At 56.1% G+C, this 57,401-nt stretch carries 48 protein-coding genes and 1 other RNA gene (1 of these 49 only partly in view); 33 read left to right on the top strand and 16 right to left on the bottom strand.

Features of this window, described 5'->3' with window-relative positions; genetic code table 11:
- Positions 1 to 245: a transfer-messenger RNA gene (ssrA, locus tag V7680_RS03590) on the top strand; it begins 103 nt to the left of the window's first position.
- Between the two features lie 141 nt (positions 246 to 386).
- Here ssrA and V7680_RS03595 read toward each other — a convergent pair.
- The 4 genes from V7680_RS03595 to V7680_RS03610 all read right to left on the bottom strand — a co-directional run bounded on the left by V7680_RS03595 (position 387) and on the right by V7680_RS03610 (position 4,192).
- The gene (locus tag V7680_RS03595; protein WP_335651923.1) at positions 387 to 617 is read right to left on the bottom strand and encodes a hypothetical protein; all 231 of its coding nucleotides are present in this window, start codon (positions 615 to 617) and stop codon (positions 387 to 389) included.
- Between the two features lie 100 nt (positions 618 to 717).
- Positions 718 to 1,980: an N-succinylarginine dihydrolase gene (locus V7680_RS03600; RefSeq protein WP_335651924.1), complete on the bottom strand. Its 1,263-nt coding sequence runs from the start codon at positions 1,978 to 1,980 to the stop codon at positions 718 to 720.
- Complete coding sequence (locus tag V7680_RS03605; protein ID WP_335651925.1) at positions 1,977 to 2,987, bottom strand: arginine N-succinyltransferase; 1,011 nt, start codon at positions 2,985 to 2,987, stop codon at positions 1,977 to 1,979. The genes V7680_RS03600 and V7680_RS03605 overlap by 4 nt, the downstream gene beginning before the upstream one ends.
- Positions 2,984 to 4,192 carry a hydrolase gene (locus V7680_RS03610; RefSeq protein ID WP_335651926.1) on the bottom strand — a complete coding sequence of 403 codons (1,209 nt, stop codon included), beginning with the start codon at positions 4,190 to 4,192 and terminating at the stop codon, positions 2,984 to 2,986. Before V7680_RS03610 ends, V7680_RS03605 begins: the two co-directional genes overlap by 4 nt.
- Positions 4,193 to 4,649: 457 nt before the next feature.
- Here V7680_RS03610 and V7680_RS03615 point away from each other — a divergent pair, with 457 nt between their 5' ends.
- The gene (locus V7680_RS03615; protein WP_335651927.1) at positions 4,650 to 6,755 is read left to right on the top strand and encodes a malate synthase G; all 2,106 of its coding nucleotides are present in this window, start codon (positions 4,650 to 4,652) and stop codon (positions 6,753 to 6,755) included.
- On the opposite strand, the gene rsmA is transcribed toward V7680_RS03615, so the two are convergent.
- The 4 genes from rsmA to V7680_RS03635 all read right to left on the bottom strand — a co-directional run bounded on the left by rsmA (position 6,752) and on the right by V7680_RS03635 (position 12,199).
- Positions 6,752 to 7,579: a 16S rRNA (adenine(1518)-N(6)/adenine(1519)-N(6))-dimethyltransferase RsmA gene (gene rsmA, locus V7680_RS03620; RefSeq protein WP_335651928.1), complete on the bottom strand. Its 828-nt coding sequence runs from the start codon at positions 7,577 to 7,579 to the stop codon at positions 6,752 to 6,754. The genes V7680_RS03615 and rsmA overlap by 4 nt on opposite strands.
- Positions 7,576 to 8,583: a 4-hydroxythreonine-4-phosphate dehydrogenase PdxA gene (pdxA, locus tag V7680_RS03625; RefSeq protein ID WP_335651929.1), complete on the bottom strand. Its 1,008-nt coding sequence runs from the start codon at positions 8,581 to 8,583 to the stop codon at positions 7,576 to 7,578. The genes rsmA and pdxA overlap by 4 nt, the downstream gene beginning before the upstream one ends.
- Positions 8,583 to 9,932 carry a peptidylprolyl isomerase gene (locus V7680_RS03630; protein WP_335651930.1) on the bottom strand — a complete coding sequence of 450 codons (1,350 nt, stop codon included), beginning with the start codon at positions 9,930 to 9,932 and terminating at the stop codon, positions 8,583 to 8,585. Before V7680_RS03630 ends, pdxA begins: the two co-directional genes overlap by 1 nt.
- A gap of 113 nt (positions 9,933 to 10,045) precedes the next feature.
- The gene (locus V7680_RS03635; RefSeq protein ID WP_335651931.1) at positions 10,046 to 12,199 is read right to left on the bottom strand and encodes an LPS-assembly protein LptD; all 2,154 of its coding nucleotides are present in this window, start codon (positions 12,197 to 12,199) and stop codon (positions 10,046 to 10,048) included.
- Positions 12,200 to 12,527: 328 nt separating this feature from the next.
- On the opposite strand from V7680_RS03635, the gene V7680_RS03640 reads away from it, so the two are divergent.
- The 7 genes from V7680_RS03640 (at position 12,528) to V7680_RS03670 (ending at position 20,249) form a co-directional block, all read left to right on the top strand.
- Positions 12,528 to 13,985, top strand: coding sequence for a leucyl aminopeptidase (locus tag V7680_RS03640; RefSeq protein WP_335651932.1), 1,458 nt, complete (start codon positions 12,528 to 12,530; stop codon positions 13,983 to 13,985).
- Positions 13,986 to 14,027: 42 nt separating this feature from the next.
- Positions 14,028 to 14,465 (top strand): DNA polymerase III subunit chi, encoded by a 438-nt coding sequence (locus V7680_RS03645; protein WP_335651933.1) that lies wholly within the window; start codon positions 14,028 to 14,030, stop codon positions 14,463 to 14,465.
- Positions 14,466 to 14,570: 105 nt separating this feature from the next.
- On the top strand, positions 14,571 to 15,077 hold the full coding sequence (locus tag V7680_RS03650; RefSeq protein ID WP_335651934.1) for a hypothetical protein: 507 nt from the start codon (positions 14,571 to 14,573) through the stop codon (positions 15,075 to 15,077).
- A gap of 86 nt (positions 15,078 to 15,163) precedes the next feature.
- The gene (gene ndk / locus V7680_RS03655) at positions 15,164 to 15,586 is read left to right on the top strand and encodes a nucleoside-diphosphate kinase (RefSeq protein ID WP_335651935.1); all 423 of its coding nucleotides are present in this window, start codon (positions 15,164 to 15,166) and stop codon (positions 15,584 to 15,586) included.
- 283 nt (positions 15,587 to 15,869) lie between these two features.
- Entirely contained in the window at positions 15,870 to 17,495 is a 1,626-nt protein-coding gene (locus tag V7680_RS03660; RefSeq protein ID WP_335651936.1) for a putative bifunctional diguanylate cyclase/phosphodiesterase, read from the top strand.
- Between the two features lie 350 nt (positions 17,496 to 17,845).
- Complete coding sequence (locus tag V7680_RS03665; RefSeq protein WP_335651937.1) at positions 17,846 to 19,426, top strand: sensor domain-containing diguanylate cyclase; 1,581 nt, start codon at positions 17,846 to 17,848, stop codon at positions 19,424 to 19,426.
- Between the two features lie 166 nt (positions 19,427 to 19,592).
- Positions 19,593 to 20,249 carry a LuxR C-terminal-related transcriptional regulator gene (locus tag V7680_RS03670; RefSeq protein ID WP_335651938.1) on the top strand — a complete coding sequence of 219 codons (657 nt, stop codon included), beginning with the start codon at positions 19,593 to 19,595 and terminating at the stop codon, positions 20,247 to 20,249.
- A gap of 178 nt (positions 20,250 to 20,427) precedes the next feature.
- On the opposite strand, the gene purN is transcribed toward V7680_RS03670, so the two are convergent.
- Positions 20,428 to 21,393: a phosphoribosylglycinamide formyltransferase gene (gene purN, locus V7680_RS03675; protein ID WP_335651939.1), complete on the bottom strand. Its 966-nt coding sequence runs from the start codon at positions 21,391 to 21,393 to the stop codon at positions 20,428 to 20,430.
- Complete coding sequence (gene purM / locus V7680_RS03680) at positions 21,386 to 22,492, bottom strand: phosphoribosylformylglycinamidine cyclo-ligase (RefSeq protein WP_335651940.1); 1,107 nt, start codon at positions 22,490 to 22,492, stop codon at positions 21,386 to 21,388. The genes purN and purM overlap by 8 nt, the downstream gene beginning before the upstream one ends.
- A 62-nt stretch (positions 22,493 to 22,554) precedes the next feature.
- On the opposite strand from purM, the gene V7680_RS03685 reads away from it, so the two are divergent.
- Genes V7680_RS03685 through V7680_RS03700 form a run of 4 tightly spaced genes read left to right on the top strand, consistent with a single transcriptional unit; the run spans position 22,555 to position 28,178 of the window.
- The gene (locus tag V7680_RS03685) at positions 22,555 to 23,838 is read left to right on the top strand and encodes a heavy-metal-associated domain-containing protein (protein WP_335651941.1); all 1,284 of its coding nucleotides are present in this window, start codon (positions 22,555 to 22,557) and stop codon (positions 23,836 to 23,838) included.
- Between the two features lie 12 nt (positions 23,839 to 23,850).
- Positions 23,851 to 24,468, top strand: a complete 618-nt coding sequence (locus V7680_RS03690) for a DnaA ATPase domain-containing protein (protein ID WP_335651942.1) — start codon at positions 23,851 to 23,853, stop codon at positions 24,466 to 24,468.
- Between the two features lie 3 nt (positions 24,469 to 24,471).
- Positions 24,472 to 26,661, top strand: a complete 2,190-nt coding sequence (locus V7680_RS03695; RefSeq protein ID WP_335651943.1) for an RNA degradosome polyphosphate kinase — start codon at positions 24,472 to 24,474, stop codon at positions 26,659 to 26,661.
- Complete coding sequence (locus V7680_RS03700; protein ID WP_335651944.1) at positions 26,658 to 28,178, top strand: Ppx/GppA family phosphatase; 1,521 nt, start codon at positions 26,658 to 26,660, stop codon at positions 28,176 to 28,178. Before V7680_RS03695 ends, V7680_RS03700 begins: the two co-directional genes overlap by 4 nt.
- Before the next feature lie 13 nt (positions 28,179 to 28,191).
- On the opposite strand, the gene rnd is transcribed toward V7680_RS03700, so the two are convergent.
- A complete protein-coding gene (gene rnd / locus V7680_RS03705; RefSeq protein ID WP_335651945.1) occupies positions 28,192 to 29,382 on the bottom strand; it encodes a ribonuclease D in 1,191 nt (396 codons plus the stop codon).
- A 71-nt stretch (positions 29,383 to 29,453) separates the two neighbouring features.
- Here rnd and V7680_RS03710 point away from each other — a divergent pair, with 71 nt between their 5' ends.
- The 10 genes from V7680_RS03710 to arsB all read left to right on the top strand — a co-directional run bounded on the left by V7680_RS03710 (position 29,454) and on the right by arsB (position 38,701).
- Entirely contained in the window at positions 29,454 to 29,786 is a 333-nt protein-coding gene (locus tag V7680_RS03710) for a hypothetical protein (protein ID WP_335651946.1), read from the top strand.
- A complete protein-coding gene (locus tag V7680_RS03715) occupies positions 29,786 to 31,300 on the top strand; it encodes an FAD-binding protein (RefSeq protein WP_335651947.1) in 1,515 nt (504 codons plus the stop codon). The genes V7680_RS03710 and V7680_RS03715 overlap by 1 nt, the downstream gene beginning before the upstream one ends.
- A 170-nt stretch (positions 31,301 to 31,470) precedes the next feature.
- Entirely contained in the window at positions 31,471 to 33,255 is a 1,785-nt protein-coding gene (aspS, locus tag V7680_RS03720; protein WP_335651948.1) for an aspartate--tRNA ligase, read from the top strand.
- A gap of 88 nt (positions 33,256 to 33,343) precedes the next feature.
- Complete coding sequence (locus V7680_RS03725; RefSeq protein WP_335651949.1) at positions 33,344 to 34,198, top strand: alpha/beta fold hydrolase; 855 nt, start codon at positions 33,344 to 33,346, stop codon at positions 34,196 to 34,198.
- A gap of 55 nt (positions 34,199 to 34,253) precedes the next feature.
- On the top strand, positions 34,254 to 35,201 hold the full coding sequence (locus V7680_RS03730) for a tetratricopeptide repeat protein (RefSeq protein ID WP_335651950.1): 948 nt from the start codon (positions 34,254 to 34,256) through the stop codon (positions 35,199 to 35,201).
- A 149-nt stretch (positions 35,202 to 35,350) separates the two neighbouring features.
- On the top strand, positions 35,351 to 36,136 hold the full coding sequence (locus tag V7680_RS03735) for a polyphosphate kinase 2 family protein (protein ID WP_335651951.1): 786 nt from the start codon (positions 35,351 to 35,353) through the stop codon (positions 36,134 to 36,136).
- 211 nt (positions 36,137 to 36,347) lie between these two features.
- The gene (locus V7680_RS03740) at positions 36,348 to 36,677 is read left to right on the top strand and encodes an ArsR/SmtB family transcription factor (RefSeq protein WP_335651952.1); all 330 of its coding nucleotides are present in this window, start codon (positions 36,348 to 36,350) and stop codon (positions 36,675 to 36,677) included.
- The gene (locus V7680_RS03745) at positions 36,674 to 37,153 is read left to right on the top strand and encodes an ArsI/CadI family heavy metal resistance metalloenzyme (protein ID WP_335651953.1); all 480 of its coding nucleotides are present in this window, start codon (positions 36,674 to 36,676) and stop codon (positions 37,151 to 37,153) included. The genes V7680_RS03740 and V7680_RS03745 overlap by 4 nt, the downstream gene beginning before the upstream one ends.
- 19 nt (positions 37,154 to 37,172) lie before the next feature.
- Positions 37,173 to 37,673: an arsenate reductase ArsC gene (locus V7680_RS03750; protein WP_442954962.1), complete on the top strand. Its 501-nt coding sequence runs from the start codon at positions 37,173 to 37,175 to the stop codon at positions 37,671 to 37,673.
- Positions 37,673 to 38,701 carry an ACR3 family arsenite efflux transporter gene (gene arsB / locus V7680_RS03755; RefSeq protein WP_335651955.1) on the top strand — a complete coding sequence of 343 codons (1,029 nt, stop codon included), beginning with the start codon at positions 37,673 to 37,675 and terminating at the stop codon, positions 38,699 to 38,701. Before V7680_RS03750 ends, arsB begins: the two co-directional genes overlap by 1 nt.
- 63 nt (positions 38,702 to 38,764) lie before the next feature.
- Here the strand turns inward: arsB and V7680_RS03760 are convergent, their stop codons facing one another.
- Entirely contained in the window at positions 38,765 to 39,370 is a 606-nt protein-coding gene (locus V7680_RS03760; RefSeq protein ID WP_335651956.1) for a hypothetical protein, read from the bottom strand.
- Positions 39,371 to 39,609: 239 nt separating this feature from the next.
- On the opposite strand from V7680_RS03760, the gene V7680_RS03765 reads away from it, so the two are divergent.
- On the top strand, positions 39,610 to 40,905 hold the full coding sequence (locus V7680_RS03765; protein ID WP_335651957.1) for an HD-GYP domain-containing protein: 1,296 nt from the start codon (positions 39,610 to 39,612) through the stop codon (positions 40,903 to 40,905).
- On the opposite strand, the gene V7680_RS03770 is transcribed toward V7680_RS03765, so the two are convergent.
- On the bottom strand, positions 40,894 to 41,133 hold the full coding sequence (locus tag V7680_RS03770) for a hypothetical protein (RefSeq protein ID WP_335651958.1): 240 nt from the start codon (positions 41,131 to 41,133) through the stop codon (positions 40,894 to 40,896). The genes V7680_RS03765 and V7680_RS03770 overlap by 12 nt on opposite strands.
- A 112-nt stretch (positions 41,134 to 41,245) precedes the next feature.
- Between V7680_RS03770 and V7680_RS03775 the strand changes: the two genes are divergently transcribed.
- The gene (locus V7680_RS03775) at positions 41,246 to 42,541 is read left to right on the top strand and encodes an HD-GYP domain-containing protein (RefSeq protein ID WP_335651959.1); all 1,296 of its coding nucleotides are present in this window, start codon (positions 41,246 to 41,248) and stop codon (positions 42,539 to 42,541) included.
- A 53-nt stretch (positions 42,542 to 42,594) separates the two neighbouring features.
- Here V7680_RS03775 and V7680_RS03780 read toward each other — a convergent pair whose 3' ends face one another.
- Positions 42,595 to 44,574 carry a lytic transglycosylase domain-containing protein gene (locus V7680_RS03780; protein ID WP_335651960.1) on the bottom strand — a complete coding sequence of 660 codons (1,980 nt, stop codon included), beginning with the start codon at positions 44,572 to 44,574 and terminating at the stop codon, positions 42,595 to 42,597.
- Between the two features lie 114 nt (positions 44,575 to 44,688).
- Here V7680_RS03780 and dapA point away from each other — a divergent pair, with 114 nt between their 5' ends.
- The 7 genes from dapA to alaS all read left to right on the top strand — a co-directional run bounded on the left by dapA (position 44,689) and on the right by alaS (position 53,968).
- Positions 44,689 to 45,564, top strand: coding sequence for a 4-hydroxy-tetrahydrodipicolinate synthase (gene dapA, locus V7680_RS03785; protein ID WP_335651961.1), 876 nt, complete (start codon positions 44,689 to 44,691; stop codon positions 45,562 to 45,564).
- The gene (gene smpB / locus V7680_RS03790) at positions 45,564 to 46,046 is read left to right on the top strand and encodes an SsrA-binding protein SmpB (protein WP_335651962.1); all 483 of its coding nucleotides are present in this window, start codon (positions 45,564 to 45,566) and stop codon (positions 46,044 to 46,046) included. The genes dapA and smpB overlap by 1 nt, the downstream gene beginning before the upstream one ends.
- Positions 46,039 to 46,653, top strand: coding sequence for a DUF2062 domain-containing protein (locus tag V7680_RS03795; protein ID WP_335651963.1), 615 nt, complete (start codon positions 46,039 to 46,041; stop codon positions 46,651 to 46,653). The genes smpB and V7680_RS03795 overlap by 8 nt, the downstream gene beginning before the upstream one ends.
- On the top strand, positions 46,643 to 49,084 hold the full coding sequence (locus tag V7680_RS03800; protein ID WP_335651964.1) for a response regulator: 2,442 nt from the start codon (positions 46,643 to 46,645) through the stop codon (positions 49,082 to 49,084). The genes V7680_RS03795 and V7680_RS03800 overlap by 11 nt, the downstream gene beginning before the upstream one ends.
- 147 nt (positions 49,085 to 49,231) lie before the next feature.
- On the top strand, positions 49,232 to 50,314 hold the full coding sequence (gene recA, locus V7680_RS03805) for a recombinase RecA (protein WP_335651965.1): 1,083 nt from the start codon (positions 49,232 to 49,234) through the stop codon (positions 50,312 to 50,314).
- 323 nt (positions 50,315 to 50,637) lie between these two features.
- Positions 50,638 to 51,264, top strand: coding sequence for a glutathione S-transferase family protein (locus V7680_RS03810; RefSeq protein WP_335651966.1), 627 nt, complete (start codon positions 50,638 to 50,640; stop codon positions 51,262 to 51,264).
- A gap of 55 nt (positions 51,265 to 51,319) precedes the next feature.
- Positions 51,320 to 53,968, top strand: coding sequence for an alanine--tRNA ligase (alaS, locus tag V7680_RS03815; protein WP_335651967.1), 2,649 nt, complete (start codon positions 51,320 to 51,322; stop codon positions 53,966 to 53,968).
- Here the strand turns inward: alaS and V7680_RS03820 are convergent.
- Positions 53,952 to 55,775: a cation:proton antiporter domain-containing protein gene (locus V7680_RS03820; RefSeq protein ID WP_335651968.1), complete on the bottom strand. Its 1,824-nt coding sequence runs from the start codon at positions 55,773 to 55,775 to the stop codon at positions 53,952 to 53,954. The genes alaS and V7680_RS03820 overlap by 17 nt on opposite strands.
- A 60-nt stretch (positions 55,776 to 55,835) precedes the next feature.
- Between V7680_RS03820 and V7680_RS03825 the strand changes: the two genes are divergently transcribed.
- Positions 55,836 to 57,062, top strand: a complete 1,227-nt coding sequence (locus V7680_RS03825) for an FAD-dependent oxidoreductase (protein ID WP_335651969.1) — start codon at positions 55,836 to 55,838, stop codon at positions 57,060 to 57,062.
- Here the strand turns inward: V7680_RS03825 and V7680_RS03830 are convergent.
- Positions 57,063 to 57,401 (bottom strand): isocitrate/isopropylmalate family dehydrogenase (locus tag V7680_RS03830; protein ID WP_335651970.1); only part of this gene is annotated, 339 nt, incomplete at its 5' end.

Consider the following 57,401-nt stretch of genomic DNA (forward strand, 5'->3'; position numbering starts at 1 on the left):
GGCGGCTCCACCATTTCAGGCGATTTGCAGCAATGCAGGACGCTTTTGTTGATGGGGCCGAATTAGGATCGACGGGTGTTCAAAAACGTTATTTTTGCCCGGCCTGAGTATGCCGTGATTGCTCAAAACCTATAAGTGCAAATGATAATGAAGCACTCGCTATCGCTGCCTAACCCAATGACCTCACGGTCATAAGTTAGAAAGCTACGCGCGGTTGAACCCACCGGGCAACAGAAGGGAATTCAGCGGTTTGGAAGGCGCCGGGCAACAGAAGCCTTCCACTTTACCCATTGCAAGGCAGAATAGCTGTAATCGGCCGGGAGCTTGATGTCAGACTTGCGCGCTATTTGGCGGCGCTGTTGGAGCTATGTCGGCGGTTTCGGCGATCAATATTCAGAGCCGTAAACCCGATGCAGTTCGATCGCTTCGATCATCTTGGCACCGGCCATGAAGACCGCGCCGGTCGCAGCCAGGAACAGCATTTTTCCGCCCCATCCGGGATATTGGATCAGATAATCCTGACCCCGGGCAACCGCGCCGGTGGCGAGGGCATAGGTGATGAGAAAAGCCTCGAACTTGGTTTTGATTATGAACAGCCGTTTGAATTTTTTCCACATGCCATTCTAATAGCAAACACCGTGCCAATCGCAGAAATGCGACGTTTCTCACGGTAAAATATAGTAAACTGTAAGTTAATCCGACATTTGAAAGGGCCAGCTAGCGGTCGAGCTCGGTCAATCCGCAAATTTCGAGCAATTTGTGTCGCGCCTTGCTGATGGCGCCGACCAGTTCACGACCAGCAAGCTGATCCGGATTGATCGCTTCCGGCCAATATTCGGCCACCACTTTGGCAATCTCCTCAAGCTTTTCCGGCGTTGCCATGAACCGCTGGTCTACCGCCTCGGGGTTGGCAACGACGCGCAAGCGCAGGCAGGCAGGACCGCCACCATTGGCCATCGATTGCCGGACGTCGACCGGGCAGAGCTTGCGGATAGGGCCATTGCCGGCAACCAGATCGGTCAGATAGCTCCAGACAGCATCATTCTCGCGCGCTTCGGTCGGCAGGATCAGCGCCATCCCAGCCCCGTCCGGAAGTGTCACCAATTGCGCGTTGAAAAGATAGGATTTAATCGCGTCTTCCAGACTGACCTTGTTGGCTGGAACGATGACAATTTCGGCATCCGGCATCGCTTTCCGGATCGCGCCATATAGCGCTTCGGGCTGTTCGAATGCCTGTTCATGGGTAAACAACACCCGCTCATTGGCCACTGCGACGACATCGTTGTGGAACGCACCGGCCGCTATGGCGATTTCGGCCTGCTGCGCGAAAATCACGCGGTCGTGGTCGAGGCCATGTTTCCGGGCCACCGCCTTGCTCGCCTCGATATGCTGGCGGGCAGGAAACGGACCGCCGCTCTTGCCATAGACAAAAATCTCGACACCGGCGGCGTCATGGGTGGAACAAAGCCGCATATGATTGGCCGCTCCTTCGTCACCAAATGGCGACGGCACCGGAGCATGAACCGAGAAATATTCTCCGTTGGCAAAAGCCAGTTTCAACTGCGCCAGCGTTCCCGGCCATTCATGGCTGCGGTGTGGCATGGTCTGCAGATTGGCGACGGTGAGATGGCATTTGCCGTCCGGTGCATCGGGTGCAGGCGAAATGGTCGCGGCATTGGCGGCCCACATCGAGGACGCGGAAAAGGATGCCGCACGGATATGCGCCTCGGCATCATCGACCGTCGTACCCAGGCTTTTCAGCCAGCCGATATTCGGCCGATCCAGCGGCATGAAGAAACCCTGTGCCAGCCCAAGATCGAGATTGTGGCGCATCTTGGCGATGCCCTGCAAGGCCGCTTCACGCGGATAGGCGGTTTCTCCGGCATTGGTCGAAGAAGCGATATTGCCGACGCTCAGTCCGGCATAATTGTGGCTCGGCCCGATAATGCCGTCAAAATTGATCTCGACCAGCGTGCTCATCTCGGGATATACCGGATTATGTCACCGACCGAGAGGCCGATATTGGTTGCTGCCTGTTCATCAATCGTCACGCCGTCATCATTTTCGTCAAGCATGGCATAGGTAGCTTGGAAATCACCCAGATTGCCGTGCGAAATAATCACCTTCGTTCCGCCTTCGGCGAGAGCGGTGATTTTTGCGGATTTGGAATTGCGGATGCTGGTTACGTCATCGGTCTTGGCAATCATCGTCGGGCCGCCGTCAAATATATCGACATAGCCATCGTAGGAGAAATTCTCATTCTCCAGCATCCGCATCGCGGCGCGGCCATTTGGATGCGGGATGCCGATTGCGGCACGCGCGGATTCGCTGAGCATAGCCGTATAGATCGGATGTTTGGGCATCAGATCGGCGATGAACTGGTTGCCGTGGATGGCGTTGAAATAATCGGCTTCCTGAAAGCTCATGCCGAAAAAACGGCCAGCGAGGCCATCCCAGAAGGGCGATCCACCTGCTTCGTCAATGATCCCGCGCAGTTCGGCAAAAATCTTGTCGCCGAACCGGTCGCGATGTTCCTTGATGAACAGGTAGCGGCTGCGGGCCAGCAACATGCCGAGACCACCGGCGCGTTCGCCGGGGTGGAGAAAAAGGCCGCCGACTTCGCTTGCGCCTTCAAGGTCGGTGACCAGGCCCAGCATCTGGGCGCTGAACGTCCGGTCCAGTTCCTTGCTGGTTTGCGATAGAGTGCTGAGGCGATAGGAATAGAAGGGCCATGTTTGTCCCACTTTGGTGAACAATTGCGAAGTACCGCGCACGGCGCCGGTTTCGACATTTTCCAGCACCATGACAAACAGATCGTCGCCATGCGAATTGCTATCGCTCTGATAGGCGCGTTCGGATCGCTCCAGCTTTTGGGTCAGCGAGTCACGGTCGGCAGGCAGATTTGTAAAGCCGCCGCCGGTCAGTTTCGCCATTTCGTAAAGATGCTGCAGGTCGTCGACCCGCGCTGCGCGTATCCGGAAACTCATAATCCTCCCTTTTCGGCAATCCGCATGATTGTCAGCGCCGATAATTGCGTCCGTTCAACCAGACTTTCTACTATCATGAATTCGTCGGAACTGTGGATTGCTCCGCCTCTGACGCCCATAGTATCTACCACCGGGACACCGCAAGCGGCGATGTTATTGCCGTCGCAAACCCCGCCGGTGCCGCGCCAGTTGATATCAAGACCCAGATCCTCGCCGCATTGTTTGACCAGCCCGAAAAGCTTCTGTGCCTGAGGATCGATCGGCTTAGGCGGGCGACCGAAGCCGCCATGGCAATGGACGCCAAGATCATGTTCACGGGCAATCGTCGTAACCAGCTCGTCGAGCGCAGCTTGCGCATCGCTTTGATCCTTGAGCGATTTTGGCCGGAAGTTTACCCGCAGGATCGCGTGCTCGGGGACCGCATTATTGGGACCGCCGCCATCGATCTTCGCCGGGTTCACGCTCAGGCCTTCGCGATGGAGCGCCTTCAGTCGCAGCGCCATGTCCGCTGCCGCGATCAATGCGTTGCGACCTTCGTCCGGATTGCGACCTGCATGGGCGCTCTTGCCGGTGAATATTATCGAGAAATTGCCGCTGCCCCCGCGTTCCCCGGCGAGCGTGCCGTCGGGCAGGGCGGGTTCATAGGTCAGCGCCGCGATTTTGCCCTTAGCCAGCCGCTCGATCAGCGCTGCTGACGATCCGGAACCGACTTCCTCGTCGCTGTTGATCATCACATCATAGCCGATCCGGCTGGCATATTCGCTTTGCTCAAGCAATTGCAGCGCGCCGAGCATGACCGAAATTCCGCCCTTCATGTCGGCGAGCCCGGGGCCATTCAATATACCACTCTCCAGCTCAACGATCTGCTGAAACTGATGGTCGGCAGGAAAAACGGTATCCATGTGGCCGGTCAACAAGATGCGGACTGCTGCTTCAGGACGGACCGACGCCACCAGATGCTGGCCGCGCTGAACGAGGTCAACGCTACCATCCGCACGCACCGCTTCGACCGGTGCGGGATCGATCAGTACTACATCACCCGGCAGCGCAGAAAAGGCATCCGCGAGCATCGCAGCAACGCTTTTGAGCCCCTCCAGGTTGGTAGTGCCGCTGTTGGTGTTGGCCCATGTCAGGGTTCTTGGCAGCAAGGGCAGGCTGGTCGCCCGATCCAGCGTTTCTTTTATCGAGAAGGAATCTGCTTTCATCTGAAACCGATAGCATTTGTCACGAGCCCATACCACCCGCTCAGTTATCCGGAAAACGCTGTCCTACACCAGCCCGGATCACTACTGTCCCGATATCGGTCCGCCAGTGGACGCGTTGCCCTCTTCCGCGAAGGAGTATCAGTCATGTGCCAGAGCAATATCCTAATTGAATCGCGCTTTTGCGAAAATAGAGGCTCCGAGCAAGAGTTGATGGAATTTCAATGTGTTTCCTGCGGTTCTTTTTAAACACCCGCAAGAAAAGCAAAATTTTCTATAACAGTGTAAAGTGTGTAAAGTTCGTTTCCGGGACAATCCTTTTCGCTCTCTCGTTTATCCCTCCCATTTACAGGGCGAAAAAGAGCCTCCATAGACGGCTGCGATTCCTCCCCGGAAAATTTTGAAAACTTGCGGCGCACTCTGTACGCTGCAAAAAAATGCATTTGAACGAGGAAGAACTATGTCCGAATATGTCAGTCAGAACAATATCCAGATCGCACAGGAATTGTTTGATTTTGTGAATGACCGCGCCTTGCCGGGAACCGGTGTAGATGGCGCAAAATTCTGGCAGGGCTTTGCGGATCTGCTTGGTAAGTTCGCTCCCCACAATGCGGAACTATTGGCAAAGCGCGAGAAGCTGCAGGCACAGATAGATGCCTGGCATATTGAGCACAAAGGCCAGCCAATCGATCAAAGCGAATATCAATCGTTTCTGAAAAGCATTGGCTATCTGGTTGAAGAACCAAAAGCTTTTGCGATCAAGACAGAAAATGTCGATCCTGAAATCGCGACCATGGCAGGACCGCAACTGGTGGTGCCCTCGCTTAACGATCGTTTCGTTCTGAATGCGGCCAATGCACGTTGGGGTAGTCTTTATGATGCTTTTTACGGCACCGATGCTCTGGACGCTCCGCCAGCTAAACCGGGCGGCTACGATCCGGAACGCGGTGGGCATGTGGTCAAGGCGGCCAAGGCCTTTCTCGATGAAGCTTTTCCTCTGTCCTCAGGATCATGGGCTGATTTTGCCGGTGGTGAGCCTGCGTTGACCGATCCGTCGCAACTCGTTGGACGGAATGGCCAGTCCCTGTTGCTCAAACATAACGGCCTGCACGTCGAAGTCGTGATCGATTCTGCGCACCCCATTGGCAAGGATGACCCCGCCAATATCGCCGACGTTCTGATGGAAGCCGCGCTTACCACGATCATTGATATGGAAGACTCCGTTGCCGCCGTCGATGCCGAAGACAAGGTGCTGGCCTATACCAACTGGCTTGGCCTGATGCGCGGCGATCTCGACGCATCCTTTGACAAGGGCGGCAGGACAGTCGAACGCAAGGCAAATCCGGATCGCGACTATGTCGATCTGGACGGCAAACCATTCACCCTGCCGGGCCGAAGCCTGATGTTTGTCCGCAACGTCGGCCATCTGATGGCCAATCCGGCGGTGCTGCTCGCCGATGGTTCGGAAGCGCCAGAGGGTTTGCTCGACGGCGTGTTCACCAGTCTGATCGCGATGCACGATATCAAGGGACTGGGCGCATTGCGCAACAGCCGCGCCGGTTCGATCTATATCGTGAAGCCGAAGATGCACGGGCCGGAAGAATGCGGTTTTACCAATGATCTGTTCGATGCGGTGGAAGACCTGCTCGGGCTGGACCGTCACACGATCAAGGTGGGCGTGATGGACGAAGAACGCCGCACGTCGGCAAACCTGGCTGCCTGTATCCATGCGGTGAAGGACCGGGTCGTTTTCATCAATACCGGTTTCCTCGACCGGACCGGCGACGAGATCCACACCTCGATGCAGGCTGGTGCGATGCTGGCCAAAGGCGAAATCAAGAAGAGCGACTGGATCACCGCTTATGAACAGCGCAATGTCGCCATCGGTCTGGCTTGCGGCATGTCCGGCAAGGCGCAGATCGGCAAGGGCATGTGGGCCGCGCCCGATATGATGGCCGACATGATGGAGCAGAAAATCGGTCATCCGATGACTGGTGCCAATACCGCCTGGGTGCCGAGCCCGACGGCTGCGACATTGCACGCGATCCATTATCACCGGGTCAATGTATTTGACCGGCAGAAAGAAGTGGCGGCTGACGGAATTGCACCGCTCGACAAATTGCTGACCATCCCGTTGGCAGATGGCCATAATTGGTCGGACGCTGAAATCGAGCGCGAACTGGACAATAATGCCCAGGGCATATTGGGCTATGTCGTGCGCTGGATTGATCAGGGCATCGGCTGTTCCAAGGTTCCGGACATCAACGATGTCGGCCTGATGGAAGACCGCGCGACGCTGCGAATTTCATCGCAGCATATGGCCAACTGGATGCTGCACGGCGTCTGTTCGGCAGAGCAGGTCGATGCCGCGTTGCTGCGGATGGCGGCCAAGGTCGACGGACAGAATGAAGGCGATCCACTATATCAGGCAATGGCACCGAATCCGGATGACAGTCTGGCGTTTCAGGCGGCTCGCGATCTGGTGTTCAAGGGTGTCGAGCAGCCAAGCGGCTACACAGAGCCATTGTTGCACGCTTATCGCCGGAAGCTGAAAGCGGCTGGTTAGGAAAGTAGTCTGGCTAGTTCGACAAATTCGGAAACGGCGAGGGTCTCGGGCCGGCGTTGACTGTCAATACCGGCTTGTTCCAGCGCTTCGAGGCCACCGGGCAGCTTCTTGAGGCTTTGACGGAGCATTTTTCGCCTCTGGCTGAACGCGGTTTGCGTCAGGACTTCCAGCTTGGCGAAATCAACGCCTTCGGGCTGTGCCTTGGGGACAAGATGGACCACCGCCGACATCACCTTCGGCGGGGGCGTGAAGGCGGAGCGGTGGACCGTCATGGCCAGCTTGGCCGTGCTACGCCACTGGGCGAGGATTGAGAGGCGGCCATAAGCGCTCGATCCCGGCGCTGCGACGATGCGGTCAGCAACTTCGCGCTGGAACATCAAGGTCAGAGATGCCCATTGCGGCGGCCATTGCGGTGCAGACAGCCACTGGATCAGCAGCGCCGAGCCGACATTATAGGGCAGGTTGGAAACGATATGAAACGGTCCGTCAAACAGGCTGCCATGATCCAGCGCCAGCGCATCGTCGTTGATCAACCTCAGTTGTTCGGGGAAAAAATCGGACAATTCGGTCAAGGCCGGAACACAGCGTTCGTCCCGTTCGACTGCGGTTACCTTCGCGCCGGCCTGCAGCAGGGCACGCGTCAAACCGCCAGGGCCGGGGCCGACTTCGAAGACGGACTGGCCGTCAAGGTCGCCGGGAACCGCAGCGATCCGTTTGAGAAGCTGCATGTCGAACAGGAAATTCTGGCCTAGCGCCTTGCTCGCGGTCAGGCCGTATTTCTTGATGACCTCCCTGAGCGGAGGCAGGACGATATGCTGGCTCAATGGTCGTGGATCTGTCGGTTGGCGACGGCGGTGGCCGCCATCTGGATCGCCGCAATCATCGATCGCGGATCGGCAATGCCTTGCCCGGCGATGTTGAAGGCGGTGCCATGATCCGGAGAGGTCCGGACAATCGGGAGGCCCAGGGTCATGTTCACCCCGTCGAAGAAATGCAGGGTCTTCAAGGGTATCAATGCCTGGTCATGATAAGGGCAGAGCGCGATATCATATTTGATCCGCGCTTCTTCGTGGAACATCGTGTCGGCGGGCATCGGATCGGTTATGTCCATGCCTTCGAGCCGCAATTCGTCAATCGCCGGTTGCATGATCCGTTGCTCTTCGTCGCCGAGATTGCCGTTCTCGCCCGCATGAGGATTGAGTCCGGATATTGCGATGCGGGGCTTGTCTATCCCGAAATTGCGGATCATCGCCTTCTCTGCAGCGCGGGCGCGAGCGATGATAAGTCGCGTGGTCAATTGCTCGGGGACGTCTTTCAGTGCGATATGGGTGGTCATGGGAACAACCCGCAACGATGGTCCCGCCAGCATCATTACGGCATTTTCTCTAGCTATTCCGCAACGCTCCGAAACGAACTCCGTCTGACCCGGATAGCGGAAGCCGACCTTATAAAGTTGGGTTTTGGAGACTGGCGCAGTGATGATTGCTCCGGCGTCTCCGGAACGCGCTAGTCCGCAGGCAATCTCGAGCGCGTGCAAAGAACATTGTGCGCCGTCCATGGTCGCCTCTCCCGGAATAGCGGCAGCGGCCTCATGGATGTGGAACACAGGCAATGCTTTGTCGAATGTTTCACCGGCCTGCATCGGCTGCTCGATCTTCTGAACAGGAACGCCCGAAAGATTTTCAAAATCGGCAAAATTCCCGATGGCAAAAAACGGTTTCAGTCCCGCTTCTACGCGCCGTTGCCAGCTCTTGCCGATGATTTCAGGTCCCACCCCTGCTGGGTCGCCACACGAGATGGCAAAAGGTTTGGCGGTCCACTCCGCCATTAATTATATTCAATGATGGCGTCGCGTCTCAGATCACGCAGATAAATCTGGGCCCGTTTGTTAACGCGGTCATTTTCCAAGCGAGACATGATCGCGTCAAAAGACGGCGCTGAAGCGGATTGCGGATCATCGCGTCCGCACAGAATAAGGACGCGAACGCCGTCTTCAACCGAACCAAATGGCTGGCTTGCCTGACCGATCTGCAATTCCGCAATCGTTCCTTGCAGCGCTGCTGGAAGGTCGCGAAGTTTGACCTGATCGTTGTCGACCACGCTGGCACCCAGTTGAGCGGCAACCTCGTTGGCTGCGCCGCAGCCCTTGATGGCTTGCGTTGCTACAGCGAACTTCTCGGCTTTTGCCGCTGCTTGCGAATCGGTGGTTCCTGCTGGGAAACTTATTGCCAGCTGTTTGAGGCTGAGCAGTGCGTTGCGAGGATCAGCCGTCAGAACCTGGCGTGAATCGATCAGGTAAAGGATCGAAAAACCACCCGGCACCTCTATTGGCCCAACTACTTGCCCCACTTGCATCTGCTCGGCGGCATCGCCAAGGGTTTGCGGCAATTGGGCAGGGCGAACCCATCCTAGGTCACCGCCGGTTGCGGCAGTCGAAGCTTCCGAAAACTGCCGGGCATATGCGACAAACGAGCCGCCGGCCCTGATCTGTTCCAATATCTTGCGCATATTCTCGGTAACTTGCGCTTCGGTCTCCTGAGACGCCGACATGTAGATTTCGCCGATACGAAACTCGCTAGTACCCTTGGAGGCGTTCAAGCGTTCGATAATAGCGTTTACCTCTTCGTCGCCGACATTGATGAACGGCTGGATGTTACGGCGCAACAGGCGGTTCCATGCCAATTCGCCTTTGATCTGGCGTTTCAGCGTATCGGTGGAAGAGCCTTGAGTCCGCAGATATTGATCGAACGCGCCGATATCCTGCTTGAAATTCTGCTGGGCTACTTGGCGGAAAGTCGATTCGACTTCTTCCGAGGTGATCGAGATTTCATTGGCCGCGGCTTCCTGAATTTGCAGCGTCTCATCGATCAGATTTCGTAACACCTGAAGCCGTAAGCGTTGTTTCTCCTCGTCGGAAACTTCGCCGCCATTGGCCGCAACGATCAAGGCGAGGCGGTGGCCGACATCGGTCCCGGTTATAATGTCTCCGTTGACAATCGCCGTAGCGCGGCGAACGTTGGGGTCATTCTTGCCAAATAGGGTCAATTCATCGGGAATATTCAGTCCGGTTTGCGGTAGCGAAGCGTCTCCGACCGTCTGACTAACTGACGGTGAAGCTCCTGCAATCGCAAGCGCCGCAACCAGCGTCGCCTTGGTCTTGAATCCCTGGATTCTCATATTCAATAAATTCATTTCTTGTATCTTCTCAACTACTAAGAGTAAATTTCATGCAACAGATAGCAATCACCTGCTGAACCCAATATGAGCGGGTTAACCCGTTTGGAATTCCTTTACACGCCCAGATTGCGCAAGGCCAGCCGGAACAGAAAAGTACTGCCGCGCCGCGCGTCTCCGGTATCTTCATAGTCGTAACGCCATGTCACGCCCATGGAAAGACAGCCGTCGTCATAAGCCACCCCAAGGCGGTGTCGCACCGGTTCATAACCATCAGCGACCGAAATCGGGTCCTCGCTACGATCAGTCAAATCGACGATCGCGGAGCCAAAAACGGACCAATATTGATCGATCTGATAGCGACCCCCAATGCGTATTTCTTCGCGGTCTCTGAGGTCTTCCAGCTCCGGTCCGATATTACGGTTCAGACGCAAATAGCCAATTTGTGCGTAAGTACCCTTGGTGCCGACTGTCGCGTCAATCTCGTTGCGCCGTGCAGCAAGATTATCCTTGTCGAGCCGGAATCGGTGGGTAAATCTTACGATATCCTTGAACCGAACATTGGTGCGGCCGACGATATCGGAAAAACGATCGGATAGCCCGGTGCCTTCCGGAACGATATTGTTGTTATTTTCCAGCCGATAGCTCTGGCCGACGATCATGTTAACCTGCAGATCGGGGCGATTGATTTCCCATTCCAGTCCATAGGTGGCCCGGACATTGTCCTCATAACGATCATAGCCGGGGAACCGGTTGAGCGCGAAAAGATTGCTGTCTTCCAGATCAACGGCGCGCGCGTCCTCGTTGGGAACCGAGAGATTGGCAAGGCCCGGCGTCGCGACGACCTGAAAGCGGGGTGTGATCGTCTGTGTACCGCCGAAGGCCTCGCCAATGAACGGCCATTTCACATCGACCGCAGCCGTAGCTATTGCGCGTGTCTGCCAGCCGGCTTGGCCGCGGTAAATCGCAGTCTCGTTGAGCGCATTGTCATCGCTATGATAAACATCGCCGCGGGCAAAGCCGGTGAAGGTGATTTCTTGCCCCCAGTCGGTGAGCTTCCTCAAGTCCCATCGAACCGATCCGAATGCACGTTGTGTATCCTGACCTTCACTCCGCCCTATTGCCAGACTGTTGGCCTGGATTTGCAGTCGTCCGCCAAGGATCGGATCGTTGAACCGTTTGCGATAGTCGATCACCGGCAAGGCGACTGGAACGCGGTTTTGCGGATCGTTCACCCGCAATGTCTGAAATGCCCATCCGGCCAACGAGAAATAACTGCTATCGCTGATCCGCTCGAGGTTGATCGTTGAGCGAAGGGTGTCATCGTCGCTGATGTCGTAGCGTCTCAGGAACGTACGATCCGAAGCGATGCGGGCCGATTGCGAAACAGACCATTTGTCGTCGAGCCGAAACCGTCCGTTCGTCGCAAAATAGCCGCGAAAGTCGTTTTCGGTATTGGGTGAAATTTGCGAGGCACCTGTCGGAATGCGCGACCCATAAGTCGCATAACCGGTCAGTTGGAACGCGCCTTTCTCGTCGAGGCTGCGATAATTACCACTGATCAGCGGCGCAACATCTGTAAATATCTGTGCGGTGACCGTGGCATCCTGATTGGGTGCAATGCTGAAATAATAAGGTACTGTAAGTCCAAGGCCGTTCACAGTGTCCAGTTTGACGTCGGGAACCAAAAGACCACTGCGGTTCTCGTCGCTAATGGGATGAGACAGACCAGGCAGCGGTATGACGGGCAATCCGAAAATTTCTATCCGGGCGCCTTCATATTTTACACGCTTCTTGACCGGGTCATAGATCACTTTCACAGCCTTGATTTGCCAGCTCGGATTTTTGGGGCATCCGTCCTCGGTCGTGACCGCGCAAGCGGTATAGGCTGCATTATGGAGTTCCAGCGTGCCGTCGGGAAAGCGCTCGCTTCTGTTTGCGGCCAATCGGCTGCCGTCTTCGAGAACAAGCAAGAGGTTATCAACGGCTCCATCGCGCAAGCTATCGGTCAGCTCGATCCGGTCGCCATAAGCAACGTCGCCATCGGGGCTGGTCGACCGGATATTGCCTTCCGCGACAACCAGGCCGGTTTTCCGATTCCACACAACCTGATTAGCGCGCAATTTATAACCATCGCGATTCAGGATTACATTTCCCTCGGCGGTGACAATATCGTTTTCGAAATCATAGTCGATCGTATCGGCCTGGAATTCGATTTCATCGTTCTGCTGATCCACGGCTGCGGCGGCATCGCTTTGCGATTGCGCCATTGCCGAAGCTGGCGTCACTACAGCCAAGAATAAGGTAAAAAGGGCGGGGGAAGATTTCATCGACTGGGTTAACCTGCTATTTAGCCCCACTTTGGACAGTTTCTAATATCACTCCGTCCAGCTTTCCAACGCCTATTGCACCAGATCGCCTTGTCTGCAAATTTTCTTTGACAGTTTCTGATGAACAGTGACTTGACCAAAAAACCTAGACCGTGCAGCAACGTGCCCAATCGTGATAAATGCTGGGCCACCGACGGACGAGTCGGACTGACCAGTGATCCATTGAGGCTATCCACCCCTCACAACAGAAAATAGGGACAGTTTCCAGATGAATTTCAATTTTGCCAATGACCGACCCACCGATGCTGATGCAATTATATTTGCTATCAATACGGACGGGCTAAACGATTTTGAGCTTAAGTTGGAGCAAGCTGATACGGTTAAAGCCGCGGCTAAAGCAGCACGGTTTGACGGAAAACCGGGCGAGGTATTTGAAGTTTTTGTAACCGAGGCGGGTAAACTCTTACGGGTAGTGTTGACGGGATTGGGCAAAGGCAAAGCGAAGAACGCCGAGGCTGCCGGCGGTTCGGCGATAGCCAAGATTCTTGCGTCCGGCGCCAAGCACGTCGCCATCGATCCTTCCGGTCTGGACGAGGAACATCTGGCTCGGCTGCTCTTCGGTGCAAAATTGCGCAGCTGGCGGCACGATAAATACCGGACGACCATGCCAGAAAAGCAAAAGGTAACGCTCAAGACAATCACCGTCGTTGATCAGCATATGGCAACCGCCAAAGCCTGGCAGGATCTTTCCGCCGTCGCTGACGGGGTTGCCCTCACTCGTGAACTGGTAGCTGAACCGGCGAATGCCATCTATCCTGAAAGCTTTGTTGCTCGTTGCGAGGAATTGAAAGAACTGGGTGTCGAGTTCACTGTTCTTGGCTGGGATGAAATGGAAAAACTCGGAATGGGCGCTTTGCTTGGCGTTTCCCAAGGTTCCGAGCGGCCTCCGCGGTTGCTGGCGATGCGTTGGGACGGAACCAATGGTGCCCAGAAGACACCACTCGCTCTCGTGGGCAAGGGTGTGACGTTCGATACTGGCGGTATTTCATTGAAACCGGGCGCGGGTATGGAAGAAATGAAATGGGATATGGGTGGCGCCGGAGCGGTTGCCGGAACCATGAAAGCGCTCGCTGGGCGCAAGGCCAAGGCCCACGTCGTCGGTGTTTGCGGGCTGGTCGAGAATATGCCGGACGGCAAGGCACAGCGTCCCGGAGACGTGGTGACCAGCATGAACGGCCAGACCATCGAAGTGATAAACACCGATGCCGAAGGACGGCTGGTATTGTGCGACGCGATGCACTGGACACAGGAAACATTTAAACCGGAAGTCATGATTGATCTCGCGACATTGACCGGCGCGATGATCATCGCGCTCGGCAATGAACATGCCGGCTGTTTCAGCAATGATGATGGTCTCGCCGAAGACCTGATTGATGCCGGCAAGGAGTCCGGTGACCCGCTTTGGCGTCTTCCGGTTGGCCCAGCTTATGACAAGCTGATCAATTCGCCAATTGCCGACATGAAAAACGTCGGACCGCGCGGTGCAGGGTCGATTACCGCAGCGCAATTTCTCAAACGGTTCGTCAAGGATGGCGTAAAATGGGCTCATCTCGATATCGCGGGCATGGTATGGGCTGATAAACCCAGTTCTGTTTGGGAAAAAGGTGCCACCGGCTATGGCGTGCGTCTGCTCAACCAATATGTCGCCGACAATTTCGAAGATTGATCTTGCTACCAACATGCGGAATTCTCATCCAGAGGTGCCGCGGTGCGCGTTGATTTTTATCATCTGACACGGGATCCGGCGGAAAAGCTTGTACCGATGCTGGCGAGCAAGTCGCTGGATGTTGGGAAAAGAATATTGCTGCTGGCGCAGGATGAGCGGAGTTGTGTCGCACTCGGCAACGCTTTGTGGAGCGACGAGCCGACCAGCTTCCTCGCCCATGATTTTGCCGGATCACAGCACCAGGCCGATCAGCCGATCCTGGTTTCCGATCAGTGTCAGCCGGCGAACGGAGCGCCCTATATCATCCTCTCCGATGGCTTGTGGCGAGAAGAAGCTCTGGATTTCGAGCGCGCTTTTTTTCTGTTCACCGCCGACCAAATCGATCATGCGCGCACTGTCTGGCGGGAATTGACCGCTAATGATGCCGTCACCCCGCGCTATTGGAAGCAGCATGGTGGACGTTGGGTAGAGGGCCCCTGATCCGGCTCGCTTAATGCAGGGCGATTTGCATGGTCGGGTTTGCACTGGTCGGGATTGTCCCGTATGTCGCGAACCGGTCGCGTCACCATTTTCGGAGCTTTCCCGATGCACAAATATATTGTCCTGCCTCTGAGTCTAGCGATTGCTGCCTGCGGGAGCGGCGACGAAGAAATGGCTGCAGGACCATTCAACAACGGCGACGTTGGAAACGGAAGCTATTCCGCAACCGGAGATGAAGCGAATAGCCAAGCGGTCGTTAAGGCCGACGAAGGTGTTGTTCGGATCGCAATGGGCGACAAGGCAGTCGTGGATTTGCCGATGGATATCCAGCTTTATCCCGGCGCCGATATCCAGACCAGCGTGGCGGGCGTTGACGAGCGAAAATCCGGCGCGATGGTGGTTTTTACGACCAGTGATAGCGTAGAAGATGTCATGGAATTCTATCGCAAGGAATTGGAAAACAAGGGTATCGGTTTCAAAAAAGAGATCAGCTCCGGCGACAAGCAGACGATCAGCGGTGAACGGACAAGCGGTGAGGGGGTCCATGTCTCCGTAACCAAATCGCCCGATGGCCGCACGATTGCGACGATTGTAGCCAGCAGCGCCAGCTAGCTTTCAATCGAAACCTTGCCTTGCCCCGATGCAGCGGCTAAGGGCGGCCCAACTTTTGACTATCCCTACATTTATGGAGCATTATCATGGCCGTGACACGGACATTTTCAATCATCAAACCTGACGCTACCCGTCGCAATATCACTGGTGCTGTTACCAAGATGCTGGAAGAGGCAGGACTGCGCGTTGTCGCTTCCAAGCGTATCCACATGAGCAAAGAACAAGCCGAAGGCTTTTATGCAGTGCACAGCGAACGTCCTTTCTTCGGCGAGCTGGTTGACTTCATGATCAGCGGCCCTTGTGTAGTTCAGGTGCTCGAAGGCGAAAATGCGATGCAGGCCAATCGCGACATCATGGGCGCGACCAACCCTGCTGATGCTGCTCCGGGCACGATCCGCAAGGAACTGGCCGAAAGCCTCGAAGCAAACACCGTGCACGGTTCCGACAGCGACGAGAATGCAGCGATCGAAATCGCTTATTTCTTCAACGAAGACGAAATCGTAGGCTAAGCCTGACACAGCATATTTCGCATAAAGGCGCCCGGTTGCAGATATTGTGACCGGGCGTTTTTTGTTGGGGAATGGCGCGCTTCGTGGGGTCAGGTAGATTTTTTAAGTTGATACTATATGCCTGGCTGCTGTCGATCTGCTAGCGGCCCAGACGACTAGCTTCTCAGTTGCGAACTGTGCCCGGCCTGATCAGGCCCGTGAATTCTACCTTAATCATATCGAAACTGTGCCCTGATAAAGGTGCATTTCTTTAGTGGGGTAATTAGAAATGGAAGTAACTGGGGTGTCCGAACCAAATTCACCGCGCCGGTCAAATCTGTTGATCATAACCGCTCTATGTGGCGCCATTGCAGTCTTCATTGGATTGAGCGGCTGGCTTTTGCCGATCGCGAGCGCAAAAATATTTGGTGCTCAAGTTATTTTGGACAAGAGCTTAAGCGCGGCACTTCTCCTCAATATCGCCCTGATATTGCTTATTTGGCGAGGATCCCACGTGCTCTCATTGCAATCGAAGGCCGTCATTGAAGCGCAGCGCAAAGTCGATACCGTCGCGGTCAAGGATTACGCTACGGGCCTTTTGAATCGCCCCGGCATATCCGATAAAATTGAACAAAAATTGCGTGCCGGTGACAATATTTCCCTGATAACTTTGGACCTCGACAACTTCAAAAAGGTCAATGACTTGTATGGGCATTTGGCTGGAGACGAATTGCTAGCGGCAGTGGCCGAGCGCCTCATACTGTCTACTCCAGACAACAGCGAGTGCGCACGGCTTGGAGGTGACGAGTTTGCAATTTTGCTCTGTGAGGAGTCCGCCAACCGGAAAAATGCACTCGCCATCGCCAAGAAGATCCAAAAGGCCCTCTGGAAAACTGCTTCGGTTGGGGGAGGCATAACAAGGATCAGTGCGTCGATTGGCATTTATGTACAAATTGAGTCCGGCTCGAACATCGCGGATGTATTCCGGCGGAGCGATATCGCGATGTACCACGCGAAAAAAGCCGGAGGAGAACGTATCTCGTGTTTCGAAGACACGATGGAAGTCGAAGTGCAACATCGCTATAAAATGGAAACTGAAATCAGGGAAGGCATCCCCAAGGGCCAGTTCGTGCCATTCTATCAACCGCAATATGCTATTCGAGGCTCCAATCTCGTGGGATTTGAAGTTCTGGCGCGATGGAGGCATCCGAGTGGAGAATTGATCGAGCCGACAGATTTTATATCTCTAGCTGAAAATACTGGATTGATTTCAGCGCTGTCTTTTTCGGTTATGCGTCAGGCATTTGTCGACGCCAAGGATTGGGACCACTCGCTCATTCTGGCGGTAAATATATCACCCGTGCAGTTGACCGATCCGACACTGGACAAGCGGATCATGAAGCTTTTGACCGAAACTGGGTTCCCGGCGCAACGGCTGGAACTGGAGATTACGGAAAGCAGCCTGCTTGAAGATACGCCGCAAGTGCTCAGCACAATTACAAGTCTGAAGGCATTGGGTGTGAGGATATCTCTGGACGATTTCGGGACGGGATATTCCTCCATGACACAGTTAAAATCCTTCCCGTTCGATCGCATCAAAATTGACCGCAGTTTCGTTTTCTCAATGCTCGAAAATGAGGAAAGCGCTGCGATTGTGAACTCGATTACATCTCTTGCAGCGTCATTGGATGTGCCGATCACGGCCGAAGGAATCGAATCCGTCGAGATGCGGGAATATCTTGATAAGATCGGATGCACGGATGGACAGGGTTGGCTCTACGGTCGGCCGACGTCAAAGGATGAATTGATAAAATTGCTCCCCCAGATCGCGTTGCCCGCCTCCGAAAGTGAAGTCGAATACCGTGAAGAAGGCGCCAAGTCGGTCCCGACCCAGAATAGTCTTGAGAAATTTTCGAGAAAAGCGGTCTGATAGCGGCAGGATGCGACACCGCAACGACCTGACTGGCCTTTGATACGAATATTTCATGCCGGAAAATATAGCTTCATGCTTCGTTCCAGCCAATTGCTGATACGTCTGTTTACGTTGCGTAAAGGATGATGGGCTAGCGCTTTTGCGGTGGGGAAAATGAATACTTTCGTAAGCCGCGGGCGCCGATGACAAAATTGCGTTTTCTGTTCTGGCTACTAATAATCGGAATTCTTCCGGTTGTAGCGCCCGTGAATCCAGCCATGGCAGAGGTGGCAGGGATAACCAATTTCAGCAACCGTATCTGTAGCCTGGCGGGGCATGCCAAAGCCCGGCCTGCGGACATTATGGAAATGCGTGCTGCATTTGATTGCGGTTCAGACAAACTAGCCAAAAATACCGATATGTTGTGGATGGTCGCCGATATCGGCGATCTCCAAAAGGATATGGTCGAGCCCGTGATGCGCTTTCGTGCGGCGCGGCAGGGTGCGGTGATGCTGCACAGGGTCTACCCTGACGGCAGCGCTCAGACCACATTATATGGCCAGGCCGCGATGACCGCGCGCTGGCGTTCGCCTTATGCGGTTGCACTGCCGTTGATCAGCCGCGAGGGGCAATTTCCAGAAACAGTGCTGATCGGTGCCGCCAATCCATGGGATCCATCCAACTGGAATGATATCGAACTGATAGATGCCGAGGATGATCTCGCGTTGCATGAACGTGGCGCGCTGGTCAGCGTATTCGTTCTTGGATTACTGATGGCACCGCTGCTGCTGGACTTCGTGTTCTTTATCGTGATGCGGCAGCGTTTCATTTTCTACCACAGCTTGATGGTGGTCGCCATTTTGGTCAATCATATTTGCTGGTCAGGGCAGATATTCAGTCTCTTCCCCTCGGCGACGTTGGTGCAGAGGTCATGGATTGCGTTTATCGCACTGGCCGCATTGGCCTTCGGCGGTTGCATGTTGATACGCTCGCTTTGTGATCCGGACAAACTCGGGAAATGGGGTGCCTTTTCGCTGAAATTTGCAGCTTGGAGCACTTTGATCACGACCACTATCATCATGATTTTTGCCGAACAATTATCGCTGACTGGTTCGCTGATTTTCCATGCTGTCTACGGTTCCATGGCAATCATCGCAATTGGCAATCTGCTGCGTTGCGCGGTCAAGGGCGACAAAATAGCGATGCTGCAGTTGCTCGGACTGTCGGGAGCAGGGTTTATTGCTCTATGCCGGATTGTCCGCGCGCTTGGGTGGATTGACGATCTACCAATTTTCGATTTCGGATTCTACATCGCTATCCTGGCCGAGGCGCTGGCGACTAGTGTGGTCGTAGGATATCGGGCAATGCAGATGCGCCGCGAGCGCGATGATGCGATTAGCGCGAAAGAGGAGCTTGAGGATTTCGCCTATACCGACGAACTCACCGGCTTGCCCAATCGCCGCGCTTTCTCGATAGCATATTCCCAATTCGCAGCCAGCAGCAGCGGGAGCGATCAGCGATGGGGACTGGCGATTATTGACATTGATAATTTCAAGAATGTGAACGATCGCTACGGGCATGATGTAGGCGATCAAGTATTGATACAGGTGGCAGCGATAATGAACCGTCGCTGCGGCCGCGGCGATCACCTCGCACGATTTGGCGGAGAGGAATTTGTGCTGTTGACCTCCGCGCAGACCGCTGACCGGCTGGTGCATTTCGCGCAAGCGCTGGTGGATAGCTGTGCCGCCCATGATTTCGGCGACGCCCAGCATGATATTGGACCCGTGACCATCAGCATCGGCCTCCACTTTCTGGATAATGAAAATACAGTCGATCTGCAAACCAGTTTCCGCCTGGCCGACAAGGCTCTTTATGATGCGAAGAAGTCCGGCCGGAATCAATTGCGTTTTGCGTCACCTCGGAAGCCAGACCAGATCGCTGCCTGACTTTTTGCGCGCTGTCTGGTCGCTCGTTGTCATTCGCTCAATACAGCAATAGAATGCGTCAATTCACTCATGCATTTCTATCCCCCGATCCGCTCTAGGCCACAGATCCACAAATCCTTATCTCTACCGCTTGCCTTGAACCGTGCAAATCGAGTAGCTTAGCCACATGGATCGCGAGAAAAATGAGAGTGCAGAAGACCAGCTAGCGGTCTCCCTGTCGCAATTGCCAAAGGCTTCGGTCATGGCTCTGATCGAAAATAGTCCGATCGCTTCCGTGGTCAGCAATCCTCGTTTGCCTGACAATCCTATCGTCGCGGTCAACGATGCTTTCCAGCAGCTTACAGGCTATGATCGGGACTTCATCATTGGCAGAAACTGTCGGTTCCTAGCCGGCGAGGCGACCGAGCCGTGGCTGACCGAAGAAATCCGGCGTGGTGTCCAGCAACGAAAATCCGTTCTGGTCGAGATATTGAATTACAAGAAAGACGGTACGCCATTCCAAAACGCGGTGCTGGTGGCACCTTTGTTCGACGAAGAAGGCGAGCTGGAATATTTTCTCGGGTCACAGGTGGAAATCGATGCCGACTCGCCGAGCCTCGCGAAGGCGCGGCGGATGCGGGCTGTTGCGATTGTCAAAGACCTGTCGAAGCGGCAGCGGGAAGTGCTGCAATATATCGCCAAGGGCCTGCTCAACAAGCAGATCGCCTACGAATTGGGGCTCAGCGAGCGGACGATCAAGATGCATCGTTCGATCCTGATGCAGCGGCTGGACGTGCCCAGCGCAGCCGACATGGTCCGGCTGGCGGTAGAAGCAGGAATGTAGGGATATTGGTGCATACGGTCGAAGGACCGTATCGATCTAGCACTGATGTGAAGTTATTGGTTCAGCCGTATCGCGGGTTGGGGCTTCCTTCCTCAGAAAACCGGACCGCATTTTTTGGGCAGCAGATACTCCCTCCTTCTTGCTGTCCCAAAAGTTCCAACCCGCGGTGCACTTTTCTCTAGAATTGATCCGCAATTGCTATCATTTTGGTCAGCCGTTTCGGCGCGACCCGTTGCCAGCTTTTGCGGAGCCAGCCGTCGATATGGTCCCAATCGGTGCTGCCGGTATCGAGGCGGATCGCTATCCAGCCTGATTTTCCCAAGAATTTAGGTGAGTAATAAAGCGCTGGGTCGGCATCAATCAGAGCTGATTGCTCATCGAGGCCCGATGTTTTTACCAACAGGCCGATGCTTTCCTCGCCATATAATCTCTGGGTGAAGTAGGCGAAATATTTGCCGTTCTTCTCGCCGCCGACCCGCCAACCGGGTGACCCGAAGCTCAATCGCTCGGAGCTTTCATCGAGCGCCAGAGCGCGGTCGCGGATCTGCTGCAATATCCAGTCGGGGTCGGTCTCGCGGGTGACATATTGGGCCAGCGTTGCCGGATAGAGTTGATGCTCTGCGATCAGGGTTCGGCTGGCAAGGCTATCCGCGTCATCATCCGGCAAAATCGCGACCTCGGTCTGGGCGAGCACCGGTCCGTCGTCGAGCTCCGGGGTTACCAGATGCACACTGCAACCCGCGACCGTGTCGTCAGCGTCGATCGCGCGTTGATAAGTGTCGAGCCCCTTATATTTGGGCAACAGGCTAGGATGGATATTTAGCATCCTTTCCGCCCATTTCTTGACGAAGCCGTCGCTCAAAATCCGCATATAACCAGCCAACACGACATATTCGGCGCCGGAGCGAAAGATTGCATCGTGCATGATGTCATCATGGTCTTCGCGCGCCATGCCTTTGTGGGGATGGGCGAAAGTTGCGATGCTCTCTGCCTCGGCCAGCCGCAAGCCCGCCGCCTCGGGATCATTGGATGCCACCAGCACGATGTCATAGGGACAGTTCGGTGATTTAGCGGCATAGACAAAGGCCGCCATATTGGAGCCGCGACCGGAAATTAATATCGCGATTTTGGCTTTTTCAGCCATTGTAAGTAGCGGTCCAATCGTCGGTCGCCGACCAAGTCCCGCGATTGCCGTAGACCGAGCAGCCTTTGCTACCGCTACGGACATCGCCGACCCGGTGAACTTTTTCACCAACGGCTTCGAGATCTGACGTAATTGTTTCCGCTTCATCGGGCGACACCGCCAATATCATCCCGATGCCGCAGTTGAACGTCCGCGCCATTTCCTCTGGCTCGATATTACCCTGGGCTTGCAGGAAAGCCATCAGACGGGGTTGTTCCCAGCTTGCGGCATCGACATGGGCGTGCAACCCGTCGGGCATCACCCGCGGGATATTCTCCAGCAAGCCGCCGCCGGTGATATGGGCGAGAGCCTTGATCCGGCCGGATTGCATCAGCGGCAATAGCGATTTGACATAGATCCGGGTTGGCGCGATCAAAGCTTCGACCAGCAATATATCGGGATTGAACAAGGCAGGGCGATCCATTTTCCAGCCCTTGTCGGCTGCGAGTCGGCGCACCAGTGAAAAGCCGTTGGAATGAACGCCAGAGGATTCGAGGCCAAGCAGGACATCGCCCGCGGCTACATTTGCTCCGGTGACGACCTTGTCACGCTCGACCGCGCCGACGCAAAATCCTGCGAGATCATAATCTCCCTCGGCGTACATGCCCGGCATTTCCGCGGTTTCACCGCCGATCAGCGCGCAGCCGGACATTTTGCAGCCCTCGGCGATTCCTGCCACAACTCGCTCGGCAATGCCATTTTCGAGCTTACCGGTGGCAAAATAATCGAGGAAGAACAGCGGCTCTGCGCCTTGGACGATCAGATCATTGACGCACATCGCAACAAGATCGATTCCCACTGTGTCATGCCGGTCATAGTCAATCGCTAGCTTGAGCTTGGTGCCCACACCATCGTTGGCAGCGACCAGCAACGGGTCATCATATCCGGCAGCCTTCAGATCAAAAAAGCCTCCGAAACCCCCGAGTTCTGCATTGGCACCCGCTCGTGCAGTGGCTTTTGCCAGCGGGGCGATCGCCTTGATAAGGGCGTTACCCGCATCAATGGAGACACCGGCTTTCGCATAGGTGTAAGAATCCGGTTCATTTTGCTTTTCACTCATAACTTGAGCGATTAGACAACTCGCGGCTGGATTTCCACGCCATAATCGTCAAAAGGGCGCAAATGAGTATTTTGACTGACTTCAGGATCAAGATTGCTGCCATCATCGCGGTTGTGACGATGCTCGCGGCGACGGTTGTCTATGCCCAGCTAGAGGGCTCGGAACGCGGCGTCGCGCCGCTTGCGAGCAGCGGTGACTTTGAAGTCATGGGCGTGAAAGTCGACGTTAAGGGCGATACCGCTTTTGATGCCCGCAAGAAAGGCTGGGAAGAAGCGCAGCGCAAAGCCTGGAAAATGCTTTATAAGCGCACCCAGGGCAGCGAAACCAGCGGCTTGCCAGATTCTACGCTCAACACGATCGTATATGCGATCATCGTCGAGCAGGAGCAGATCGGACCTAAACGCTATATCGCAACGCTTGGCGTTATGTTTGATCGGGCCAGGGCTGGCTCTATTCTGGGCGTGGGTGGCCGGCGTTTGCGGTCTCCGCCCTTGCTGGTGCTTCCGGTCATGTGGAGCGGCGGCTCACCTCAGGTGTTTGAAAACAGAACCGAATGGCAAAAAGCCTGGGCACGTTTCCGCTCCGGCGAAAGCGCCATCGATTATGTCCGCCCCTATGGATCAGACAGCGAATCACTAGTGCTGACAGCCGGGCAGGCCAACCGCCCGAGTCGCCGCTGGTGGCGGAATATTCTGGATCAGTTCAGCGCAGCGGATGTGATCATCCCGATCGTCCGTCTGACCTATGCCTATCCCGGAGGTCCGGTCAAAGCGCGGTTCACCGCCCGCTACGGTCCTGACAATAAGTTTATCGACAGTTTCACGCTGAAAGTGGCGCGCAGCGAAGATATCCCCAAGATGCTGGATCAGGGAATCGTGCGACTGGATAGTATCTACTCCAGCGCATTATCGCGCGGCATCCTGAAAACCGACCGCTCGCTGATCATCGAGGATCCGTTCAATATGGATGATCTGAATCTTGAGGATTTCGATATCGGTGAAGATACGCCGGTCGAGACTGGTGGCGATACTGCCGATAGCCCTGCAGCAAATGGTGCAACAGACTCTGGTGGCGAAACGCCGACAGCGGCTCCGGCAGCCACTAGCAGCATTTCCTTGCAGTTTGACACGCCGGATGTCGGCGCCGTTGGTCGCGGGGAATCCTCGGTGCGATCGATTTCCGGCGTGACCTCTGCATCGACATCAAGCCTCGCGCTTGGCGGCGTCTCTGTCATGAGCGTGACTTATAGAGGAGATATATCTGCTCTGGCTCAAGCGCTTCGGGCGCAAGGCTGGCAGGTCCAGCAAGGAGCCGGCACCTTGCGTATCAGTCGTTCCGGACAATAAGGCAGCGAGGCCGTGAGTCAGATAGCCCTACCTCTCGAACAAGTCCCGTCGCCGGAACATGACGGATATCTGGTTACCCCCGCAAATGCAGAAGTGCATCAGCATTTGCAGAATTGGCGCGACTGGTCGCATTACACCATGATTTTGATCGGTCCCGCAGCCTCCGGGAAAACAACGATGGCGGCTGCGTTCGAAAGCGAGACCGGCGGGCTTTGCCTTGAAGACGCTTCCGAGGTCGAAGATACCGAGATATTCCATCTCTGGAATCGCGCCAATGGCGAGAAAAAACCGCTGTTGTTGCTGTCAGAAAAGCCGGTTGCAGAATGGGGGATCATGCTTCCTGATCTCAAATCCCGCCTCGCCGCATCGTTGCATTTGCAAATCGGCCCGCCTGATCAGGCGATGATCGACGGGCTTTTTCAGAAATATTTTACGTCTCGTGGGCTAACCATATCGGAAGATGCGCTTCGTTATCTGGAAAAGAGAATGATCCGGTCCTACGCGATGGTCCGGCAACTGGCGCAGAAAATGGACTCGCTTGCGATCGAGACCAGAAAGCCGATCAATTTGGCGGTTGCCAAATCAGCGCTCAGGTTTTTTGACGCTGGTGATGAAAAGGTGGATAGTTAGCTGATGGATAATCCTTCCCCAGAGTCGCTCGATGCTGACCTATTGCTCGGAGACGATGGCATCGGCGCTTTTACGGAAGATGGCAGCAAGCGCTATTTCAACCGGGAGATAAGCTGGCTGGGATTTAACGAGCGGGTGATCGAAGAGGCAGAGAATAGCGCCCATCCGTTGCTCGAGCGGCTGCGCTTCCTGTCCATATCCGGCAGCAATCTCGACGAATTTTTCATGGTCCGTTTCGCCGGACTGGTCGGTCAATACCGCCAGAAGATAGAAGAACGTTCGGCCGACGGACTGACTCCTACGCAGCAACTCGATGCAATAGCGATCCGTGCCGATGCGTTGATCGAGCATCAGCAACATGTATGGTCTTCGCTTTCCCAAAGTCTGGCCAACGAAGATATTTTTGTTTCGACAGTGGCCAAGCTTCCCGATGTTTCGAAAACCTGGCTCAGACAGCATTTTCTCGACCAGATATTTCCGGTCCTGACTCCGCAGGCGCTCGATCCGGCCCATCCTTTTCCGTTCATTCCGAACAAGGGACTAAGTCTGGTTTTCGATCTGGTGAGGGAATCAGACAAGCAGGGCATCCGAGAGCTGGTCATGATCCCGTCCGGTTTGCCGCGCTTCATTCGCTTGCCCGGTGAATCGGCCATCTATGTTTCGGTCGAAACCGCGATCCAGGAATTTTCCGATATTTTATTCCCCGGTTATGCGGTGATAAGCAGTGGCCTGTTCCGGGTTATCCGCGACAGCGATATCGAAGTCGAGGAGGAAGCCGAGGATCTGGTGCGCTATTTCCGCAGCGCGATCAAACGCCGCCGCCGCGGCGACGTGATCCGGCTCGAAATGGGGCCGAAACTCGCCGAGCCAGTGGTCGCTATGTTGCGGGAAAATCTGCTGCATGACGGCGCCACGGAAAGCCGGATCAACGGTCTGGTTGGTGTTGGCGATCTCGATATATTGGTTGACGAAGACCGCCCGGATCTAAAATTCACGCCATACAGTCCTCGCTTCCCCGAGCGTATTCGCGATCATGGCGGCGATTGTTTTGCAGCGATTCGTGACAAGGATATATTGGTCCATCACCCCTATGAATCATTCGAGGTGGTGATTGAATTTTTAAGGCAGGCCGCTGCCGATCCCGACGTCGTGGCGATCAAGCAGACGCTCTATCGTGCGGGCAAGCAATCGGCCGTTATCCGGGCGCTGATTGACGCTGCCGAAGCCGGCAAGTCGGTCACCGCAATCGTCGAACTCAAGGCACGGTTCGATGAAGAGCAAAACCTGCTCTGGGCGAGCGCGCTGGAACGAGCCGGGGTGCAGGTTGTTTACGGGTTTATCGAATGGAAAACCCACGCGAAAATATCGATGGTCGTGCGCAAAGAACAAGAAGGCTATCGCACTTACTGCCATTTCGGTACCGGCAATTATCATCCGATTACCGCCAAAATCTATACCGATCTCAGCTTCTTCACCGCTGACCCCAGAGCGGCACGGGATGCGGCGCAATTGTTCAACTATATCACCGGCTATGTCGAACCCAAGGAGCTGGAACTCATCTCCATGTCGCCGCGCAATATGCGCAAGGATCTGATGGGACTGATCGATCAGGAGATCGCCAATGTCCGGGCCGGCAAGCCCGGAATGGTGTGGGCGAAGATGAATTCGCTGGTCGACCCGGCGCTGATCGAGAAATTATATCAGGCGAGCAACGCCGGTGTCGAAATTGATCTGGTGGTCCGCGGTATTTGTTGCCTGCGGCCCGATGTACCGGGTCTGTCGGATCATATCCGGGTTAAATCGGTGGTTGGACGATTTCTCGAACATAGCCGCATCTGGGCTTTTGGCAACGGCAGGGAGCTCCCCAATGATGGCGCGAAACTCTATATTTCGTCGGCCGACTGGATGCCGCGCAATCTTGACCGACGGGTGGAATATATGATGCCGATCACCAACAAGACTGTTCATGACCAGATATTGGATCAGGTCATGGTGGCCAATCTGATCGATGACGAGCAGAGCTGGGAATTGAATGCAGACGGCAGCTACACGAGAGTGAAACCCTCCGATAAGCCGTTTAACCTGCACCGCTATTTCATGACAAATCCGTCGCTCTCCGGACGCGGCAAGGCGCTCAAGAAAAGCAACGCGGTTCCGCGTCTCAGCCTGCGCCGCCGCAAGAAAAAAGCGTGACCGGAGTGATAGAAAAAATGGGAAGCTTGTCGGGCTCCGCACACACAAAAAAGAGGCAGTCCAGCAAGCGTACGGCTATTGTCGATATCGGTTCAAACTCGATCCGCCTGGTTGTCTATCAGGGGCCAGCACGGGTTCCGGCGACTTTGTTTAATGAAAAGGTGATGGCAGGTCTGGGGCGGGAATTGTCGACCACCGGCGCTATTGCCGAGGATTCGATGCAACTCGCGATCCGCGGCCTGAAGCGCTTCCATCGTCTGTGTACCGATATGGAGGTCGACAGTATCTTGGCTTTTGCTACCGCTGCGGTGCGCGATGCCAGCAACGGCAAAGACCTGCTGAAGGCAGCGCGCGAAATTGGTTATGACGTCGCGGTGCTGCAGGGCGAGGAAGAAGCGGAACTGGCGGCACTGGGCATTATCTCCGGGATACCCGATGCAACCGGTATCGTCGGAGATCTTGGCGGCGGTAGTCTCGAATTGGCGATGATCGACAAGGGAAAGGTGCGGGAGCGCTTCTCATTCCCTCTCGGCGTCCTCAGGGTCGCGGACTTGCGCGCCAAGGACAATGACAGCCTCAAAGCGCAAATTCGCAAGATGCTCAAAAAAACTGGGTGGGACAAGCAGCGCCAGCAGCTGCCTTTCTATCTCGTCGGCGGTTCGTGGCGGTCTCTGGCGCGGCTTGACATGTATGACAGCAATTACCCGCTCCCGGTCATCCACAATTATGAAATGGAGCCGCAGCGGGCCCGGCGGCTGGTCAGCCGACTGGCGCAATTGAACAAGGAAAAGCTCAAGAATGTGCCGGGCTTGTCTTCGTCGCGGATACCGACGTTGAATGACGCAGCCTGGCTGTTGTCGATGCTGGTGCGCTATCTGGATAGCAGCAAGCTGGTGGTTTCTGCTTATGGCGTACGGGAAGGCCTGTTGTTTCAGAATATCAGTAAGCAGGAAGCCGCGCGTGACCCGCTGTTACTGGGGACGGAAGACGCTGGATCCGCGCAAGCGCGTTTTCCTGCGAACAGCAAATTGCTGGGTGAATGGATTAGCGAGATTTTTTCGGACGACCCGTCCGAGTGGCACCGTATTCGTCAGGCCGCCTGCAATCTGGGCGATGTCGCCTGGCGCGCCAATCCCAATTTCCGGGCTGAGCGTGGACTGGAAATCGGATTGCACGGCAACTGGGTTGGTATCACCGGACGAGAACGCGAGATGCTGGGGCAGGCGCTGTTCACCAGTTTCGGAGGCGGGAACAATACCTTTCCCGGCGGCGGTCGGCTGGCCGACGAACAAGCAACGAAGCGGGCCATTTGCTGGGGGCTGGCAATGCGTCTGGGCCAGCGGCTCAGTGGTGGAACCCGCAACCCGCTGGAACAGACACAAATCCGGAGATCGGGCAAGAAGCTGGAGCTGAAGGTAGCTAGTGATCTGATTGATCTTTACGGCGACACGGTTGCCAAGCGGCACGCAAATCTGGCGAATATGATGGGACTGGAACCGGTAATGACCGGCGTCTAGGCCGACACCATAGCTATTCGCTTAGAGGCGCGTCGCCCTCTTGCTGGTGGGTCATTTTCAGTTTGCCATCCTTGACGGTGAAGCTCACCCGGCCCTCGACCAAGTCCAGTGCGTCGCGGCCGAATTCTTCAAACCGCCAGCCTTCGAGAAGCCCGACGCCTTCGCGTTCACCGGCGACGATCCGCTCGAGATCGTCGGCGCGGGCTAGCAGGCGCGATGCGACGTTCATCTCGGCCGACCGAATCTTGAGCAATAATTTGAGCAGATCGGTAACCAGCGCATTGGATTTGCCATTTTTGGGACGACGGCCAATTTTCAGTGGCAGATCATCGCGGGACAGGGGTTCTGCCTGTTCGATGATATCCATCAGTCGGGCACCGATATCGTTATTCTTCCAGCCGGCAGAAAGACCGCGGACTTGTCCCAACTTGTTCTGATCCTTGGGAGGGTGCGCGGCAATATCCGCCAGAGTTTCATCGCGCATGATCCGTCCGCGCGGCAAGTCCTTGGACTGGGCTTCGGTTTCGCGCCACGCAGCGATCGCTTTCAGCCGACCCAGCATATCCAGATTGCGTCCCTGCGACTTGACTCGTAACCAGGACTTCTCCGGATCATTGACATAATTGTCCGGGTCAGCGAGCTTTTCCATCTCGGCATTGATCCACATGCCGCGACCGGTTTCGCGCAATTTTTCCAGCATCATCGGGAAAATTTCGGCGAGATGGGTGACGTCGGCAACTGCATATTCTAATTGCCGCGCATTGAGCGGGCGGCGCGACCAATCGGTAAAACGGGCGCCTTTATCCAGCGTAATGCCCAGCCAGCTATCGACCAGATTTGCGTAGCCGATCTGTTCGCTCTGGCCGATCGCCATCGCCGCGATCTGGGTGTCGAAAATCGGATGCGGGGTCTTGCCGGTAATATTATGGATGATCTCGACATCCTGTCCGCCGGCGTGGAAAATCTTGAGGACATTCTCATTATTGACCAGCAGTTCCATCAGCGGTCCAAGATCAACGCCCTTGGCAAGCGGATCAATGGCGGCAGCTTCCTTGCCGTCTGATATCTGGATGAGGCAGAGAATGGGCCAATAGGTGTTCTCGCGCATGAACTCGGTATCGACTGTCACGAAATCCGCCGTCGCAAAGCGGCTACAGATATCGGCGATGTCCTGATTGTCGGTCAGCAAATTATGGATGTGCATTTTTGTCCTATACAGCGGGCAGGTCATCGCGCAAACAATTCGTGGACGCAGGATAAAAATGGGGGGAAACCATGGCATTTTGGTCACTGGTTCTGATTGCTATATTGGCATTGCTTTTGCTCGGGCAAACAATGGCGCTTTGCAGCGACGCCTGTCTGGCGGTTGCTGATCCACGGCCGGTCGGCGGCAAGACTATCGAGATCACGATATTGGCCTGGGGATTTGCCTCGCGACGAGCGCGATCGATGCAGGTTGACGATTGCGTGCGGCTTGGCATCAACGACATGCGCTTCTTCATGACCCGCAAGGCGATCCTGATCTGTCTGGTGACCTTTGGTTTTGTACGGAAGGTAAGCATCGCCTATCGTTGCTATGCCGGCGATTTCGACGTGGGAGAAGCCTGATGGCGCAGGTCACGCGTCATGGGCAGCAGATCTGGTGCAATTATCATCAGACCGCCGAATGCAATCTGGGCGACCGGATCGAACTGCTGAATGGCGACGAAGCCAATGGTCGCGCGCATCTGAAGGGCGTCGCGGAAACCGTGCTGGCGCTGCTCAAGGAAGCGAAATATTGCCAGATTCCGGTGCGCCCGATCGGGGCAGGCTGGTCGCCGTCGCCGATCAATGTGGTCGAGGACGGCTGGCTGGTCGAGACGTTGCGGCTCAACCGGACGTTCAAACTGTCGGCAAAGGATTTGCACGCTGACTGCGATGTCGGGGCGGAATCCCTGCTGCTGGTGCAGGCCGGGGCCACGGTCGACGAGGTCTACGAAAGCGCGGAAGAGATAGGCCGGTCGCTGCGCACCGGCGGTGCCAGCAATGGCCAGAGCTTTGCCGGGGCCTGCGCGACTGGAACACATGGAAGCGTCTGGCAGGAGGGCGGGATTCAGGATCATGTCCGGGCGGTGCAGCTGGTAACGCCGGACCGAATATTGTGGATATCGCCAAAGAAAGCCATTCTGTCGGATGACTTCATCGCGCAGACCGGTTCTCAGATCATTCGCAACGACCGGATTTTTGCTGCCGCCCAGATTCACGTCGGGGCGATGGGCTTTGTCACGGCGATGCTGATCGAGACCGATCCGATCTATATGGTGCAGAATATCCAGAAGGCAGCAAAGATCAAACGCGAGCATATCGACTGGCTGTGCCGCGGCGAGTTCCGCAGGTTCTCGGCCGCATTTGGATTGAACGAAGAGCCGTATTTCCAGCAGCTTATTCTGAATCCTTTTGACCCGTTCGACAAAAAGAGCCTGCTGCGTTTTCTCTATAAGCGCCCCCATGACGCCAGCATCCCCCCGCCACCACCGGGGCAGATGGGGGCCGGCTATGACGCCTTGACCTTGCTCGGTAGGGCGATGGCGGAAAGTGACTGGTTCAAGGGAGAAATATTGCAGCTGGCGATGGAACAAGCCTATCCCGACAATCGCGATGTCGACGATCCGCCCGCTATTGCAACATGGGGCAATACGACCGAAGAACATGCGCCGATCGCCAGTCTGTTCAACGGATCGGTCACTATGGACCGCAGCAAGCTTAGCGAAGCCTTTGATTTGATTATTGATAGTTTCAGGCGAGGCGGAGGTTGCACAGTCGTCACCCTGCGCTTCGTCCGCCAAGCGCAAGGCTTGCTCGCCCCCGCGCATTGGCCGGATAATGTCGTGATCGACTTTGACGGTCCCAACGTCGAATCCAGTCATCAAGGCTATAAGAATGTGGTCGAAGCGCTTGATGACGCCGGGATCGCTTTCACCCGCCATTGGGGCAAGACCAATAATCTCGACGAGCATCGAGTGAAGCGGGATTATGAGCAGAATTTCGCCAACTGGAAATGGGCGCAAGCGCAAGTGATGCCGGATGCTGCTGATCGGCGGGTGTTCGCGAATGACGAACTGGTCAAGCTGGGCCTGATCTAGGGTTTTGGCGATGGACGGAACGGAGAGCGGGGCGCTGCCAACAAAAACTCCGCATCCAGTGCGGCGCGCCGCCCGTTTGAACAATCTCAACCCTTGACAAATGGGCCGTAGACCTGTGTTACGCCTGCAATCTTTCCATCCGGGAAAGCACCCAGTTCCAAAGGTCCATCATGCACGCATATCGCACCCATAATTGTTCCGCGCTCCGCTCTTCGCACGTCGGCGAGGAAGTCCGTCTGTCCGGCTGGATCCATCGCAAGCGCGATCATGGCAATCTGCTGTTTGTCGATCTGCGCGACCATTTCGGTCTGACCCAGATCGTCAGCGAAACCGGCAGCGATGCCTTCAAGATGCTTGACGGCGCACGGGTTGAGTCGGTGGTCACGGTAACCGGCAAGGTTGTCGCTCGCGATGACGAAACAGTGAACAAGAATCTGCCGACCGGTGATGTCGAGCTGGTAGCCGATAGCGTCGACATGCAAGGACCCGCTGAAGAATTGCCGATGCCGGTATTTGGCGAACAGGAATATCCCGAGGATATCCGCCTGCGTTACCGCTTCCTTGATCTGCGGCGCGAGTCGGTTCACGCCAATATGATGCTCCGCTCCAAGGTGATCGCAAGCCTGCGCAACCGGATGACCGAACAGGGCTTCACCGAATTCCAGACGCCGATCCTGACCGCGTCGTCACCGGAAGGCGCGCGTGACTATCTCGTGCCGAGCCGTGTTCATCCTGGCAAATTCTACGCGCTGCCGCAGGCGCCGCAAATGTTCAAGCAGATGCTGATGGTCGCCGGTTTTGACCGCTATTTCCAGATTGCTCCCTGCTTCCGCGACGAAGACGCCCGCGCCGACCGCTCGCCGGGCGAATTTTACCAGCTCGATTTCGAAATGAGCTTTGTCACCCAGGAAGATGTGTTCCAGACGCTGGAGCCGGTTCTGGCTGGCGTGTTCGAAGAATTTGCCGATGGCCGTTCGGTTACGCCTGCCGGTGAATTCCCGCGCATTCCCTACAAGGAATCGATGCTGAAATATGGCAATGACAAGCCGGACTTGCGCAACCCGATCATTATTCAGGATGTCAGTGACCATTTCAAAGGCTCCGGCTTCGGATTGTTCGACAAGATCACCTCGACCGGTGGCACCGTGCGCGCCTTTGTCGCGCCGGAAGCGGGCAAGAACAGCCGCAAATTCTTTGACAGCATGAATGACTGGGCCCGCGGCGAAGGTTTTGCCGGACTCGGTTATATCAACATGAAGGAAGGCGCGGCTGGCGGGCCGATTGCCAAGAACCACGGCGAAGAGGGCACAGCCAAGCTGCTCGCCGATCTTGGTTGTGGTCCTGACGATGGTGTGTTCTTTGCTGCGGGCAAGGAAGCGGATGCGGCGAAACTCGCCGGTGTTGCGCGGACCCGGGCAGCCGAGCAGCTCGACCTGATCGACAAGAATGCGTTTAAATTCTGCTGGATCGTCGATTATCCGATGTTCGAATATGACGAAGAGCTGAAGAAAATGGACTTTTCGCACAATCCTTTCTCGATGCCGCAAGGCGAGCTGGAAGCGCTGGAAAGCAAGGACCCGCTCGACATTCTCGCGTGGCAATATGATATTGTCTGCAACGGTATCGAACTGTCCTCCGGCGCGATCCGGAACCACCGGCCCGACATCATGTACAAGGCGTTCGAAATCGCCGGTTACACCAAGGATCAGGTCGACACCGAGTTTTCCGGCATGATCAACGCGCTGAAATATGGCGCGCCGCCCCATGGTGGTTCGGCTCCGGGCGTTGACCGGATCGTGATGATGCTGGCCAACGAACCCAATATCCGCGAGGTCGTATTGTTCCCGATGAACCAGAAGGCCGAAGACCTGATGATGAGCGCACCGAGTCCGGTGTCGTCCAAGCAGCTGCGGGAATTGCATATCCGCGTGGTCGAGCCGCCAAAGGAAGGCTAGGGTCAATTTCGTTAGTGGTGAGCCTGTCGAACCACACTTATCGACCAGAGCCACCCTTCGACAAGCTCAGGACTGACGGAAATCATCTATGAAACCTCCTAAGCAACTTAACTTTCCATCGTCCCACGGCGACATCTGCTATTTCGAATGGGGAAGAGCGGGCGAGGGACCGTCAGTTCTTCTGCTCCACGCCACCGGCTTCCATGCGCGGTGCTGGGACAAGGTTGTCGAAGCGTTTCCGGACGGCACCCACGTTATCGCCGTCGATCAACTCGGCCACGGACGCAGTGCAAAGCCGGCTATCAGCGACTGGGGGATGATCGCAGGCGCGACCGCCGAATTGCTCGTTTCACTCGGCATGAAATTTTCGGTTGGGGCTGGCCACAGTATGGGCGGTAATTGTCTGGTGCAGGTTGCAGCGCGATTGCCGGATCTGTTCGAGCGGCTGGTGCTGATCGACCCGGTGATCATGGATCGAGCAGCTTATCAAAATCCGGCTGACTTTACCGCCACTTACGAGATGGTATCCAAGCGTCGCAACAACTGGGCCGGACCGGACGAGATGATTGAACGATTCAAGGATCGCCATCCCTACAAGCTTTGGGACCAGGCCGTGCTCCGCGACTATTGCGAATATGGCCTGCTGCCAGACGGCGAGGGCGGGTTCATTCTGGCCTGTCCGCCTGCGACCGAAGCATCTGTCTATGCGAGCAGCGCGACCATTGATCCCTGGCCAATGATCGACGGGATCACCCAGCCGGTTACGATTTTGCGCGCGCCGCAGATCAAGCAAGATGGCATTTTCGATTTTGCCTCATCGCCAACGCCGCCAGGGCTGATGGATGGTTTTGCCCATGGCAGCGAGCATTATTTGCCCGATCTCACCCATTTTATGCCAATGCAAAACCCGAAACGGATTGCAGAGTTGATCATCGAGAGCTAATGGTTCATTCATATAAAATTCTATATTTATGAACAAATAGGCCTCGGGGATGGACATGAATAAATTACTGGCCGCTACGATCTCAGGCATATTGGCGCTGTCTTGCTTGCCCAATGCCGCGCAGGCCGAAGTTCTAATGATTGAGGGGCTGACCCCGGCCCGCGCTCCCGAATTTGCCGAAATTCAAACCATTGCGATTGATGATTTCGGGGGCAGCGATGGGCGGGCGCTGGCGTTCGAGCTGGAGGACCGGCTTGCTGCGATCTCTGTCTTTGACCAACCCTATTTTGATGTCATCGGCGGGCGATCTGCGGTGGATTCCGACGCCAGCCTTTCGGGCAATGTTACCGCGGGCATCGAAGAGTATGAAACAGTCGCCAAGCGGCGGCGCTGCGTAAAGCGCGGAGAGAAAGACAAATGCTTGTCCTATAAGGATATCGAAGTGGACTGTCTGAGCCGCACGATTGATTTTCGGGCGCAAGTGCGGGCAACGCGCTTTCGCGACGGGCGGAGCATCTACTCTGAATCCTTTCCGGACAAGAATGAACAGACGGTCTGCTTCGGCGATGACGAGGAATTTGCTAGCAGCGAAGCTGTGATCCGGTCGATGGTGTCTGGCGCCGCCAGCGCGATCCGCAACGACCTTGCTCCAAGCGAATATCGGTTCGAGGTCAGGATATTGGAAAGCCGCAAGGGGATGTCCAAAGCAGAGAGCAACTTTTTCAAGGCGGCGATCAAAATGACCAAATCCGATCCCGCAGAAGCCTGCCGGATGTGGGACGAGGCGGCGCAGAACGGGTTGGTTCATCTCTCGCTGGCGTTCAATCGCGGCCTCTGTGCGGAACAGCGCGGTGACCTTGACTCGGCGCTTGCCCATTATGATGAAGCTCTGAGCCTGTCGCCTGGAAAGTCTGAAGTGGCCCTGTCCATAACTCGTGTGAGCGCCCACCAGCGCGCGCTGGATGAATGGGAATTGCGTCAATCTGTCGGTTCCGGCGGTTAATGCCAAAGAACAGGGTTAACCGGTTGGCTCGGGCTAACCGAATATAGTATATCATCAGGTTGAACTTGGTGCTGCATCCAGAGCCTCTGGCAGCGACGGTTGAAAACCCTAACCCTCGACCCCGGATTAGCGCGGGTGACGGAGCACAAATGACCATTAATCTGTCCGACTATGAATCCGGTGACAAATATGACGGTAACTATGGAGACGCTTTGAAAGCGCTGCAGGACCGGCTCGCGCATATCCATTTCAAGCATATCATCCATCGAAGCCGGTCAATCTTGGTGTTCGAAGGGTGGGACGCGGCAGGCAAGGGCGGTGCGATCCGCCGGATGACCGGAGAATGGGACCCGCGCTATTTTGATGTCTGGCCGATCGGCGCGCCGACCAAGGAAGAGAAAGACCGTCATTTCCTCTGGCGCTTCTGGCAGAAATTGCCGGGTAGCCGCGAAATCGGTGTGTTCGATCGCAGCTGGTATGGCCGGGTGCTGGTCGAGCGGGTCGAGGGCTTTTGCGAGCCTGCCGACTGGAAGCGTGGCTATGACGAGATCAACGAATTTGAAGCGCAGCAGATTGATGGTGGCACCAATCTGGTGAAAATATTCTTCCACACCACGCAGGAAGAACAGGATGCACGGCTCGCCAAGCGGCTCGATACCCCGCACAAGCGATGGAAGATCACCGCCGAGGATTTCCGCAACCGGGAAAAGCGCGATGACTATCTCGAAGCGATGCACGATATGTTCGAAAATACCGACACGCGCTGGGCGCCTTGGAAGGTGATCGACGGCAATGACAAGAAATCTGCGCGGATCGCAGCAATGACCCATGTCGCCGAGACGCTGGAAGCGGCTTTGCCCGATGAATTGCCAGTGGCCGATCCGGAACTGGTGAAACTGGCCGAGCAAGCTTTCGGTTACGAGGCCAAGGACTGACGCATAGCTGTCGCCGACGGCTGCCCGTTTTCTGACAATTGTACCCGGATATTTGCGATCGGAAACGGTCGTGCAGCGTGCCTCGCTGGAAGAGTTGGAGGCATGTTTTACTATCCATGGGATTGCCGTCATTTCGATAATAGTCGAAACGTGCTTGACGAGCGTATAATGATTCTATATTTCGACGATTATCGAATCATTGGAGTCGTTCATGCAACCGGATCAAGCCGTAACCGCTTTGGCCTCGCTCGCCCAGGAGCATAGATTGTCGATATTCCGCTTGCTGGTGCAGGCCGGAAGCGAGGGTCTTGCCGCAGGTGCTATCGCGGAGAAGCTCGGTGTTCCGCCCAGCTCGCTGTCCTTTCATCTGACCCATCTTACCCGCGCCGGGCTGATCAGTCAGGAGCGGCAGTCGCGGACGCTGATTTACCGCGCAGACTATGCGGTGATGAACAGGCTCGTCGCCTATTTACTCGAAAATTGCTGTGCAGGGGATGCCTGCGCGGTTGACCTTCTCACGTCAAAAGGAGCTTGCAAATGAACAGAATGCATATCCATCTTTCCGTCGAAAGCCTTGAAAAGTCAGTGGCTTTCTATTCAAAACTATTCGGCACCGAGCCCACTGTGCTGAAGGCGGATTATGCCAAATGGATGCTCGAGGATCCGCGCGTCAATTTCGCGATGTCGAGCAATCCGGGGACAAAACGCGGCATTGAACATATCGGCATCCAGTCGGAAAATGCCGAAGAACTGGCTGGCGTTTACGGCCGGATCCAGGACGCTGGCGGAGCGATATTTGACGAAGGCGCGACGACCTGTTGCTATGCCCAGTCGGAGAAAAACTGGACGGTCGATCCCGACGGCATCGCCTGGGAAGCGTTTCTGACCAACGGCGAAGTGACCGAATATGGCAATCGCGTCGATCTCGACCAGCTGACGTCTGACAATGCGTCGGACGGAGCCTGCTGCACACCGCAAATGGCGCCTGCGCCTTCCGCTTCGCCATCCTGCTGCTGATAATCGGGTGAGAGGGAAAATGTATAACGTCCTGTTTCTCTGCACGGGGAATTCGGCGCGGTCGATCCTGGGCGAAGCCTTGCTCAACCGCGAAGGCGAGGGCCGGTTCAAGGCTTATAGCGCCGGCAGCTTTCCGCGAGGTGATGTCCACCCGATGGCTTTGGAAATCCTGAACGAGAAGGGGTTCGACACCAGCGATCTGCGTTCGAAAAGCTGGGACGAATTCGCTGGCGAAGATGCTCCCAAGATGGACTTCATCTTTACCGTATGCGGTAATGCGGAAAAAGAAGCCTGTCCCGTGTGGCTGGGTCATCCTGTGACCGTGCACTGGGGGATCGAGGATCCCGCCGATGTAGAAGGCGGCGGCCAGCGCGAGGCGTTCCTGAACGCATTTGAATATATGCGCAACAGGATCAGGCGCTTGCTTGAACTGCCTCTCGAATCCACCGATGCGTCAGCCATCAAGGATATGCTGAGGGAGATCGGTAAGGAAGAAACGATCAGGGAACGGAAAGCGTAATGGGTCTTTTTGAACGCTGGCTCTCCTTATGGGTTGGCCTGGCAATCGTCGCTGGAATCCTGCTGGGCAATGTCGCGCCGGAACTATTCGGTCTGATCGCGCAGCTGGAAGTCGTTTCGGTCAATCTGGTGGTCGCGGTCCTCATCTGGGCGATGATCTATCCGATGATGGTCGCGGTCGATTTCGGCAGCCTGCGCGACATCGGCGGCAAGCCAAAGGGACTGATTATCACTGTCGTCGTGAACTGGCTGATCAAGCCTTTCACGATGGCCGCGCTGGCGGTGCTGTTCTTCAACTTTATCTATCGCGGGATCATTTCCGGCGAGGATGCCCAGCAATATATCGCTGGCCTGATCCTGCTGGGCGCTGCTCCGTGCACGGCGATGGTTTTTGTCTGGTCGCAGATGACCAAGGGCGATGCCGCTTATACCCTGGTGCAGGTGTCGGTAAATGACCTGATCATGATTGTAGCCTTTGCACCGATTGTGGCTTTGCTGCTGGGTGTAACCGACATCGCCATTCCGTGGCAGACCTTGTTGCTGTCGGTCGGGCTCTATGTGGTCGTACCGCTGGTCGCCGGTGCGTTGACCCGGCGGGTGGTCATCGCCAACCATGCCGGTGATATCGAGGCCGTCGACCATTTTACCGCTCGCCTGAAGCCGACATCGATCATCGGACTTTTGGCGACGGTGGTTCTGCTGTTCGCTTTTCAGGCCGAGACCATCATTTCCCAACCGGTGCTGATAGTGTTGATCGCGATCCCGATCATATTGCAATCCTACGGCATATTTGCCGTTGCCTATTTCGCCGCCTGGGCGTGGAAACTACCGCATAACATAGCGGCACCCTGTGCGCTGATCGGAACCTCCAACTTCTTCGAACTGGCGGTCGCGGTCGCCATAGGGCTGTTCGGTCTGTCCAGCGGCGCGGCACTGGCGACAGTGGTGGGTGTGCTGGTAGAAGTCCCGGTCATGCTGTCGCTGGTGGCGATCGCCAACCGGACGAAAAAAAGCTTCGGTGATCAATGATGATCACCGAAGCTTGCCCAATGGGAACAGACTGGAATTCGTCAGTTTAGCAAACTCTGGTCATCATTCCGCCTGACGGGAGGACAACCACAGCGCACAGCCTGCGAAAAATGTTGCGATTGCTCCGCTCGCTCCGGAAAATGGAACCGAACCCAATCCCATATGTACGGCTGCGATATTAAGGGCGATTGCAATCGCCCCGGCGATTGCGTTGACCACACCGACCATGCGGCCGATCGACTGGTCTTTGCGAAACAGGGACAGTCCGAAGATCAATGCGGCAAAGCCCAGAATAGCTTTCGCGAGATTGTAGAACAGGAACGACCCGGCAAGCAACGTGCCCATCAGCGGTGCAAATGCTTCCCCGGCTTTGGCTGCCGGCAGAAACATCGAAAGGCCGATGCCCGACTGGACCATGTTGATCAGGCCAGCGACGATCAGTGCAGCCCAGCCCAATTGCATATCGGATGACCGGACCAGGCCGACAATCGATGTTATTGCGATCGCAGTGAATAGCAGAAGTTCTGCGGTCCAGACTGTCGACCGCAGAGGCCAGCCGTCGACAATTCCGACACCGCTGAGCGTCGCGATATATAATATTTGTGTGGCTACGGTGAGTAGCAGCATGATCGATACAGATATTGCTAGACTGCGCGTCGATTGGGGCATGGTTTCTCAAGAACTTCGGGTGGTTTGATGGCTATTCTATTGGTTTCGCAATTTGGTTACAATCAAGGCCAATAATCATCATCTGCGAATATGCTTTGCATCATGGAAAGTGAGGCAGTCCCGCGTTTAGCTGTATTTCGGCCGGACGAAACCGCTCCAAAACCTATTTTACACTGAAGCGGTCGCCAATCCTGCCGTGAATAGACGTTACGATGGATCAGGCTTGAAGGAACCGGCAGATGTTGCGTAAAATTCTGATCAGTCAGCTCGAGCTGGGCATGTTTGTACATTCCATGGAAGGGTCCTGGTTTGACCATCCGTTCTGGCGATCGCGGTTTCTGCTGAACGATCGCGAACAGATCGAGCAGATCGTTTCCAGCGATGTAAAACGGGTCACGATCGACGAAGCGCGGGGCAAGAAATTGTTGCTGCCGCTAGAACCGGTAGAAGGCCCAAAAGCGGCAGAACCTTCCGCTCGTGCGCCAAAATTGACGAGGCTGCCAGAATTGTCAGCCGTCGCGCGGCCGCGATCCTATTTGCGGGATGTTGCAAAACCGGATTTCAATCGACTGACCCCGCGCGAGCGCGCAGCGGAGGTCCGTAAAGCATCCGGGACGATCAAGCGGTCGCGAGCAGCCGTGATGGCTCTGTTCGAAGACGCGCGTCTCGGCAATACAGTCAAGTCGCGCAAATTGGCTCCTTTGGTCAGACAGATATCCAGATCGGTCAATATCGATCCCACGATCATTCTCAACATCTCCCGGATGAAAACCAAGGACGAATATACCTATCTGCATTCCGTTTCGGTATGCGCCCTGATGGTCAATCTGGCCCGTAAAATGGGTTTCCCCGAGCAGCAGATGCACGATATCGGCATGGCCGGCCTTTTGCACGATGTCGGAAAGACATCCATTCCGGAGAGCATCTTGTCCAAGCCAGGGAAACTCGACGAGAGCGAATGGATCACGATCCGCAATCATCCTCAACGGGGGCATGACATATTGGCAGCGTCGGAAGATGTCAGCAATATCGCGCTCGAGGTCTGTCTGAGGCATCACGAGAAAATGGACGGGACCGGATATCCGGGAGGAATAGCTGCTGACAATCTCAGTATTTTCACACGCATGTCCACCATCTGCGATGTCTACGATGCGATCACTTCCCAGCGCTCCTACAACACGCCCCTTTCAGCTTCGGAGGCGCTTGCGGAAATGCAGAGCTGGTCGGGCCACTTCGACCAGCTGATCCTGCGTGATTTTGTCGATAGTCTCGGCATATTACCGGTCGGAACGCTGGTCCGCCTGAATCATGACGAATTGGCGATGGTGATCGGTGAATCGTCTACCAATTACGCAGCGCCGATTGTGCGGAGCTTCCGTTCGATCGAGAGCGACCGCGATATCGCACCGAAAGATATTGATACCGGTCGCAATAAATCGCGGAAGCTGGTTGCTATTGAAGAGCCTGAAAATTGGGGATTTACCGACTGGCCGCTTTTTTCTGCGAAATTATTGAGCATGCCGTCAGCCCAATGAGCGGCCGAAAGACCGGTGCGAAAAGCAAGGCGCGAAAATTTCAGAAGCGAAACGCCCGGTGATTATATCCGGATCGTCGGTCAGTGCCGCGAGATTGTAGGACAGATTTGCGTTGCCGGACTGTTCGCGAGCAGTGCCAAACATTAACCTCATCAGGTCACGCGCGCCAGCGTGGCTGCTTTCGCCCTTGGCAAATTGGCTTTCCTGGCAGGTCTTCGAGCGGATCACGGCATTTCGCACTCCGCGCCAACGAAGCTAAAAAGGCCGATTGCTGGCTTAATGAACCATCGCTTCTGCCGTAATAGATCTAATTGGGAATTTGGCTCCAGGAAATCTACTCATGCTTCGCACAATTCCGGTCAGTCAACTTGAGGTGGGGATGTTCATTCATTCCTTCGAAGGTTCGTGGTTTGACAATCCGTTCTGGCGATCGCGGTTCCTGCTGACCGACCATAAGCAGCTTGAACGTATAGTCGAGAGTGGTGTGGAGCAGGTGATAATAAATGAATCGCGAGGCACGGGATTACCGACCGTTTCACAGACCGACGTAGCACCGCAACCGCTAGAAGCATCGGAGCGTGCTCCAAAAAGGGTCGCAGCTTCGCAGCCCCCGCCCGCACCAGGGCCCCGGTCCTATTTGCGTGAGACGCCAAAACCGAGCTTTGGTCGCCTGTCTACCCGTCAGCGTGCTGCGCAGGCGCAGAAAGCATCCCGCATAATCAATCAATCTCGAGCGGCCGTCATGAACCTGTTTCAAGACGCGCGGCTCGGTAACGCGGTTAAGGGGGACGAAATGGCTCCTCTGGTGAGCCAGATATCTGAATCCGTCAGTATTGATCCGACGATCATACTCAATATGGCCAGATTGAAGTCCGAGGATGAACATTCCTATCTTCATTCCGTTGCCGTATGCGCGTTGATGATTACTCTGGCTCGCAAAATGGGCGTTCCGGCGGCGCAAATGCAGGAAGTGGGCATGGCTGGTCTTCTTCATGATGTCGGAAAGTCATCAATTCCTGACAGCACCGGTTCCGACCCAGGCGCGCGCGAGAAGGCTGAATCGGCTGCTGTCCAAAACCACCCGCAGCGGGGCCATGATATATTGTCATCGTCGAAAGGTGTCGGTGACATCGCTTTGGAAGTCTGTCTGAGGCATCATGAAAAAATGGACGGCACCGGATTTCCAGGGGGAATTCGTGCTGACAATTTCAGTATCTTTAGCAGGATGTGCGCGATCTGCGATGACTATGATGATTTAACCGCGAGCCGGCCTGACAGGGACGCGCTCTCTGCTTCCGCGGCGCTGGCCCGAATGCAAGCCGCGTCAGGTCATTATGACAAGCTCATCCTCCGTGAATTTGTAGATAGTCTTGGCATATTGCCCGTTGGATCGCTGGTGCGCCTGGACCGGAATGAACTGGCCGTAGTGCTTGGTGAATCGCCGTCCGACTACTCCGCGCCCATTGTGCGAACCTTTAAATCCCTCGACGACAATCGCAGATTTGAGTCAAAGGATATTGATCTCGGCCGCACCAGATCGCGAAAACTGGTCGGCCTGGAAGATCCCGCAGACCTGGGCTTTTACGACTGGAAAATGTATTCCGTCCAGTTGATGAGCAAACCGTTCGCCGCGTGATTCCATGCGAGAATCTAGCACGACGGTCTTTCGGATTGTACAGGTACCGGGCCTCAGCCTCGACCGTTTTTCCCAATATAGCGTGACAGCGGGGTCTCGCTGCGGATCGTCGGGCCGCGCGGGTTTTTCGTGTCATAGACCACGGCGTTTTCGAGCACGCGTTTGACATAGTTGCGGGTCTCGGAAATCGGAATATCCTCGATCCACTGGACCCAGTCGATCCCGCCCATGCGCGGATCGCCATTGGCGCGGAGCCACTTGTTCACATTGCCGGGCCCAGCATTATAGGCTGCGACGGCGAGCGGGTAGCTGCCGCCATAATAGTCCATCATCCGCTGGATGTAGCCGCTGCCAAGCTTGATATTATATTGCGGATCATCGGTCAGCGAGGAGAGATTATAGGACAGGTTCGCCTTGCCGGATTGCTCGCGGGCAGTGCCGGGCATCAGCTGCATCAGGCCACGGGCACCAGCATGGCTGATCGCGCCTTCGGCAAACTGGCTTTCCTGACGGGTGATCGCGTGGATCAGGGTCCAGGTGCTTTCATGACCGAACGGTACGGGCATGGTCGGGAAGGTGGTTTCGTCAATCGCGCCGACATCGGCACCGCGGGCGCTGATACCCTTGATGACGCCGAGATCACGCGCGCCGATGCGTGTAGCGAGATCGCTGATCAGCATGAAGTCTTTTGCGGTCTTTGCATTGCCGGCCAGAGCGCGATGAAAGCGGATCTGTTCGCGCCACGGTCCTGTCCGGACCGATGCCTTGACGGCCACCACGAGTGGATCGACATCATAGGCAGCACGGTCGGCTTCGGTGATTACGACATCTGGTTTGCGATTGAATGCCGGCAGCGGGCGACCGAGCTGTTCCAGCGACAGTTGACCGTAGAAATAGTCGGGGAATTTTGCCGCTTTCTCGAAATAGGCGTTGGCCTGTTCGGTCTGGCCGGCATCGGCGGCCGCACGGCCGGCCCAATAATAGCCTTTCGAGGTGATATTGGGCGAATCATAGGACTGCGCATAGAGATCGAACATGCGGATCGCCTTGGCGGGCTGACGCATGCCGTTGAGCGCGGACGTGCCCGCTACCCAGACCAGATCGGAATATTTGTCGCGCACGCGGCTGTTCTGGTCCGCGATCCGGGTCGGCGTGTCATAGGCGTCTTCGACTTTCGACGCGATATCATATGCCAAGGTCCATTGCCGGTCATTGGCAGCGGCTTCGGCGTTGATCAGCATTGCTTCAAACCAAGTGTCGGGGCTGGCCGGCTTTACCCGCAGCGGCAATCTGGTCGCCAGCAACTGGCGTGCTGCATAGCTTTGGCCGCTGTTGCGCAAATAGCGGGCGCGATCGGCGAGAAAGCCGGCATCGTCGCGGGCGATGGCGCCGACTGCGCTTGCCTGGACGTTGGCATCTGACGCTTCGGTCAGCTGTGCCAGCCGGGCTGCAAATACCGCGCGGCGGGCAGGAGAGGTGAAGGACAGCTGGCCTGCTGCATCGCGGGTCGCTCGTGCCCACAGCAGCGCATCCATCCGGGCATCATGATCATCGATGCTCAGCACCGAACTGAACCGCGAAATCAGGGCGGCTTCATCTTCACTGGTAAGCGTACCGCCGCGCCATGCCTGTTTGGCCATGGCCTTGGCCTTGTCGCTCATTCCCGACGCCTGCAGCGCTACCGCATATTTGGCGGCGCCGGCGTTAGTGGTCGGCGGAAATTGCTCGAAATAGGCGAGAACCCGGCTCGGTGAGAAACTGTTGATGTTGATCGCCTGCTCGGCGTTGCGCTGCATCCGCGTGTCTTCCGGCCAGCCGGGATAGGTTACCAGAAAACCGGCATAATCCTCGAAAGAATAATTGTCGGACTGGGTGAGCACCCGCCAACGCTGGAGGCCGAGAACGGCGTTGCCGCCGGTCGGATCGGATAGACCGCTTTCGCTTCCCTGCCAGCTGATTTGTTCGGCCGCCATGCATGTAGCAGGAGATAAAAGCAGCGCCGCGATGACAATTCTTGATACCATGCTGGACATTTTGGGGGTAGGCTCCTTATCAGGCGCTGAACGGCGAACTATATCACCGTTAATGTTAAAAATAACTTGGTGGTGGCTTTGCCAATTTCCAAGGTAAATATAAAGGATTATTCGATGTTTTCCGGCTCCATCCCGGCTCTGGCGACCCCCTTTCGCGACGGATCGTTTGCCGAAGACCAGTTTCGTGCACTTGTGGACTGGCAGATTGACCAGGGCAGCAGTGCTCTTGTACCCTGCGGGACCACCGGCGAGGCATCGACATTGTCCAATGCCGAGCATCACCGGGTTATCGAAGTGTGCATCGAGCAGGCGGCTGGCCGGGTACCGATCATCGCGGGTTGCGGATCGAACGACACCACCAACGCCCTGTTGCATCTTACCTTCTCGAAAAAATGCGGGGCGGCGGCCGGTCTGGTCGTAGCGCCATATTATAACCGTCCGAATCAGGAAGGCATAACTGCCCATTTCACGACCCTGACCGAGAGCATCGATCTGCCGCTGGTTCTATATAATGTACCGGCGCGCACGGTCACCGATATCCAGCCTGAGACCGTTGCTGCTCTGTCCCACTTGCCCGGCATCGTGGCGATCAAGGATGCCAGTGGCGTATTGGACCGGGTCACCGAACATCGGCTCAATTGTGCCGATGACTTCGTCCTGCTGTCAGGTGTGGACGAACTGTCGCTGGCGTTCAACGCTGCTGGCGGTGTCGGCTGTATTTCGGTTACCGCCAATGTGGCGCCGAAATTATGCGCCGAGTTTCAGGCTGCCTGTGCGGCTGGCGACTATGCCAAGGCGCGCGAGTTGAATGACGTTCTCTATCCTTTGCACAAATCCTTGTTTTCCGACGCGTCGCCGGGGCCGATCAAATATGCATTGTCCCGGGTCCTGCCGGACTTTTCGACCGATCTGCGCTTGCCGATGACACCGCCGTCCGAAGCCAGCCGCAAAGCTGTTGATATTGCCTTGGAAGGGGCCGGTCTGATCTAATGGCAAAACCGCGGCCGGTAGAATTTGACAAGCAAAAGATCGTCGCCGAGAACCGGCGCGCGCGCTATGATTATTTTCTCGAGGAACATTTCGAGGCTGGCATCATGTTGACCGGAACAGAAGTTAAATCATTGCGCTTCGGTTCGGGGGCCATCGCCGAAAGCTATGCCGAGGTTAAGGGCGAGGAAGCCTGGCTGATCAACTCCAATATTCCCGAATGGAGCCATGGCAACCGTCATAATCATACGCCGACCCGTCCCCGCAAGCTGCTGCTCAAGCGCCGCGAGATCAACAAATTATATGCGGCCGTGATGCGCAAGGGGATGACGGTTGTGCCGCTGTCGATCTATTTCAACAGCAAGGGCAAGGCGAAGCTTGAACTGGCGTTGGCCAAGGGCAAGAAAGCACCCGATAAACGTCAGACCGAAAAGGATCGTGACTGGAAACGGCAACAGGGCCGGCTGATGCGCGAACATGGATGACCAGAAGCCCAATATTCGCGACAAGGATTTTGCTGCCCGGTTGATCATGGTCATATTCCACTGGGTGCAGAGGAAGATGCCGACCCGCGCGGGCATGGAACGCAGTAAATATCTGAAGCCGATTGCCCACCGTATATTGGTCTCCGAGCTTTGGCGGTTCACCCGTCGGTCGGTGCCACGCGGCGTTGCTTTGGGTATGCTGGCGGCTTTCCTGATCCCCGTCGGGCAAATATTTGCGGCGGTTTTCCTGGCGCTTCCCGTCCGTGCCAATGTTCCGATTGCAGCGGTTACCACTTTTATCACCAATCCCTTGACCTATCCGTTCTGGATCGCGGCAGCCAACCATATCGGGAAATTCATATTGCAAATGGATGCGATGACCGCCGGCCAGCCTATCAATACCCATATGCAGAGCGAATTTGGTCAATGGCTGACCTGGCTGGTGCGCGAAGCGGGCGTGACCGCCTTCGGGTTTTTCGTGTTCGCGATATTTTTTGCCGCGACCGGCTATTTGATCAGCAGCTGGGGATGGCGCTGGTGGATCGGACGCAAACGCAGAGACCGGCTCAATAAAATTCTCGGGGAAAGATCTGGCGATGGCCAGTAAGGCTCAAAATGATAGCGGGTTGCTGAATCCCAGCACCCGAAAGGCGCTGGTTGGCGTTCGGATAAGAGCGACATTGCTGGTCGTAGCGGTGATTGCTTCGGCCGGGCTGCTATATTGGCAAGTGCAGAATGTCGCTGTGATCAGCGCCTTTGCCGCTCTCGTCCTCAGCATGACTGCCATTGCCTATTTTCTGCGTCCACAATCCTCGTCCGATGATCAGGATTATGCAGACCCGGGAGATTGGGCGGTCACCCGGATGGTCGCCGATCAGTCGGATATCGGGCTGGCGATTACGGACCGGGCTGGCCGGCTGGTCTGTGCCAACGAGCTATTTACAAAATGGTTCAATGGTCCTGCCGTTCCCCCCGAACTACCACTGCAGGCTGGCGGCAACGAACTACTCGCGACCGCTGGGCGTACCGCTTGGCGGGACGGTCGCGGTTACGCGGAAGGTCTGAAACGCGGGGTCGCCGAATATAGTGCAAAAGTCGTGCGGGCCGGCCAGGGCGACGAATATCTGCTGTGGCAGATGATCCCGCAAATCCAGGCCGATATACTCGATGACATGACCCGTCTTGTCAGTGGCGGTGGTGGCCGGGCCTTTTCGGAATCGGGCATATTGGCCAGCGTGATTGGCGGGGAAGGGCGGATACGGGCTTCCAATCAAGCTTTTGCGCTGCGCGCAACCGGTCGGGTGGACGCTAATATTGCCGGTCGCAATTTCATCAATTTCCTGCGGTCTGATGACAAGGGCACAATCTTTTTTGAACGGGAGGGCCGCCACGGTACGCCGGTACGTCTTTTCCATATCCCGCTTGATCGGGAAAAGGAGAATGGTCCCGCGTTGATCCTGCTGATCGACGACGATGGCGGGATGGTCGAGCGCGGCAAGGCGCTCGAGCAGGTTGAATCGATGTTGTCACTGCTGCCCCTTGGTCTTGCGCTGACCGACCGCGATGGACGGTTCCTGTTCCTCAACGAGGCCTTTGCCAAAACCGCCGGCATTGCCGAGAAGGAACAGCCGCTCTATCCCGGTGACCTGATGATCCGCGACGACAAATCGGCGGTTGCCGACGCCGTGCGCCGCTATGCCAGCGGCCCGCCTAAGGCGGGCGATCTGGCGGTGCGGTTGCGCAATGGCGGCGAGGAACCGGTTGCGCTGGGCATTGCCGGGGTCCGCGGACTGGGCGAAGCGGCGGTGCTGCTGTCGATCCGCGACAATAGCGAAGAATCGAAATTGAAGAGCCAGGTTGCGCAGGCGACGAAAATGCAGGCTGTCGGTCAGCTGGCCGGGGGTGTTGCCCATGATTTCAACAATATCCTCACCGCAATCATCGGTCATTGCGACCTGATGCTGCTGCGCCACGCGCCGGGTGACAGTGACTATGACGATATCCAGCAGGTCAAAAATAACAGCAACCGGGCTGCCGGACTGACCCGCCAATTGCTTGCTTTCTCGCGCCAGCAGACCCTGCGGCCGCAAGTGCTGCAATTGCCCGACGTGGTGGCGGATGTGTCGAACCTGCTCAAGCGTCTGCTCGACGAGACCATCGAGCTCGAAGTGCGCCATGGCCGCAATCTCGGTCTGGTCCGCGCGGATCCAGGCCAGCTTGAGCAGGTGATCATCAATCTTGGTGTAAACGCCCGCGATGCCATGCCAAAAGGCGGCAAGATCTCGATCTCGACCCAGGCGGTTGGGGCACCAGATGTTCGCGCGCTGAAAAGCGATATCCTGCCAGTCGGTGACTATACCGCACTGATCTTCACCGATTCCGGAAACGGCATCCCGCCGCATGTGATTGGCAAGATTTTCGAACCGTTTTTCACGACCAAGGCAGTGGGCAAGGGCACCGGTCTCGGACTGTCGACGGTCTACGGGATTATCAAACAGTCCGGCGGCTATATATTTGCCGATTCCAAGCCCGGCGAGGGGACCACTTTCTCGATCTATTTCCCCGTTCACGTGCCGACGCAGGAAGATATTGCGCGGGCTACCCTGAACTCGCCCCCAGTCAAGGCGACTGCCAGAAAAGAATTATGGGGAAGCGGACATATCCTGCTGGTCGAGGATGAAGACATGGTCCGTGCGGTCGCGGAACGGGCCTTGATCCGGCAAGGCTATACGGTAGAGACCGCCAGCGAAGGCGAGGAGGCATTGGGCTTGCTCTCGGCGCGGGGCGACAAGGAACAGAAATTCGATATTATCGTTTCCGATGTGGTGATGCCGAATATGGATGGCCCGACCATGGCCAAGCATGTCCGCAAACATTATCCCGATCTGCCGATCTTGTTCATGTCCGGCTATGCCGAGGAACAATTGCGCAAATCGATCGATCTCGACAAAGTCAATTTTCTGCCCAAGCCGTTTTCGGTAGCGCAAATAGCAGAAGCGGTCGGAGAGACTTTGGCCGAACATGCCAAACTGGACTAGAAAACGGTGGTTTTTCAGTTAATTTTCAAAAATCTAGCCTATCAATAAAAAATTTATGTTCTCCCCTTGTTCTATGAGAACAAATGCGGTACATCATCACAATCATTGATTGATGATAGTTAAGCATTTAGCGAAGGGGACAGGCAAATGGCCGGCAATTTAAAAGTCGTAGAATCGGATAATCAGTTGAACTCATCAGACAGACAAAAAGCGTTAGACGCCGCGTTGGCGCAAATCGATCGTGCCTTTGGCAAAGGCTCGGCCATGAAGCTGGGCCAGCGCAAGGCGCTTGAAATAGAAGCTATCTCTACCGGTAGCCTGGGACTGGATATCGCGTTGGGAATCGGGGGATTACCAAAAGGACGCGTGATCGAAGTCTACGGACCGGAAAGCTCCGGCAAGACTACACTCGCTTTGCACGTGATCGCCGAAGCACAGAAAAACGGTGGCACCGCTGCCTTTGTCGACGCGGAACACGCGCTCGACCCGGTCTATGCCAAGGCATTGGGCGTCAATACCGACGAGCTGATCATTTCCCAGCCCGACACCGGCGAGCAGGCATTGGAAATTGTCGATACATTGGTGCGTTCCAATGCGATTGACATATTGGTTGTTGATTCGGTCGCCGCTCTGGTGCCGCGTGCAGAAATTGAAGGCGAAATGGGCGATACCCATGTCGGCCTGCAGGCTCGTTTGATGAGCCAGGCGCTGCGCAAGCTGACCGGTTCGATCAGCCGTTCCAAATGCATGGTGATCTTCATCAACCAGATCCGCATGAAAATCGGCGTGATGTACGGCAATCCGGAAACGACATCCGGCGGCAATGCGCTGAAATTTTATGCTTCGGTCCGGCTCGACATCCGTCGCACCGGACAGATCAAGGAACGCGACGATATTGTTGGCAACACCACCCGCGTAAAAGTGGTCAAGAACAAGGTCGCGCCGCCGTTCAAGCAGGTCGAATTCGACATCATGTACGGTCAGGGCATTTCCAAGGTCGGCGAGATTATCGATCTTGGCGTGAAAGCCGGCGTGGTCGAAAAATCGGGTGCCTGGTTCTCTTATGACTCGGTCCGCATCGGGCAGGGACGTGAAAATTCCAAGCGCTTCCTTCTCGAACATCCTGAGATGATGGAGAAGCTGGAAAACCAGATTCGCGGCAAACAGGAAGAAGTGGCCGAGGAAATGATGAACGGCCCCGTTCCCAAAGCCGATGATGAAGAAAAATAAGTGATTAGTCCGTCAGAGCGGTGACTTTTGTTGCCGCCCCGATGGTCTGCCTTAGAGTCAAAGATCGTCTCCGCTGATCCGGCTGGTGCTGGAACGGAGAAATCAAGACATGACAAGTTTTGCCGGATCACTCTCCCCCGAGGCGATCCCTGGCATAGGGCCGTCCTTCTGTCCCCCGACTGTAGGACGGCCCATTTTTATTTGTCTTTTTTATCGGCAGCGGAATGCCAAAATGTTGGAAAAGATTGACAACTGGCTGATTACACCGCTTCGTTGGCCCTAACTTTGACTAACTTTGAGCTCTCCGGAAGGCCAATATAGCAATGACAATCACCCTGCATCACCTCGAAAATAGCCGCTCGCAACGCATCATCTGGCTGCTGGAAGAGCTCGGTCTCGATTATGAAATCAAGCGTTACGAACGCGACCCCAAGACCCAAAAAGCACCGGCTAGTCTGAAGGCCATCCATCCTCTCGGCAAATCGCCAATGATCGAGGATGCTGGCGAAGTGATTATCGAGACCGCTGCGATCGCCGAATATCTCGTCGCCAAGGCCGGTGGCAAGCTGGGCGCGCCCGGCGATGCGAAAGGCGCTCGTCTCTACACCCAATATCTCCATTTCGCGGAAGGCTCGATGATGCCGCCGCTCTACGGACTGCTGGTGGTCGGCCGTCTCGGAATTCTTGGCTTTCCGGCGCGCAAACCGGTTGGCCAGATGGTCACTGACCTGCTGGTCTGGCTGGAGACCGAACTGGCGGACCGCGACTATTTTGCCGGTGATGAGCTTACTGCCGCCGATGTCATGATGAGCTTCCCGCTCGAAGCCTGCCAGTCCCGCGCCGGGCTCGATGAGCGCTATCCGAACCTGCTGGCCTGGCTGGAGCGTATCCATAGCCGTCCGCAATATCGTACCGCGCTCGAAAAGGGCGGGCCTTATGCCTATGCGTGATTTTCGATCCATTCTCGGGATTGTCAACGGCAGATCGCTCCCCTAAGTCGAATGGATGCAAACCACCAATGATATCAGACGGTCTTTCCTAGACTATTTCGCCGCTCAGGGTCACGAGATCGTCCCTTCTTCGCCGCTCATTCCCTACAATGATCCGACGCTGATGTTCATCAATGCGGGCATGGTCCCGTTCAAGAATATCTTTACCGGAGCGGAGAAAAGTCCATATTCTACGGCGACCTCCAGCCAGAAATGCGTCCGCGCTGGCGGCAAGCACAATGATCTCGATAATGTCGGCTATACCGCACGCCATCATACATTTTTCGAGATGCTCGGGAATTTCTCCTTCGGCGACTATTTCAAGGAGCAGGCAATCCACTATGCGTGGGACCTGATCACAAAGACCTGGGGCATTTCGCCGGAGCGGTTGACCGTTACCGTCTATCATGATGACGATGAAGCCTTTGACCTGTGGAAGAAGATTGCAGGCCTGCCGGACGAGAGAATCATCCGCATCGCCACCGATGATAATTTCTGGTCGATGGGCGATACCGGACCCTGTGGCCCTTGCAGTGAAATATTCTACGATCATGGCGAGCATATTGCCGGCGGCCCTCCGGGCAGTCCGGACGAAGACGGCGATCGCTTTGTCGAAATCTGGAATCTGGTGTTCATGCAATATGACCAGCGCGGCGAGGGCGATCGCGTTGATCTGCCCAAACCGTCGATCGATACCGGTATGGGACTCGAGCGGGTTGCCGCCGTCATGCAGGGCGTCCACGATAATTACGACATCGACCTGTTCAAGGCGCTGATTGCCGAATCCGGTTCGCTGACCGGCACTGTCACCACCGGCGACAATCAGGCCAGTCACCGCGTCATTGCAGACCATTTGCGCGCGTCATCCTTTCTGGTCGCCGATGGCGTTCTGCCATCGAACGAAGGTCGCGGCTATGTGCTGCGCCGGATCATGCGGCGGGCAATGCGCCATGCCCATTTACTGGGCGCCAAGGACCCGTTGATGCACCGGATGGTCGGTTCGCTAACAGGCGAAATGGGCAATGCGTTTCCCGAGTTGATTCGCGCCAAACCGCTGATTGAAGAGACATTGCTCCGCGAGGAAAATAATTTTCGCCGGACATTGGCCAACGGCCTGAAGCTGCTCGATGCCGAAATCGCCGATATGGGGGAAGGTGATATCCTACCCGGCGAAACCGCGTTCAAACTCTATGATACTTTCGGCTTCCCTTATGATCTCACCGAAGACGCTTTGCGCGCCCAATCGCTGGGTGTGGATCGCAACGGCTTTGACAAGGCGATGGCGGAGCAAAAAGCCGCCGCCCGCGCTGCGTGGAAAGGCTCCGGCGACCAGGCTTCCGATGCTGTCTGGTTTGATATTGCCGAACGCGAAGGCAGCACTGAATTTACCGGCTATACGTCAGAGGAAGGCGAAGGCGTCGTCGTGGCGCTGGTCAGGGATGGCGCCGAAATCGAAGTCGCCAATAGCGGCGAAAAGGTCACTCTTCTAACCAACCAGACGCCATTTTACGGCGAAAGCGGTGGGCAAATGGGCGACGCTGGCCAGCTATCCGGTGCGGACGGCTTCGAGGCCAGTGTGACCGACACCAGAAAACCGCTGGGGCGGCTTCATGCTCACCAGATTGAAATCAAGTCGGGTAGCGTGTCGGTCGGCGACATGGTCCATCTTAAAGTGGATGAAGGCCGGCGTACCGCGCTTCGTGCCAATCACAGCGCCACCCATTTGCTGCACAAGGCGTTGCGGCACCATCTCGGCGACCATGTGACCCAGAAGGGCAGTCTGGTCGCTGCCGATCGTCTGCGGTTCGATTTTTCCCATCCCTCGGCTCTGAGCGAAGCTCAGATGAAAGCCGTCGAAGCGGATGTGAATGCGCAGATTCGCGGCAACAGCCCGGTCACCACACGCCTGATGAGCCCCGACGAAGCTGTCGAAGCTGGTGCGCTTGCGCTGTTTGGCGAGAAATATGGCGATGAAGTACGGGTGCTTTCGATGGGCCGCGAAGCCGATCTGGATTATTCGGTAGAGCTATGCGGCGGTACCCATGTCCATGCGCTCGGCGATATTGGCCTGATGGTGGTTGTTTCGGAATCGGCAGTCGCCAGCGGAGTCAGACGTATCGAAGCGCTAACTGGTGAAGCGGCGCGACTGTGGTTTGCCGACCGCGATTACAAGCTCAAGTCGATTGCCGCGACGCTCAAGGCCTCTCCCGAAGAAGCAGCGGATCGCGTCGCCATATTGGTGGAAGAGCGCAAGAAACTCGACCGGGAATTGACCGAAGCAAAAACCGCGCTGGCAATGGCTGGCGACGGCGGAAGCGCGCAAGCAACCGAGACAGAATCCATCGGCGGTGTCGCGTTTAGCGGCAAGGTCATTCAGGGGCTGAACCCCAAGGAATTGCGCGGTTTGGTTGATCAGGCGAAAAAGAAACTGTCGAGCGGTGTCAGTGCGATGGTTGCGGTTAACGACGGTCGTGCAACGGTTGCGGTCGGAGTGACCGACGACTTGACCGAACGCCTGAGCGCGGTCGATCTGGTTCAAGCCGGGGTTGCTGCGGTTGGCGGCAAAGGCGGCGGTGGTCGTCCGGACATGGCACAAGGCGGCGGTCCTGAAGGCGCCAAAGCCGATGATGCAATTGCCGCGATCCGGGCTATTCTTGCGGGCTAAGTCCGTCCGGCACCAAATCGTCGGCGGTCGCCTGACCTGAGGCGGTGGTCATGGATTTTAGCTTGGGTTCCTGTTCCAGATCACCGTCTTCCTGAATCTGCTTCCGGTAGATATCGCGCAATTCATGGATCGACGCGATGACCGGGCCCATGGCAACGCCATTCTCGACCAGTACCGCCTCTGACAATTGCAGAGACCCTTCGAGCGCTTCTGGCACCGCGTTCGTAGCGCCGGCCTGATAAAGCTCGGCGGCATGTTCAATGTCCCGCGCCCTCGCAATGATCGGCAGATCGGGCACCCAGGCCCGGACTTTTTTGACAACCTGCACCGATAGTACCGGCTCGTCCATCGTCAGGACCAAGGCCTTGGCATGGCCGAGCCGTAAACGGTCGAGCATTTCGTTGCGGGACACATTGCCGAACATGATCGGATAGCCCTCGCGGCGGGCTTTAGCGACCGTGTCTATGTTGCTTTCCACTGCGATATATTTCTGATTATGAGTCGTCAGAAGGTCGGCGATCAGCTTCCCGACCCGGCCGAAGCCAATGATGATTGTCTGCTGGGCTTCCACCGGCAATTCGTCGGATGCCGCGCCGCCATCGCTTCGCATTTCCATGCGCCGGGCGATGTCGTGGCCGAACCGGGCCAGCAGTGGCGTGATGGTAAGGCCGATAGCGGTGACAATCTGCCAGAACGCTGCGGTCTGTGGCTGGATCAGCTGAGCCTGTGTCGCGGCGGCCAAAACGATCAACGTGGTTTCGGATGGGCTGGACATCAATACGCCAGCTTCGGTCGCGGTACCCGCGCGGGCTCCGGCAAAGCGGAGCAGGCTGCCGGTTACTACTGCCTTGACGAGGACCACGCCGACAACGGCAGTGATCAGGCTCGCCCAGTTTTCAAGGACAACCCGGATATCGACCTGCATGCCGACGGTAATCAGAAACACACCAAGGGCGAGACCCTTAAACGGCTGTGTGATAACCTCGACTTCGCCATGATATTCGGTTTCGGCGATCAACAGACCGGCGAGAAGCGCACCGACGATCGGAGACAATCCGGTGGCGGCTGTCGCGAGGCTAGCGAGGATGATGACCAGCAAACTTACCGCGAGGAATAGTTCGGGGCTTTTGGTCCGTGCGGCCTGCGCGAAAATTCGTGGGAGTATCAGCCGTCCAAGGACAAGCATGCCGATGATGACGGCGCCGCCCAGTAGAAGCGTTCGACCCAGGTCATCCCAGCCGCCATCAGCGGTGATAGCCGGAGAGATAGCGCCGAGAAGGAAAATGATCGGAACGATGGCAACATCTTCGAACAACAGCATGGCCAGAGCCGCGCGACCGACCGGGCTTTTTGTACCGGACATGGGCAGCACCAAAGCGGTCGACGAAAGCGCCAATGCCAGTCCCAGTCCCAATGCACCGGCAGAATTTTGGCCCAGAAGATATAGAACAGACCCGATGATCAAGCCCGAAGCCAGCAGCTCGGCTGCACCGACACCGAAGACGAGCCGGCGTAGCGACCAGAGACGCTTGAACGATAATTCCAGCCCGATGGAGAAAAGCAGTAATATAATCCCCATTTCGGCAAACGGCTCTATCGCCTCGCGATCACTGATGGTGACAAATTGCAGCCATGAATATTGGCCCTGCAATGACCCGAGCCCGGATGGCCCGAGCAAGATGCCGACCAGAATGAATCCGATAATCGGCGTTATTCGAAAACGGGCGAATGCGGGAATGATGATTCCTGCAGCGCCCAGGATTACGATGGCGTCAATGAAGGCGGGATTGTCGAGCGGACTATGCATAGGGCGACTCTATACGCGAACGATGCTATTTGTCAGCAGCTTACGTGACGGAGAATGCGAATGACGGATATTAATCGCGACATTGTGATTGTGGGTGGAGGTCCTGCGGGGATGATGGCGGGGCTGCTGTTCGCTCGTGCGGGATTGAAAGTCGCTGTGCTGGAAAAACATGCCGACTTTCTTCGGGATTTTCGAGGGGACACGGTTCACCCGTCAACGCTCGAGCTTTTCCATCAACTGGGAATGCTGGAGGACCTGCTGCAACTGCCGCACAGCAGATTGGATCAGGCATCCATCCATATCGCCGGTCGCCAGATGAAAGCGGTTGATTTTCGTTATTTGCCGGTGGCGGCGCCCTATATTGCGATGATGCCGCAATGGGACTTGCTCAATTTCATCGCGACAAAGGCAAGGCTATATCCCGGGTTTGATTTGCGTATGGAGACCGAAGCGGTGGACCTTCTGTACGACAAAACCGATCGGGTGTGCGGTGTCGAGACCCGTGACGGTCAGAGATTGAACGCCAGACTGGTTATTGCTGCCGACGGCAGACGGTCGGTGTTGCGCGGCAAAGCCGAACTGCCGCAGGAAAATATCGGCGCGCCGATGGACGTCTTCTGGTTTAAGATCGACAAGCCGGAGGGGCAGGGTGGTGACGTCTTCGGAACGGTGCAAGCGGGCCGGTTCATGGTGATGATAGATCGTCAGGATTATTATCAGTGCGCCTATATCTTCAACAAAGGGCAAGCCGATGAAGTGAAAGCCGCCGGGATCGAGACGTTTCGCGCTGGTTTGCGCTCGCTGGTCCCCGATCTGGGCGCGGCATTCGATCAGATCAGCAGCTGGGATCAGGTAAAAATGCTGGAAGTGGCGCTCGATCGCCTGGAGCGCTGGCATCGTCCGGGATTGCTGGCCATTGGGGACGCAGCGCACGCGATGTCGCCCATTGGCGGAGTCGGTATCAATATGGCGGTGCAGGACGCGGTAACCGCCGCCAATGTCCTGGCCGGGCCGATGGGGGCGGGAACGGATCCCGATTCGTTATTGGAGCAGGTCTATAGCCGCAGAATAAAGCCGGTACGGCGGATGCAGGCCATGCAAAAATTGGCGCAGGACAGGGTGATCGCCCCGCTTTTGCGGCGAATCAAGCCGATCGAGAAGCCGTTATTTGCGTTGAGGCTGCTGAACCGGGTGCCGCTGCTGCGCCGGTTCCCCGGCCGCGTCATCGGATTGGGGTTCGGGCGAGAGAATATTCAATCGCCCGAAGCTCCCATCATTCCGGAATGATTATTTCCAGTTTTGCATTTCTGTTTCAAGATTGGAACGAACCGCTTCAAAAAACTGTTCGGTTGTCATCCAAGACTGGTCTGGGCCGATAAGGATCGCGAGATCCTTGGTCATGTCGCCATTTTCAACAGTCTGGATACAGACGCGCTCCAGGGTTTCGGCAAAGCGCGTGACGTCCGGTGTATCATCAAATTTGCCGCGATAGATCAGGCCGCGTGTCCACGCGAAGATTGATGCGATCGGGTTGGTCGATGTCGCCTTGCCTTGCTGATGCTGGCGATAATGGCGGGTAACCGTACCGTGCGCTGCTTCTGCTTCGACACAATCGCCGGTTGGTGT

The organism is Parasphingorhabdus sp., from assembly GCF_036963705.1.
GTDB lineage: Bacteria > Pseudomonadota > Alphaproteobacteria > Sphingomonadales > Sphingomonadaceae > Parasphingorhabdus.

Excerpts from the sequence above, each read along its gene's own strand:
- V7680_RS03595 (WP_335651923.1), bottom strand. The coding sequence starts at position 617 with ATGTGGAAAAAATTCAAACGGCTGTTCATAATCAAAACCAAGTTCGAG.
- V7680_RS03600 (WP_335651924.1), bottom strand. The coding sequence starts at position 1,980 with ATGAGCACGCTGGTCGAGATCAATTTTGACGGCATTATCGGGCCGAGC.
- V7680_RS03605 (WP_335651925.1), bottom strand. The coding sequence starts at position 2,987 with ATGAGTTTCCGGATACGCGCAGCGCGGGTCGACGACCTGCAGCATCTT.
- V7680_RS03610 (WP_335651926.1), bottom strand. The coding sequence starts at position 4,192 with ATGAAAGCAGATTCCTTCTCGATAAAAGAAACGCTGGATCGGGCGACC.
- V7680_RS03615 (WP_335651927.1), top strand. The coding sequence starts at position 4,650 with ATGTCCGAATATGTCAGTCAGAACAATATCCAGATCGCACAGGAATTG.
- pdxA (WP_335651929.1), bottom strand. The coding sequence starts at position 8,583 with ATGGCGGAGTGGACCGCCAAACCTTTTGCCATCTCGTGTGGCGACCCA.
- V7680_RS03630 (WP_335651930.1), bottom strand. The coding sequence starts at position 9,932 with ATGAGAATCCAGGGATTCAAGACCAAGGCGACGCTGGTTGCGGCGCTT.
- V7680_RS03635 (WP_335651931.1), bottom strand. The coding sequence starts at position 12,199 with ATGGCGCAATCGCAAAGCGATGCCGCCGCAGCCGTGGATCAGCAGAAC.
- V7680_RS03640 (WP_335651932.1), top strand. The coding sequence starts at position 12,528 with ATGAATTTCAATTTTGCCAATGACCGACCCACCGATGCTGATGCAATT.
- V7680_RS03650 (WP_335651934.1), top strand. The coding sequence starts at position 14,571 with ATGCACAAATATATTGTCCTGCCTCTGAGTCTAGCGATTGCTGCCTGC.
- ndk (WP_335651935.1), top strand. The coding sequence starts at position 15,164 with ATGGCCGTGACACGGACATTTTCAATCATCAAACCTGACGCTACCCGT.
- V7680_RS03665 (WP_335651937.1), top strand. The coding sequence starts at position 17,846 with ATGCGTGCTGCATTTGATTGCGGTTCAGACAAACTAGCCAAAAATACC.
- V7680_RS03670 (WP_335651938.1), top strand. The coding sequence starts at position 19,593 with ATGGATCGCGAGAAAAATGAGAGTGCAGAAGACCAGCTAGCGGTCTCC.
- purN (WP_335651939.1), bottom strand. The coding sequence starts at position 21,393 with ATGGCTGAAAAAGCCAAAATCGCGATATTAATTTCCGGTCGCGGCTCC.
- purM (WP_335651940.1), bottom strand. The coding sequence starts at position 22,492 with ATGAGTGAAAAGCAAAATGAACCGGATTCTTACACCTATGCGAAAGCC.
- V7680_RS03685 (WP_335651941.1), top strand. The coding sequence starts at position 22,555 with ATGAGTATTTTGACTGACTTCAGGATCAAGATTGCTGCCATCATCGCG.
- V7680_RS03695 (WP_335651943.1), top strand. The coding sequence starts at position 24,472 with ATGGATAATCCTTCCCCAGAGTCGCTCGATGCTGACCTATTGCTCGGA.
- rnd (WP_335651945.1), bottom strand. The coding sequence starts at position 29,382 with ATGCACATCCATAATTTGCTGACCGACAATCAGGACATCGCCGATATC.
- V7680_RS03710 (WP_335651946.1), top strand. The coding sequence starts at position 29,454 with ATGGCATTTTGGTCACTGGTTCTGATTGCTATATTGGCATTGCTTTTG.
- V7680_RS03715 (WP_335651947.1), top strand. The coding sequence starts at position 29,786 with ATGGCGCAGGTCACGCGTCATGGGCAGCAGATCTGGTGCAATTATCAT.
- aspS (WP_335651948.1), top strand. The coding sequence starts at position 31,471 with ATGCACGCATATCGCACCCATAATTGTTCCGCGCTCCGCTCTTCGCAC.
- V7680_RS03725 (WP_335651949.1), top strand. The coding sequence starts at position 33,344 with ATGAAACCTCCTAAGCAACTTAACTTTCCATCGTCCCACGGCGACATC.
- V7680_RS03730 (WP_335651950.1), top strand. The coding sequence starts at position 34,254 with ATGAATAAATTACTGGCCGCTACGATCTCAGGCATATTGGCGCTGTCT.
- V7680_RS03735 (WP_335651951.1), top strand. The coding sequence starts at position 35,351 with ATGACCATTAATCTGTCCGACTATGAATCCGGTGACAAATATGACGGT.
- V7680_RS03740 (WP_335651952.1), top strand. The coding sequence starts at position 36,348 with ATGCAACCGGATCAAGCCGTAACCGCTTTGGCCTCGCTCGCCCAGGAG.
- V7680_RS03745 (WP_335651953.1), top strand. The coding sequence starts at position 36,674 with ATGAACAGAATGCATATCCATCTTTCCGTCGAAAGCCTTGAAAAGTCA.
- V7680_RS03750 (WP_442954962.1), top strand. The coding sequence starts at position 37,173 with ATGTATAACGTCCTGTTTCTCTGCACGGGGAATTCGGCGCGGTCGATC.
- arsB (WP_335651955.1), top strand. The coding sequence starts at position 37,673 with ATGGGTCTTTTTGAACGCTGGCTCTCCTTATGGGTTGGCCTGGCAATC.
- V7680_RS03760 (WP_335651956.1), bottom strand. The coding sequence starts at position 39,370 with ATGCCCCAATCGACGCGCAGTCTAGCAATATCTGTATCGATCATGCTG.
- V7680_RS03765 (WP_335651957.1), top strand. The coding sequence starts at position 39,610 with ATGTTGCGTAAAATTCTGATCAGTCAGCTCGAGCTGGGCATGTTTGTA.
- V7680_RS03775 (WP_335651959.1), top strand. The coding sequence starts at position 41,246 with ATGCTTCGCACAATTCCGGTCAGTCAACTTGAGGTGGGGATGTTCATT.
- V7680_RS03780 (WP_335651960.1), bottom strand. The coding sequence starts at position 44,574 with ATGTCCAGCATGGTATCAAGAATTGTCATCGCGGCGCTGCTTTTATCT.
- dapA (WP_335651961.1), top strand. The coding sequence starts at position 44,689 with ATGTTTTCCGGCTCCATCCCGGCTCTGGCGACCCCCTTTCGCGACGGA.
- smpB (WP_335651962.1), top strand. The coding sequence starts at position 45,564 with ATGGCAAAACCGCGGCCGGTAGAATTTGACAAGCAAAAGATCGTCGCC.
- V7680_RS03795 (WP_335651963.1), top strand. The coding sequence starts at position 46,039 with ATGGATGACCAGAAGCCCAATATTCGCGACAAGGATTTTGCTGCCCGG.
- V7680_RS03800 (WP_335651964.1), top strand. The coding sequence starts at position 46,643 with ATGGCCAGTAAGGCTCAAAATGATAGCGGGTTGCTGAATCCCAGCACC.
- recA (WP_335651965.1), top strand. The coding sequence starts at position 49,232 with ATGGCCGGCAATTTAAAAGTCGTAGAATCGGATAATCAGTTGAACTCA.
- V7680_RS03810 (WP_335651966.1), top strand. The coding sequence starts at position 50,638 with ATGACAATCACCCTGCATCACCTCGAAAATAGCCGCTCGCAACGCATC.
- alaS (WP_335651967.1), top strand. The coding sequence starts at position 51,320 with ATGCAAACCACCAATGATATCAGACGGTCTTTCCTAGACTATTTCGCC.
- V7680_RS03820 (WP_335651968.1), bottom strand. The coding sequence starts at position 55,775 with ATGCATAGTCCGCTCGACAATCCCGCCTTCATTGACGCCATCGTAATC.
- V7680_RS03825 (WP_335651969.1), top strand. The coding sequence starts at position 55,836 with ATGACGGATATTAATCGCGACATTGTGATTGTGGGTGGAGGTCCTGCG.